The following is a 56,311-nucleotide window of genomic DNA, read 5'->3' on the forward strand; positions in this document are numbered from 1 at the left end:
GTTCGAATTTTTCTTTTAACACTTCAAGTGGTGCATGTGTATTTGTGTAAGCCTGAAAATAAGCGATACATTTTCCGTCTTTCCACTTTGAGCGCATTTTTTCTTTCATTTCATGATATTGCGTTATAACATCATCGCGGCGATCGCCAGCGAAGTCACCAGATCCAGCAGCACTACAAAACGTGCAGCCGCCGTAAGCGACTGTACCGTCACGGTTCGGGCAATCGAAGCCAGCATCTAATGAAACCTTAAAGATTTTTTCACCAAATTCATTTCGTAAGTGGTAATTCCATGTATGATAACGTTTATTGTCATTTGTATATGGAAAAGGGTTTTGAACCTTCATTATTTTCCCTCCTAAGACGAGTCAAAATGAAACAAAATCCATTATAACATACTCATAAGGTTCATATGGAAGGGACACACTAAAGGGGAATTGAAGCAAGGAGGGACAATTATGGCAGAGCGTCAATCACTTGAAGAGTATATTACACAGGCAGAACAAGCGGTGGAATATGCGAAAGAACAATTAGACCAAGGCATGAGACAGGAGCATTACAATACGATGGAGTATTCGGATGCTCAGTTGCAATTAGAACAAGCATATAATGATTTACAAACGATGCAACAACATGCGAATGATGAGCAACGTGAGCAATTAAATAGAGCACGTATGGCAATTCGCCAATTGCAACATCAAATGATTATTACACCGCACTAATAAGGAGTGAATGTAATGGCGAAACGTTCAGATCAAAATAATCCAGAGCAAAAAACGCAAAATGGACATAACGCTGAGTTTTCAAATGAACTTGATCCAGTTGTTCAAGTGAAACAGCGTAATAGTAAAAAGGGACAACCTCAAAAATCAAAGCAATCAGAGTAAACCAGGTCGCAATATGACCTGGTTTTATTTTGCTATATGACAATAATGTAAGATTTCTGTAAGGTTTGTCGATAGTTGTAAGCTTACTTTTCCAGTAGAGTGAGGGAGGATTTAATTTTGGACAAGGAGTTGTATTATGGGGAACAATATTACAAACAAACGAATTGAAGAGTTAGATTACATTCGTGGCTTCGCATTACTGGGGATTATTTTAGTAAATATTCTTGCACTACTGAATATTAAAGTTCCAGATCCTAGTACAGTGGATGCAAGTTATCAAAGGTTTCTATACTTATTTGTAGAAGGTCGTTTCTTCTCAATCTTTTCATTCTTATTTGGAGTAGGATTCTATATCTTCATTACAAGAGCAATTGCGAAAGGGAAGAATGGATATGTTCTATTTCTACGCCGCTTAGTTGCACTATTTATTTTTGGTTTGATTCATCAAATGTTTCAGCCTGGGGAAGCACTAGCGTTATACGCAATTTGTGGATTAGTCACTTTACCATTTTATAAAGTGAAGAAGCAAATAAATTTAGTAATTGGTCTTATTCTTACGATAGTTTTTAGTATTATGGCAGCTAAGGAATTATTACCATTAGGTTTAATTTTATTAGGTCTTGCTGCAGGACAGTACAAAGTATTTGAAAATCTTTCAGCGAAAATAAAGCAAGTCGCTATTTTTACAGGAGTTATGTTTGTTTTAAGTGTGATAGCTTTATGGTATCAATATGGGCACGTTCCTGCTAATCCATTTGTAAATATGATACTTATGACTGAGGATGGAACAATGGATGCTGCAGGTCAGTTTTTAAAAATTGGTGTTACAGTTGGACCAATTATTTCAGCTTTCTATGTCGGAGCATTAGTTTTGCTACTTCAATTAAAACCAGTTCAAACTTTGTTAGCGCCACTGAAATATTATGGTCGTATGGCTTTAACAAATTATATTGGACAAACTGCAATGATTTTAATTGCAGGCAGTGTATTTAATTTTGCAGGAAACTTAACGTACATGCAGACGCTATATGTGTGTATCGTAATTTATGCAATTCAAATTATTTTCAGTGTGATTTGGATGAAAATCTTTAAAATGGGTCCATTAGAATGGATTTGGCGTGTTATTACGTATTGGACGGTAACGCCTTTAAAGAAATAAGAGTAGGAAATAGGCTGTTCCACATGCGAAACAGTCTATTTTTATTGTCATCTTTTGTCGGTAAGTCGATATAGTTGAAAAATCGCTGATAAAATTGCATTTACTAATGAAAAAACTAAGCTTACATGCTCAGTTTTTTTTCTTACAAAAGTGTAAGGTAATTGTAATGTTAATAAATAGCAGTTCACCTCCAAAAGGCGCAAAATAGGTAATGGAAAAACAAGCGTAGGAGGATATATATGACGAAACCAGTTGTAGACGTGAAAAATGTTCAAAAAGTGTACGGTAAAAAAGGTGAGAACCAATCACATGCGTTAAAAGGTGTTTCATTCTCAATTCAAGAGGGTGAATTTGTTGGTATTATGGGACCATCTGGTTCTGGTAAAACGACATTATTAAATGTAATTTCAACGCTTGATAAAGCAACGGGTGGCGTTGTTGAAATTGCGGGTACGGACATTACGAAAATGAAGCAAGGTGAGCTTTCTGATTTCCGTTCGCAAAAGTTAGGATTCATTTTCCAAGACTTCAACTTATTAGAGAACTTATCTATTTATGAGAACATTGCACTTCCACTTTCACTTCAAGGTGTTTCATCACGTAATATTGGACCGAAAGTAGAGAAAGTAGCGAATATGTTAGGGATTACAGAAATTCTTCAAAAGTATCCAACTGAAGTATCCGGTGGACAGAAACAACGTTCAGCAGCAGCACGTGCACTAGTGCATGAGCCGGCAATTATTTTAGGAGACGAGCCAACAGGAGCTCTTGATTCGAAAAATGCAGCAAGTTTACTTGATGCGATGACAAACTTAAATGAAGAACAAGGCGTATCTATTATGATGGTTACGCATGATCCATATAGTGCAAGTTACTGTCAGCGTATTTTATTCATTCAAGATGGTGAGCTATATAAAGAAATTCACCGCGGTGGTACGCGTGAAGAATTTTATAAAGAAATTTTAGATGTGCTTGCGGACTTAGGCACACAAAAAGCGTAAGAAGGGAGGTCTAGGGCATGTTATTTAAACTTTCCATGTCAGGGCTAAAGAGTAAGCTGAAAGATTATATTGTCTTACTTGTTGGTCTTGTCATGTCGATTTCAATTTTTTATATGTTCCAAACGTTAGCGCTGAATAAAGCGTTTATCGAATCCAATTCTGTTATTAAGTCTATTGGTTTCGTATTCCAAGCAGGTTCATTTTTATTAGCAATTATAACGTTCTTCTACATTTTATATGCAAACTCTTTCTTATTATCTCTTCGTCAAAAAGAGTTTGGTATGTACATGATGTTAGGTGCAAAAAAGCATAAAGTTACATTACTTATGTTTATTGAAACGATTGTATTAGGTGCTGCGTCTCTTGCGATTGGACTTACAGTTGGTGTAGGACTTGCAGAAGGTATCGGACAGTTATTAATGAAACAATTAGAATTTGCTGGTGAAGGCTATAAGGCATTTTATCTACCATCTATGACTGTTACTTGTATTTTCTTCTTTGCATTATTTGTATTATCAGCAATTATGAACAGTATTAAGTTATCACGTATTTCAGTACTGCAACTTGTACATGCAGATGCACAAACAGAGCGTGTTGCAGTAAAAGGTAAAATGACAGGTGTCGTTGCAATCCTTGCTGTTATTTTATTAGGAATTGGCTATGCATCAATGATTTACATGGAAAAATTAAGAGAAATGGGAATCCTTATTGCATTAATTACAACAACAACTGGTACTTACATGCTATTTGGATCACTTCTCCCAGTTATCATTAGAAAGTTAAAGAGTAATAAAAAACGTAGTGAAAAAGGACTTAATGCTTTTACATTTGCACAATTAAATTTCCGTATAAATAGCTTAACGAAAGTACTTGCAACGGTAGCGATGTTAGTTGCTCTTGGAGCGGGTGCAATTTCAGGTGGTATGGCGTTTAAAAATAACGTTATAAAAATGGTTGATGGTTTAGTAATATATGATTCAGTTATTCATAACCCAACAGCTGAAGAAAAGAAAATTTTAGATGGTATTACATTTAAAGAGAAAAATGAATATCGTTACAAAGTTGATAATAAATACGTTTATTATGTAAAAGAAGATTTAGAGAAAAACCCTCCTTTCGTACAAGATACAAAACAGATGGAAAGTATGAAGGATTTAGGAAAAATAAAGAAAGTTTCAGAGGAACTACCAGTAGGTGCAGTTTCTAGAGAAATGAATGAAAAAGATGCGAGTGCTAAAGAACTTCCAGAAGAATGGAACGAGGCTTTCAGAACAATTCAGCCATTTTATCTATATGAAGATCATGCAATTAAAATTGTAGATCAGAAAATGTACGATACTGTAAATGGTAAAGAAGGAATCGTAGTTACTGGAAAAACAGACGATTTTGTAGCATACACAAAAGAATGGAAAAAACTTGACGAGTTGCAGCTAGTTAAATATAAAAATGTAAAAGCTGAAAGATTAGATAGTAAATATCAATCTTACAATGGATTCTACGGCATTGCGAGTGGAACAGTATTTATGGGATTCTTCCTTGGAATTGCGTTCTTAGCAATGATGGCAAGTTGTTTAATGTTTAAAATTCTTTCTGGTGCATCAAAAGATATTACGCGTTATCAAATGCTTCGCAAAATCGGTGTGCGTCGTGAGTTATTAACGAAATCAATTTATAAAGAGTTATTCTTAGTATTCTTATTCCCAGCAATTGTGGGGATCGCTCACGTATTAGTTGGTATGAATATTTTCGGATTTATTTTAATGGATCCTTACTTCCGTATTTGGGTACCAATCGTAATTTTCGTAGTTATTTATGCGATTTATTACTTCATTACAGTTCAATTGTATAAAGGAATTGTTCTTCCAAAAGAAGATTAATAGGTAAAAAGCCGAGTGAAAGTGCTCGGCTTTTTATATTTTCAGAAAAAACACTTTAATGTTACTGAAATATATAATATAATGTAAATAAGTAACATAATATGTGAGTATCAGTAACTGGAAAACGAAAGGAGGAATTCGATCTATAGAAAGAAGCTGAACTTGTATCCCCTATTTTTCTACCCACACCGTATTTGTACAATCATAAATTTCCAAATGAAAAATTGTCAGACCTAAGTCGTATATTGTGAAAATAATGGATAATACATGGAAATCTCATAGCATGATAAGGTAAAATGAACAGGATAATGAGAAAATTACCGTTCATAAGATGAGGAGATACATGTATGGAAGTTGTAGAGGCATTAAAAGATATAAGCCAAATTGAGGCTATGAAAAAGTACTTAAAAGAGCACTCGCAGCGAGATTATCTTTTATTTGTTATTGGAATTAACACTGGATTAAAGATCACTGAGCTACTTAGTATGAAATTTGAAGAGGTATTGAATGAAGATGGAACTGTTAAAGAGTTCTATTCTCTTCCTGTGAAAGATGAAAAATTTAAACAAGATATTTATTTAAATACAAAAGTAAAAGAAGCCCTTTTAGATTACGTACAATCTATTGATGCTCAAAGAGAAAACTACGTATTTCAATCTAATAAAACGACAAATTCAATCTCGCGCCAACAAGCGTATCGTGTTATCCATAGCGCAGCTGAAGCGGTTGGGATTGTTGGAAAGATTGGAACGAATTCAATGCGAAAAACATTTGGATTTCATGCGTACAAAAGAGGAATAGCGATTGCGCTATTGCAAAAGCATTTTCATCACGCAACTCCATCAGAGACGCTCAAGTATTTAGGAATCTCAAAAGATGAGAAGTTTAAAACAGAGATTGATGTAGATTTGTAAAACCCGTAACTAAAAACTTTAGGAGGCGGAAAATATGAATATTAGAGAGAGTGAACTACCGGGCATTGGATGTAAATTCGAAGTGATAACAAAAGGTAATGAAAAAATGGTTATCGTTATTCATGATGATGGCCGAAGAGAAATGTATCATTTTGATGCGGATCACGATGAGAGTATTTCAAGCATTTCTCTTCGTGATTCTGAAGCGAGACAAATTGCGGCTATATTAGGCGGAATGGTATATAGGCCGCAAGCGCTAGACACAATTGAGATGGCTTTTGAAGGATTATCAATTGAATGGTTTAAGGTGGAGAATAATGCACCAGTAGTACAACAAACAATTGGTAGCTTACATGTCAGAAAAACGTATAACGTAACGATTATTGCTATTTTGAAAAAGAATATGAAGAAGTTCTTTAATCCAGGCCCAGATTCTATCATTGAAGCTGGCGATATGCTCGTATTATCGGGCGAAAGACATGAAGTGAAAAGAATCATTAAGGAATTACTTTCGGCAGGAGGTGATTCCTAATCGATGGATACTTTAATTTTGGAAGTTGGAACTGCGTTAGTATTAGTAGCTTTTGCAGCTATCCTCGCTGCGAAGTTAAAGTTCTCGATTATTCCGTTTCTCATTATACTCGGTATGTTAGTGGGGCCTCATGCCCCAGATTTAGGACTTATCGATTTAAGGTTTATTGAAAGCGGAGAAGTTATTTCCTTCCTCGGCCGTGTTGGCGTCATATTCCTCTTATTCTATTTAGGTTTAGAATTCTCAATAAAAAAATTAATTAAATCAGGAAAGTCGATTGCTTTTGGGGGTAGTGTTCATATATCGCTTAATTTCATATTAGGTTTACTTTATGGATATATAATGGGCTTCCCCTTACTAGAAACATTAATTATTGCTGGAATTATTACAATCTCATCGAGTGCAATTGTAGCGAAAGTAATCGTTGATTTAAGAAGATCTGGTAATAAAGAGACAGAGCTAATTTTAGGAATCATTATGTTTGATGATATCTTTTTAGCTGTATATTTATCAGTTGTTTCAGGATTAGTACTCGGAGGTGCAACATCATTTGTAGGTGCTCTTACATCGGTGTTAATCGCAGTAGGGTATATGCTCCTATTCTTTGTAATCGCTAGAAAAGCTACGCCGTTCCTAAATAAAGTATTAGATATTTCGTCAAACGAAATTTTTATTATCGTAATATTCGCTATTTTATTCTTTGTAGCAGGATTTTCAGAAACAATTCATGTTGCGGAAGCGATTGGGGCTTTATTGTTAGGACTCGTCTTTTCAGAAACAGAGCATAGTGACCGGATCGAGCATCTCGTCGTCCCGTTTCGTGATTTCTTTGGAGCTATATTTTTCTTCAGCTTCGGTTTAAGTATAGATCCGTTTTCACTTGGAGGAGCAGTATGGTTGGCATTAGGAGCAGTTTTCATTACTCTCATCGGTAATTTTACAGCTGGAATGATTGCAGGGCGTAAAGCCGGGTTATCGCATAAGGCTTCTACGAATATCGGTTTAACACTTATATCACGTGGGGAATTCTCCATTATTGTCGCGAATCTCGGAATAGCGGGTGGCTTAATGGCAACGATTAAACCATTCTCAGCTTTATATGTTTTAATATTGGCGTCGTTAGGACCATTATTAACGAAGGAGTCTGGGAGAATATACTCTCTACTAGACAAAGTATTTAAATGGAGTGCGAAAGAAAGTGCAAAACGTAAAAAGGAAGTTGGATAACCTTTCGCGAGGGAACGATTCCATTATTTATAGATTAATATTTTACAAAGACGATTAGAATACATTCTAATCGTCTTTGTGCTATTATCTGAATTTCATCAACTATTAATCAGTTGCCTTCCTATTTAAAAACGACTACAATTTTACTGTTATATATATGAACGAAAAAAAGAGAATAGGAGGGGAGACTATGCCAAGGAAAGTATGGCTATTAGTAGCTGGGATGATTATTAATGTCACGGGTGCTTCTTTTTTATGGCCTTTTAATACAATTTACTTACATGATAGTTTAGGGAAATCTTTATCAGTAGCCGGAATGGTATTAATGATCAACTCGCTTACTGGTGTAATCGGAAACTTGCTCGGCGGTGTTTTATTTGATAAATGGGGCGGTTATAAATCAATTTTAGTAGGGATTGTCATTACACTTGTATCGATTTTAGGTCTTGTATTTTTCCATGGTTGGCCATTATATGTTGTGTGGCTAGCATTAATCGGATTCGGTTCTGGAATGGTGTTTCCATCGATGTATGCGATGGTCGGTACGGTTTGGCCAGAAGGCGGGAGACGAGCGTTCAATGCAATGTATGTTGGACAAAACGTTGGGATTGCGATTGGAACAGCGTGCGGTGGATTAGTTGCGTCTTATCGTTTTGATTATATTTTCTTAGCGAACTTTATTTTATATTTTATTTTCTTCTTAATTGCGTTTATTGGATTTCGTGGTATGGAAGCAAAAAAAGAGCAAGAGGTACAAAAAGAAGCCGAAACGAAAAAAGGTTGGTCACTTACACCTGGCTTCAAAGCGCTTCTAATCGTATGTGTAGCATATGCTTTATGCTGGGTTACATACGTACAGTGGCAAGGGGCAATTGCGACTCATATGCGAGAATTAGATATTAGCCTCCGCCATTATAGTTTATTATGGACGATAAACGGAGCGATGATTGTTTGTGCGCAGCCACTTGTTAGTATGTTAATTCGCTGGATGAAGCGTTCTTTAAAACAACAAATTATGATTGGAATCGTCATTTTTGCGGCGTCGTTTATTGTTTTAAGCCAAGCGCAGCAATTTACGATGTTTCTTGTTGCGATGGTGACATTAACGATTGGTGAATTATTCGTATGGCCGGCAGTTCCGACTATTGCAAATATACTTGCACCGAAAGATAAACTTGGATTTTATCAAGGGGTTGTAAATAGCGCAGCGACTGTAGGAAAAATGTTCGGACCGGTCGTTGGCGGGGCAATTGTTGATTTATACAATATGGAAGTATTGTTTATAGCGATCATGGTAATGCTTGTAGTAGCGCTTATAGCAACGAGTATTTATGATAGACGAGTAAAAGTAGAAGAAACAGTTGAAGAAAAAATTGCAGTTTAGTTTGACGGAACATGCAACATGTTTTAGAATATATTTAAATAAATAGTAACAAAATAACCTTTGGAACAAGGGAGGTAGCTCGGCTGTCCTAAGACAAATTCGTTAGCTATTAAAAGTAACGATTAACCGAGAAGCCCCCACTTCAAGTAAGCTCGTAAGAGATACTAAGTGGCGGGTAGTTCACTTAACTCATATTTGTAATAACAGTGAGAAGGAATAGTAATAATAGAAGCTGGTTTAGAGAGTTGACGGTCGGTGCAAGTCAATCCACGTTTCGTTATGAACTCGCCTTTGAGTTGCAGTTGTGAAATCATTAGTAGCAATTGCCGTTAATCCACGTTACGGATCTAAGCGAATGTATTTATTACATTAATTTAGGGTGGTACCGCGGGAATCTATAACCTCTCGTCCCTTTCTAGGGATGAGAGGTTTTTTGTATTTTGGGCGGTGAAAATAAATAGAATTTCAAGGAGGGTATCTCATGAGCTTTAATCATCAAGAAATTGAGAAGAAGTGGCAAGGGCATTGGGAAGAGAATAAAACATTCCGTACGCCAGATGAAACAGAAAAACCAAAATTTTATGCACTAGATATGTTCCCATATCCATCAGGTGCAGGCTTACACGTAGGTCATCCAGAAGGTTATACAGCGACAGATATTTTATCTCGTATGAAGCGTATGCAAGGATATAACGTTCTTCATCCAATGGGATGGGATGCATTCGGTCTTCCAGCAGAGCAATATGCACTTGATACTGGGAACAGCCCGGCTGAATTTACAGAGCTTAATATTAATACGTTCCGTAATCAAATTAAAGCATTAGGCTTCTCTTACGATTGGGATCGTGAAGTAAATACAACAGATCCAACCTACTACAAGTGGACACAATGGATCTTCCTAAAACTATTTGAAAAAGGTTTAGCTTACGTTGATGAAGTACCTGTAAACTGGTGCCCAGCACTTGGTACAGTACTTGCAAACGAAGAAATCATTGACGGTAAGAGTGAGCGCGGTGGACATCCAGTTGAGCGTCGTCCGATGAGACAGTGGATGTTAAAAATTACAGCTTACGGAGATCGTCTATTAGCAGATCTAGATGAGCTTGATTGGCCAGAAAGCTTAAAAGATATGCAGCGTAACTGGATTGGTCGTTCTGAAGGTGCAGAAGTACACTTCAACATCGACGGTACAGATGAGAAGTTCACAGTTTTCACAACGCGCCCTGATACACTATTTGGTGCAACATACTGTGTACTTGCTCCGGAACATGCACTTGTTGCTGACATTACAACAGCAGAACAAAAAGAAGCTGTAGAAGCTTACATTAATTCTGTAAAAATGAAGAGTGACCTAGAGCGTACAGAACTTGCGAAAGAGAAAACTGGTGTATTCACTGGTGCTTACGCAGTTAACCCAGTAAATGGTGAGAAGTTACCAATCTGGATCGCTGACTATGTTCTTGCAACTTACGGAACAGGTGCTGTAATGGCGGTTCCAGCTCACGATGAGCGTGACTATGAATTCGCATCAATGTTCAATATTCCAATGAAGGAAGTTGTAAAAGGCGGAGACATTACGAAAGAAGCGTACACAGGTGGTGGTGCACACGTAAACTCAGCATTCCTTGATGGTTTAAATAAAGAAGAAGCAATTGTAAAAATGATTGAATGGCTTGAAGTAACAAGCGCAGGAAATCAAAAAGTAACATACCGTCTACGTGACTGGTTATTTAGCCGTCAACGTTACTGGGGTGAGCCAATTCCAGTAATCCATTGGGAAGATGGCACAATGACAGCTGTGAAAGAAGAAGAATTACCATTAGTTCTTCCGAAAACAGAAAACATTCGTCCTTCAGGTACAGGTGAGTCACCACTTGCAAACATTGAAGAGTGGGTAAATGTTGTTGATCCTGAAACTGGTAAAAAAGGTCGTCGTGAAACAAATACAATGCCACAATGGGCTGGTAGCTGCTGGTACTACCTACGCTACATCGATCCAAACAACAGCGAAGCACTTGTAGATCCTGAAAAAGTAAAACAATGGCTTCCAGTTGATATTTATATCGGCGGAGCAGAGCACGCTGTACTTCACTTACTATATGCTCGTTTCTGGCATAAAGTATTATATGATATCGGTGTAGTTCCAACGAAAGAACCGTTCCAACAATTATTCAACCAAGGTATGATCTTAGGTGAAAATAACGAGAAAATGAGTAAATCAAAAGGTAACGTTGTAAATCCTGATGATATTGTAGCAAGCCACGGTGCAGACACACTTCGTCTATACGAAATGTTCATGGGACCATTAGACGCTTCAATCGCTTGGTCTGAAAATGGTCTTGACGGAGCTCGCCGCTTCCTAGACCGCGTATGGCGCCTATTCATTCAAGATAACGGTGAATTAAGTGAGAAAATCACTGATGCACCAAATAAAGAGCTTGAAAAAGCTTACCACCAAACAGTGAAGAAAGTTACAGAAGACTATGCAGAGCTTCGCTTCAACACAGCGATTTCTCAAATGATGGTATTCATCAACGATGCATACAAAGCTGAAACACTTCCGAAAGAATATGTAGAAGGTTTCGTAAAAATGATTGCACCAGTTGCACCTCACATCGGGGAAGAACTATGGAGCAAACTTGGATACAGTGAAACAATCACATATGCAAGCTGGCCAACATTTGATGAGTCTAAACTTGTAGAAGATGAAGTTGAAATCGTTGTTCAAATTATGGGCAAAGTTCGCACAAAACTAACAATGAGTAAAGACGCATCAAAAGAAGAAATGGAACAACTTGCACTTGAGGCAATCAAAGAACAAATTGAAGGAAAAACAGTTCGTAAAGTAATTGTTGTTCCTGGAAAACTTGTTAACGTTGTTGCAAACTAATTAATTATTAATAAAAGCTCAGAGCGTTTATGCTCTGAGCTTTTTTGCGTGAAAAATAAGCTCAGGATCACCTTCATCTAAGTTTTCGATCATTCCACTACGCATAAATCCATTTGCTTTAAAAACTTTTTGCATATTTGTATTCGATTTGTTCGTTGAAGAAAATATTTTTTGAGTAGGAGAATGTCTTAACATATATGAGATTAATGAGCTTGCATGACCTTGTCTTCTTTTCGTTGGCGAAACAATGATTAATGAGAGGAAAGTATAACCAAAGAAATTTGTATCGTATGTTAGAAAACCAGAAATGGAATTGTCCTCTTTTGCAATGATGCAGGTTCCTTCATCAATAGCGTGTTTAATATAATCTCGTCTACTATCGTCTCCGATTAGATCAACATCTATATGTAAGATTGAATCTAAATCGTCGATGGAAGCTTTTGCTATGTTCTCCAATGGAAATGCCCCCTTTGAAAAAATAATCAGTTAATTTAGTTTATCATGAATGAAGAACGAAGAAAAAGGCGCGGAATTCCCATATAGACAAACACCTATTCTTCTATAGAAAATATGATAAAAAAGGTAGGTTAAATTGAACAGAAGAGGTGAAAGGAATGAAAGGGATGGACAATAATGCACCACATGGCTTCTTCGGAGGTGGATCGGATAGTTATGGACAAATGATGTTCATGGGAGGAGATGGTCAACACGGATATGGCGGAATTCCAAGTTGGATGGGAGGAGCAGCTGGAGGATTTCCGACGTCAGTGGCGGGTGTACAAACAGGATTTCCAACGTCAGTAGCTGGAGCGCAAACAGGATTTCCGGCACTAGTAGGAGGTGCACAAGGAGGAGTTCCTGTAGGTATGCCAACTACATTCCCATCTTTCGTTGGCGGTGTACAAACAGGATTTCCTGTACCTGGCGTTGGTGTTGTAGCAGGTGGGATCGGCGGCTTTCCTCAAGGTGTTCACGGTCATCATGTGCATCATGAGCATCACGGTCATCACGGTCATCATGTACATCATGAGCATCACGGTCATCATCAACAACACGGCCATCATCAGCATCATGGCCATCATCAACAACAAGTACATCATCATGGTCATCATCAAATTCATCCGCAGGCTGTCCTTTATCAAACACATCATCATGGTCACCAAGGCCAGCATCAACACCATGGTCATCATGGTCACCAAGGCCAGCATCAACACCACGGTCATCATGGTCATCATCAACACCACGGCCACCATCAGCAACAAGTACATCACCAAGGTCATCATCAAATTCACCCGCAGGCTGTCCTTTATCAAACTCATCAAGGTCAACATCATCACCAAGGCCAACAGCATCACCAAGGCCAACATCATCACCAAGGTCAACACCATCACCAAGGTCAACACCATCATCAAGGCCAACACCATCACCAAGGCCAACAGCATCATCAAGGTCAACAGCATCATCAAGGTCAACAACAACATCAAGGTCAACAACAATACCAGCAGTATCAGCAGCAACAACAGCCTTGGGCAGGTGGAATTGGAGCAGGGACGGCAGCAGGAGCAGCAGCTGGTACTGCAGGAGCAGCAGGACACGCGGGACACGTGGGTCATTAATAGACCAAAGGAAAAAAGACATAATAAAAAACTGCTAGGAGATCCTAGCAGTTTTTTTCTGCCTCTTGACGTTGGCGTTCGATTTCCGCACGAAGTTGTGGTTCCGGTGCTTGCCATCCTTCTGGTTTCATAATTTTGCCGTCGCCCTCGCGGAATCGAGGCTTTCCATCAGGGAATAGTTTTGCCATGTTAGCATTGTTTACAATTTCGAATCCTTTATCTGGACGTACGCCCATTTCTGCAAACGTTCCGAATGCAAAGTAAATAAGGTCAATAAGTGCATCATATTGATCTTCAACAGTTGTTGCTTCTAGAAATTCTTCTAGCTCTTCTTGCATAAAGCTAGCACGAATTTTTGCACGCTCTTCTGTTAGTTTTGTTGGAGTACTTGTCACAGGATGTCCGAATTCTTCATGCATTTTTGCAACAAGTTCGTATCCTTTATCTAAACCTTTTTCGTTTGTCATGTTGTTTCATCCTTTCTTACGTTATGCCGAATTTTATTGTAACATAAGGTAGTTATTAAATAAAAAGAACATCTTATGAGAAATAAGATGTTCGCTCGTTATTCTTCTTTCTTAATTAAAACGGATAAAATAAGATCGATGCCAAACATTCCGATGAGTAGCATTGGTATAACTACAAGTAAATAACGTGTGAAAGAAACATTTTTTAAGTATGTATGAGCAAATAAAAAGACGCCGAGAAATAAAATACCATTTAAAATAGGCTTTACTAATTTTTTAGACATAAGCTCCCCCGTAAATATCCCTTTTCTCTATTTAAAAATAAAAACTCCCCTCTCCGTTGTACCATGCCAGAGAGGGGAGTTCAATCGTTAACTTATTCAATCACACCAGAATTTGTAATATTTATGGTGTATTTTATGTTAACAGGGACATCTTTGTACATTTTTTTCCACTCTTCTAATTTAAATGGACGATAATGTTGCTTATATTTAGCTCCTAGCCCGAGAGGATCGACGCCTAAAGATTTGAATTGCTTAATTAATTTGTTACCTTCTATATCCAATTGTTTTTGGACGGCCTTCTCAATCTTTTTTGTGTTCTTTGCATTTTCTAAGTTAATTTGTTTCGATACTTCTTGAATACGAGCATCAAGCTTAACATGAATGGAAAAAGAAGGCTTTCCATTTTTTATTTTTATATCGTATGTTGGAACAGAACGAATATTATTAATCATTACGTACCCAGGAGTTGCTTTAAATTCATGTGAATCCAACTTATGTTTCTCTAAAAGTCCTTTGAATATAAACATATCTTTTTCCGCAATTTTACCAACATATTTATCCTTTTTAAAAAGGCCAATTCCAATGACTTTTATTTTATCACCATGCTTTTTTAAAATTGGAATATAGTAGTCTTGTCCTTCTCGATAATAACGGAATGCTCCTAAATGCAGGTTATCTTTTGGTAGAGGACCAGTTTCCATATTATGTTCTAGCATTTTTTTTATATAAATGGCAACGTTGGATGAAGTCGTGTACTTTCCTTTTAAAAGTTCAGTGCCATTACCTTCAAGTAAAGCAACATATAAGGCATTCCCAATGTTTACATCGCGAATTAATGTATCGAAGGAAGCAACCATTCCTTTCTTGGCAATTCTGGTGGTGAATAGAGCAACACGCATTTGTCCGCTAGCGAATGGTTGAGAAGATTCTAAAGATGTATCTGCTTTTACTTGTTTTACAGCATTTGCCGTACCTTCAAAAACTTGAACTTTGTTACCTTTTTGCTGAATAGGACAAACAAATGTCACTTTTACTTTATTATCTTTTGCTACATCAAAGACAGTTCCTTGGATAAGGTGTACGTCATCGATAATATTCTTTTGTAAACACCCAGTTAGACTAAAGAGTGTTATGCAAGAAATGAGTATTAATTTGCTTTTGATTTTTTCCATTTTCTTTTCACCCACACAATAATAAATAGGATTGGGATGTATACATAAATGAGCCAAAAACTAACTTTTGATGCGTTACTAATAAAATTATTAATATCGTGCCTGTTTGTTAAAAGTTGTGAAACAATGAGAGTGATAAAGATGAAAGCGATTAGAACACCTCTTTGTTTTACACGGAATATTTCGTGAGTTGCTCTCGTTGCCGACCATAAAGGAAGGATAAAGCTTGTAATAATAACGAGTGCATAAGCTGAAATTGCAATATATTCTAGCCTTTCTATGAATGGTAATTGAATGACTTGGGTCATAGAAAGTTGGGACCATATTGTTTTTAATAATTGTTTTTCACTAAAAAACGCAAAGGCTAAAAGGGTACTAAATAAATATAGTAGGTTTGAAAATAGTGCCCCATATTGAGCGAATTTATGAGATTGTTTAGGGTTTTTCACAAATGGATAAACCATGAGGTAAACCTCAAAACCGGTCATACTGTAGATTGACAGTTGAGCGGCTTTTAAAATATCTGAAAAAGAATGTGTGAATATAGGGAGTAAATTAGGCCAATGAGAGTATTTCAAAACGAATAGGCTAAGAAATAAATATCCTAATGTACCACCAACTGAGATGACACAAATGCCGGTAATTACACGAAATCCAGAAGAGATAATGTAATAGCTAACTAAGCATAAAAATAGTGTTAACATCCAAGTGGAAGCGGTAGGAAACATCCACACTTGAATAATTTCAACGTATGTTCGAATGACGGAAATACTGACGATTAAAAAATAAGCAGCAAAGATGATATTAATGCCGTTTCCTAGCCACTTTCCAAATGTTTGCCGATGTAAGTCGATTAAATTCCCGTTTGTTTCTTTTAATAAGAAATACATCATCCATATAAGAATATGGATACAGATTCCTGTGATTAGAACACCCATCCAGCCGTCGTATCCAGCGGCTTTTGCAATGATTCGAGCGAATCCGAGAACACCAGCACCAAATTGTGCACCGTGAATTAAAAAGAAAACGAAGACGGGTGATATTTGGTGTTCTGCTTTAATTTTACTCATCGATGCACCTCATTTCTTAATCATCAAAATCTGACGTATGTTTTGTAGAAATTCCATTAGTTGCTTTCTTTACGTGTTGCGGTCTTGCTTGAACATCTCGAGTATCAATCATTGTTAATGGAAAACGAATCCAAGAATCTTTAAAGGATTGTTGTCTCGTTGGATAAAAGAGAGCGTACGGCTTACGTAAAGAAGTAAGTCTAAACAAATGGGTAAATAAAAAGATAAATCCAAGAGATATACCGAAGAGCCCACCTATTTCTGCAAATGCGAGAAATGGGAAACGTAGTAAACGAACGGCGTTACCCATTTTATAAATGGGCGTAATAAAGGAAGCTAACGCTGATAAAGCAACGATAATTAATAAAATATTACTCGTTAAACCAGCTTGTACAGATGCTTGCCCAATTACAATACCGCCTACAATACCTAGTGTTTGTCCAACTTTCATTGGTAATCGCGCGCCAGCTTCTCTTAATAAATCAATGGCTAATTCTAAAAAGAGCGCCTCGATTAAAGGTGGGAAGGGTACTTGTGCCCTTGATAAAATCAATGTTTCAAGCAAATCACTTGGAATGAGCTCGTAATGATAATTTAAAATAGCGACATATAGCGGTGTGGCACAAATTGAGAATAGAACTGCGATAAGGCGTAATATTCTTGAAAATGTCGCGTATAGCCAAGATACGTTATAGTCTTCTGGTGAAATGAAAAAATCGAAATATGATACAGGCGTTAATAGGACACTTGGAGAACCATCAACAAAAATAGCGATTTTTCCATCAATAAGTGCTTTTGTGACTCTATCAGTGCGTTCTGTATTTATATAGAGAGGAAAAATTGACTTTTCACCCATTAATTCCTGTATATAAGCACTATCGTTAATTTGATCATATTCAAGAGCTCGAAGTGATTCTTCTAGAAAGTCTACATTATCTTTTTCGGCAAGGTTGTCTAAATACATCATGACAACCTTTGTTTTTGAAAACTCTCCAATAATCATCTCTTTTGTGTGTAAATCTAAAACAGGAAGGCGTTTTCGTACTAAATTAATATTCGTATCAATATCCTCTACGAAGCCTTCTTGAGGTCCGATAACAGTTGATTCATTTAATGGAGGAGTTGGTGCACGATAATTATCAATTGCAATATTTGCAAGCATACACTTTTGATCTTGCTGATTTAATTGAATAATTGCATGTCCTTTTAAAACCATGTCCTCAATTTTTTGTAAGTCATTCGTAATTGTAATACCACTCATCGGAATATGTTCTTTTAATTCTTCTAATGGAGCGCAAGGACGTTCCATTAGAGTAGGCATTAAATACTTTTGCAATTTCTCACCATCAAGTGAAGGACGATAGTAAGAAATCCAATAAGGCATCGTGTCATCGTCAGATGTATGGTAATTAACAAAGTCACTAGACTGTTTCATCTTCTCTATTAAATCTTGTAGAGAATGAATATGGTCACTTTCTGGTTTGCTAAAGTCATAAATGCTGTTACTTCCTGAGCTTTGCTGTTTGTTTTGAGAAGTATCATCTTGCTTAGAATTTTGCTGCTTGTTTTGAGAAGTATCATCTTGCTTAGAATTTTGCTGTTTGTCTTGAGAAGAATCACCTTGTTTAGAACTTTGCTGTTTGTCTTGAGAAGAATCATCTTGTTTAGAACTTTGCTGTTTGTCTTGAGAAGAGTCCTCTTGTTTAGAACCTTGCTGTTTGTTTTGAGAAGAATCCTCTTGCTTAGAACTTTGTTGTTTGTTTTGAGAATTATCATCTTGTTTAGAGTTTTGCTGTTTGTCTTGAGAAGAATCCTCTTGTTTAGAACTTTGCTGTTTGTCTTGAGAAGAGTCCTCTTGTTTAGAACCTTGCTGTTTGTTTTGAGAATTATCCTCTTGTTTAGAACTTTGTTGCTTGTTTTGAGAAGAATGCTCTTGTTTAGAATTTTGTTGTTTGTCTTGAGAATTATCATCTTGCTTAGAATTTTGCTGCTTACCTTGAGAATTATCCTCTTGTTTAGAACTTTGCTGCTTACCTTGAGAATTATCCTCTTGTTTAGAACTTTGCTGCTTATTTTGAGAATTATCCTCAGTTTGTTCCGTACTTTTTGGCTCGCCATTCTTATCTTTGTTATGTTCCTTTTGATCATCCGGCTGTTGTTTCGAATCATCTGTCTCTTTTGTATTTGAGTTTTTTTTCTTACGTAACCAATTCCAAATCATATGTATGCCCTCTTTGATCTTGTAATATAGTGCTATTTTGTGGCTAATTTTGTATATTATTCATTTATTTATGAAAAGAAGAAGGAGATTGGTTTGTATAGAAAAAATCCTTTAGTAAGCAGTTCATAATATGACGGGAAGAAGGCGAGTCTGTGCAAATTGTAAAAAAGGAGAAGTTTGTTTTAAAAGAATTTGTGTTTGAAAATGGCAGGGGAATTCCTGTTCAAATGGGGTATGAGACGTATGGCACTTTAAATAGAGAAAGATCAAATGCGATTTTGGTTTGTCACTATTTTAGTGCAACAAGTCATGCGGCAGGAAAATATACAGAGCATGATGAGGAAGCTGGTTGGTGGGATGGATTAATTGGGCCTGGAAAAGCAATTGATACAAATAAATATTTCGTTATATGCACTGATAACCTTTGTAATGTACAGGTGAAGAATCCCTACGTAATTACAACGGGACCAAAATCGATAAATCCGATGACTGGTTTTGAGTATGCGATGGATTTTCCAGTTTTCACATTTTTAGATGTAGCACGTATGCAATATGAGTTAATAAAAGATATGGGGATTGCTAGGCTACATGCTGTAATGGGACCGTCGGCAGGTGGGATGATTGCGCAGCAATGGGCTGTTCACTATCCTCATATGGTAGAGCGAGTGATTGGAGTTATTACGAATCCACAAAATCCAATTATAACGTCGGGAAATGTAGCGCAAAATGCGATTGAAGCAATTCAGCTTGATCCAAACTGGAAAGGTGGAAAGTATGGAGAAGAGCAGCCAACGAAGGGTCTTCATTTAGCAAATCGAATGATGTTTATGAATGCGTTTGATGAACATTTTTATGAAATGGCATTCCCACGGAACAGTATAGAAATGGCACCTTATCAGGAATTTTCTGCATTAACATCATTTGAGAAAGAGATTAATAAAGTGACATGCAAAAGTATAGATTTAGTAGATGCAAATTCGTGGATGTACACTGCGAAAGCAGTCTTATTACATGATATTGCGCATGGATTTTCTTCTTTAGAAGAGGCTCTTTCTAATATAGAAGCGAATGTACTCATGATTCCATGCAAACAAGATTTACTTCAGCCACCTCGTTATAATTATAAAATGGTAGACATTTTGCAAAAACAGGGGAAATATGCAGAAGTATATGAGATAGAAAGTATAAATGGGCATATGGCTGGGGCATTAGATGTTCATTTGTTTGAAAAGAAAGTTTACGAGTTTTTAAATCGGAAAGTATCTAGTTTTGTGTAGGAAATAATTAATGTGGAAAGGTGCATGATTTATAGTAGGCACCTTTTTTTACATGATTTGCAGACGGAAAATATATGAAGCGACTGATAAACCGAAGAAAGCTATACTAAGTAATAGAAATAAGAATGACATTTCTTGAGGGGATTTTATCTTTTTATTATTTTTCATACTAAGAGCAATAACTGCAAAAACTAAGAAAATGATGCCCATAATGAAAAGAAAAAGTGTCATTTTAACTGGCTCCTTTCATCAAACAAGTATATTGAGGATACAATGGGCCAGTTATGTTTGTAAAGAATAAGTTTTGCGGGGAAATTGAGAAATAAATGTTCCATTCTTTGCGTTCCTTCCTTCGCATGCTAAAATTGATGAGAAATGATTGTTTAAAGAAGAAACTGAAGGTTTTATTGTATATAAGGAGGAACTACATATGACAGAAGTAAAAACAATTACTACAGAAGAAGTGCAAGAGCGTTTAGAAAATGGAGAAACATTATTTTTAGTAGATGTAAGGGAAGATGAAGAAGTAGCGGCAGGGAAAATTCCGGAAGCTGTACATATTAAAATGGGCGATATTCCAAATAAAGTAGATTTCTTTGAGAAAGAGAATGAATATATCTTTATTTGCCGTTCGGGAATGCGTAGTGAAAATGTATGCCATTATTTAAATGAGCAAGGATTTAAAACAGTGAATATGGTTGGCGGTATGCTTCAATATGAAGGCGAAACTAAATAAGTAGCTGCAAAAACTTGAAACGAGTCTGTTTCAAGTTTTTTTCTTTTGCATACAGTATACAAAAGGGGGAGGGGAAATGGGAATTAACATGCGTAAAGTAAAAATTATTAATAATACAGGAGCTGTTAATGTCGGCGACTGTTATGATATCTCACCTTTAGCTGTGGCAAAAATATATGCTGGTGCTGGAGGATCGAGTGCGGCTGTGTTTTTAAATGGGAAACGACAGCCAGAAGCTGTGATTAGAACATCAGTGTTTCTTCCGCCATTAGCGACGAGTACACGTACATTAGGTGCATAAAGGAAAGGTAGAGTGTAAGTATGCCTGCACGTATTAAAGAATTTATTATCGTTAATAATACTGGGAATATATTTACAGGTGACAATTTGAGTGATACTTCATTTACTGCTACGAAATCGTATAGTGGTTCAACGGGTTGCACTTGGATTGACGTTGTTACAGTAATAGGGACGGAGACGAAGCTTTGTTTACAACCGGGAGATTCGGTGACGACAACCTATACACGAGGTACCCCTGCTGGTACTGTAACGGGAACAAATATGGGGCAAGGTGCAAATGTGTCGAGTATATCGCAAGCTGTCCCTAATACAGATAATATGGATTCATTTGCTGGACTCCCTTAAGGAATTAAGGGAGTTTTTATTATTTAGAATAAAAATAGTCTTTGAGATTGTTTTTGTAAATACATATTAAGAAGAAGAGGTTTGTTTAAAGTAAAAAAGATGGTGTGTAGGTGGTGAAAGTGTGAAAGAGCGCGATAGACAAAATTCATTAAACTCTAATTTCAGAATTTCACCGAATCTTATTGGACCTACTTTTCCTCCCGTTCCAACGGGATTTACTGGCATTGGGATTACTGGTCCAACCGGTCCACAAGGCCCGACTGGCCCACAAGGACCAAGGGGATTTCAAGGTCCGATGGGGGAGATGGGCCCGACAGGACCTCAAGGAGTGCAAGGGATTCAAGGACCAGCTGGACAAATGGGTGCAACAGGACCAGAAGGACAGCAGGGACCACAAGGATTAAGGGGACCACAGGGAGAAACTGGAGCGACAGGACCTCAAGGAGTGCAAGGGTTACAAGGTCCAATTGGTCCGACCGGAGCGACTGGGGCACAAGGTATACAGGGGATACAGGGATTACAGGGGCCGATTGGAGCTACCGGGCCAGAGGGACCTCAAGGAATTCAAGGAGTGCAAGGGGTACCGGGTGCAACAGGTTCACAAGGAATACAAGGAGCTCAAGGGATACAAGGCCCACAAGGACCGAGTGGAAATACGGGAGCAACAGGAGCGACTGGTCAGGGGATTAGTGGTCCGACTGGAATAACAGGTCCAACAGGGATAACTGGCCCATCTGGAGGACCTCCAGGTCCGACTGGAGCAACAGGTGCGACAGGGCCAGGAGGTGGACCGAGTGGAAGTACAGGTGCGACGGGAGCGACTGGAAATACTGGAGTAACTGGAAGTGCGGGAGTGACTGGAAATACAGGTCCGACTGGAAGTACAGGAGAAACAGGAGCACAGGGCCTGCAAGGAATACAAGGGGTTCAAGGGCCAATTGGACCAACGGGTCCAGAAGGTCCGCAAGGTATTCAAGGTATTCCAGGTCCGACAGGAGTAACTGGTGAACAAGGAATCCAAGGGGTTCAGGGAATTCAAGGGATAACGGGGGCAACTGGAGATCAAGGTCCGCAAGGTATACAAGGGGCCATAGGACCTCAAGGTATAACAGGAGCAACAGGAGATCAAGGCCCACAAGGAATACAAGGGGTACCTGGTCCAACCGGGGACACAGGCTCACAAGGAGTCCAAGGAATTCAAGGGCCAATGGGTGATATAGGACCAACAGGCCCAGAAGGCCCAGAAGGACTTCAGGGTCCGCAAGGAATACAAGGAGTGCCAGGGCCAGCTGGAGCAACAGGTCCAGAGGGCCCACAAGGAATCCAAGGAATTCAAGGACCAATAGGAGTAACAGGTCCAGAAGGTCCACAAGGAATTCAGGGAATACAAGGGATTCAAGGTATAACAGGAGCAACCGGAGCACAAGGAGCAACTGGAGTTCAAGGTGTTCAAGGGAATATAGGAGCAACAGGTCCAGAGGGCCCGCAAGGAGTGCAAGGTACTCAAGGGGATATAGGTCCAACAGGTCCAATGGGTCCACAGGGAGTTCAAGGTATCCAAGGAATTCAAGGACCGACGGGTGCGCAAGGAGTGCAAGGCCCACAAGGAATTCAAGGAATCCAAGGTCCGACAGGAGTAACTGGAGATACGGGTACAACAGGGGTGACAGGGGAAGGAACTACAGGAGCAACTGGAGTAACTGGAGTAACAGGTCCAACAGGTGTAACTGGTCCAACAGGTGGACCAGCCGGACCGACTGGCCCAACAGGTCCATCAGGTCCGACGGGAGTGACAGGTCCATCAGGTGGACCACCTGGTCCGACAGGAGCGACAGGTGTAACGGGAGGAGTAGGAGATACGGGAGCAACTGGAGTAACTGGTGCAACCGGAGCAACGGGGCTGCAGGGTCCACAAGGAATACAAGGAGTACAAGGAGTACAAGGAGACATAGGCCCAACCGGTCCGCAAGGTGTTCAAGGTCCACAAGGGATCCAAGGTATAACTGGAGCAACGGGAGATCAAGGGCCGCAAGGAATTCAAGGCCCGCAAGGAATCCAAGGTCCAACTGGTCCTCAAGGAATCCAAGGAGGTCAAGGCCCACAAGGGATACAAGGGGCAACAGGTGCAACCGGAGCACAAGGCCCACAGGGCATTCAAGGGATACAAGGAGTGCAAGGTCCGACTGGTCCACAAGGCCCAACCGGAATACAAGGTGTGCAAGGAGAAATAGGTCCAACTGGTCCGCAAGGTGTGCAAGGTGTGCAAGGTTTACAAGGTCCACAAGGCCCAACCGGGGACACGGGTCCAACAGGAGCGCAAGGCCCACAAGGAATTCAAGGTCCAACGGGAGCAACAGGAGCCACTGGAGCGACCGGGGTGACTGGAGTTAGTACAACTGCAACGTATTCCTTTGCAAATAATACTTCAGGAAGTGCTATTTCCGTGTTGTTAGGGGGTACGAATATACCATTACCGAACAATCAAAATATTGGACCGGGAATAACAGTTAGTGGTGGAAATACTGTGTTTACCGTTACAAATGCAGGTAATTATTATATAGCCTACACAATTAATATAACGGCAGCTTTACTTGTAAGTTCGCGTATAACTGTAAATGGAAGTCCGCTAGCAGGAACAATAAATTCACCGGCAGTGGCTACAGGTTCATTTAATGCGACAATTATTAGTAATTTAGCTGCGGGCTCTGCTATTAGTTTACAGTTATTTGGATTACTTGCAGTGGCTACATTATCTACGACAACGCCAGGAGCTACTCTAACTATTATTAGATTAAGTTAATAAGCAAAAAAACCTTGGAACTTTTATGTTTCAAGGTTTTTTATCCCTCTATTTGTGGGCTAATAATCAGTGGGGATGGACAAAACCCCCACTGATTAAAGTTTCACTTTATTCACTTGAGCAAAAACATCGCGGTTCAAAAATATATTATAATAGAATGAAGAGAGGTATAAATTTGGCAGAAAGGGAGAGTGGCGATGCAGGAGAAGGTTAAAGATTTTTTCGGACGCCCACTTCAAGATTTACGCATCTCTGTCATTGATCGTTGTAATTTACGGTGTACGTATTGTATGCCAGCGGAAGTGTTTGGTCCTGATTATGCTTTTTTGAAAGATGAGTTTTTACTGACATTTGATGAAATAGAGCGATTAGCAAAAGTATTTGTTAGCATCGGTGTACGGAAAATTAGACTTACTGGTGGCGAACCCTTGCTCCGTAAGGACTTAACAAAACTTATCGAACGTCTCGTGAAAATTGACGGTTTAGTAGATATAGGATTAACGACAAATGCGATTCATTTAACGAAGCAAGCGAAGGCGTTAAAAGAAGCTGGGTTACACCGAGTAAATGTTAGTTTGGATGCGATAGATGATAATGTGTTCCGCGCAATTAATGGCCGGAATATGAATACGAAGCCAGTGTTAAAAGGAATTATGGCAGCGAAAGAAGCAGGCCTTGAAGTGAAAGTAAATATGGTTGTGAAAAAAGGAATGAATGATCATCAAGTACTTCCGGTTGCTACGTATTTTAAAGAACAAGGAATCACGCTTAGATTTATTGAGTTTATGGATGTTGGCAGTACGAATGGATGGAATTTTGATCAAGTTATTACGAAACGAGAATTAATTGATATGATTCATGGGGTGTATCCAATTGAGCCAGCTGAAGCTCATTATTTTGGTGAGGTTGCGAAGCGGTATCGATACGTTGGAACGAATGTAGAGGTTGGTTTTATTACCTCCGTTTCTGAGTCATTTTGTTCTTCTTGTACGAGAGCAAGAATTTCGGCAGATGGAAAGTTTTATACTTGCTTGTTTGCAACAGAAGGAATGGATTTAAGGAAACTTCTGAGGGAGAACCTTTCGGATAATGAGTTATTAAAAGCTATACAATATGTATGGGAGAATAGAAAAGATCGATATTCAGATGAACGGACAGAAGAAAGTGCGAAAAATCGTCCGAAAATTGAAATGTCTTATATAGGAGGATAAGAAAGGGGGATGTCGTATGCAAGAGCGATATTCAAGACAAATGTTATTTTCTGGTGTTGGGGAAGAAGGGCAACGGAAAATAAGAGGGAAGCATGTGCTCGTTATCGGTGCTGGTGCACTCGGAGCAGCGAATGCAGAAGCAATTGTTAGAGCAGGTGTTGGAAAAATAACAATTGCGGATCGTGATTATGTAGAATGGAGTAATTTACAAAGGCAACAATTATATACAGAAGAAGATGCAAAGCATTATAAACCGAAAGCAATAGCGGCAGCAGAACATTTAAAGGCAATTAATTCCGAAGTAGAAATTGTACCGGTTGTGACTGATGTAACGGTGCAAGAAATGGAAGAGTTAATTAAAGGTGTAGATTTAATATTAGATGCGACAGATAATTTTGAAACGCGCCTTCTTATTAATGATATATCGCAGATGTATAACGTTCCGTGGATATACGGAGGATGTGTTGGAAGTTACGGAGTAACTTATACAATCTTGCCAGGAAAAACGCCGTGTTTTCGATGTTTAATGGAACATCCGGCGAGCGGAGCGACATGTGATACGGCCGGTATTATACAGCCAGCAGTGCAATTAGTAGTTGCACATCAAATAACGGAAGCCTTGAAAATATTAGTAGAAGATTTTGAGGCACTTCGTGAAACGATGCTATCATTTGATCTTTGGAATAATCAACAGATGGCATTTAAAGTGAATAGGCAGAAAAAGGATACATGTTTATCCTGTGGAAAGTTACGTACATATCCGAGTTTAACATTTGAAGCACAAACGAAAACAGAAGTATTATGTGGGCGAAATACAGTTCAAATCCGTCCAGGTGTGCGTCAGGGTTTTAATTTAGAGGAAATTAAAAAGCGCTTACAAAAAAGTGTGGATGTAAAAGCAACGCCGTACTTATTATCATTTCCAGTGGAAGAATATCGTTTTGTTTTATTTACAGATGGCAGGGCGTTTATTCATGGTACGAATGATATGAATGTTGCGAAACGACTATATGCAAGATATATAGGTTGAACCTAAAGGGGAATCCTTTAGGTTCAAATGGAAAAGGTAGGATTAAGAATTTCTAATATAATCTCCATTTTTTCCGCCCGTTTTTTCAAGTAAGTACGTTTCGCCAATAATCATACCCTTATCAACGGCTTTACACATGTCATATACAGTAAGAGCGGTAGCGGAAGCAGCTGTTAAAGCTTCCATCTCAACGCCGGTACTACCTTCTGTTTTAACTTTTACTTCAATAAGTAGCCGATATTGTTCTTCTGACTGTTTCCAATCGAAAGAGACATCAACACCTTTTAATAATAAAGGATGGCACATTGGGATAATATCAGAAGTACGTTTTGCAGCCATAATACCTGCGATTTGTGCGACGGCTAATACGTCACCTTTACCAATTTCGTTGCGTGAGATTTTATCAAAAATTTCTTTTGTAACGAGAATGCTAGAGCATGCTATTGCTGTTCGAACGGTTATTTTTTTGTCACTTATATCAACCATTTTAGCGCGCCCTTGGTCGTTGAAATGTGTGAATGAAGACATGGAATTCCTCCTTGAAGTAATTGCGATTTAATATATAAAGTGTAATCGAGATTAGATATTTTGCAAATATGAGGTGAGAAACAATGGTAGAAAAACGAATCCCGATTCAAGTTGCTGAGGCTGTAGAGCGGGTTATGAAATATGCTAAGCATGGTGAAGTAGAAGAAGTTTCTATTACAGAAAGTTATGGTAGGATTCTTGGAGAGGATGTTGTCTCAGATCACGACGTTCCTCACTTTGATCGTTCTCCTTACGATGGTTTCGCAATTCGAGCAGAAGACACGAAGGAAGCGAGTCAAGAGCAGCCGATTGAATTTGAAGTAATAGGGGAAATCGGAGCAGGATCTGTTTTTACAGAAGAAGTAGGGGCTTTTCAGGCGGTTCGTATTATGACAGGAGCAGCTATTCCAGAAGATTGCAATGCAGTCGTAATGCTAGAACTGACGGAAGGATTCGAGAGGAACGAAAGTACATATATGAAGTTAAAACGTCCTTTCCAAAACGGTGACAATGTGTCATTTAAAGGAGAAGATATAAAACAAAATCAAGTCCTCGTTAAGAAAGGTGTTGTAATCAATCCAGGTGTTGCCGCATTATTAGCGACGTTTGGATATAGCACTGTGAAAGTTGTAAAACAGCCTGTTGTCGGTATTGTAACGACAGGAAGTGAATTACTAGAAGTGCATGAGGCGTTAGAGCCAGGGAAAATTAGAAATAGTAACTCTTACATGATTGCCGCTCAAATTATGAAAGCTGGCGGGAAAGTGCGTTACTATGGGCAACTTGCCGATGAGTTAGATGCATGTTTTACAGCTGTTAAATCAGCGATGGATGAGGTTGATATTTTAATTACAACGGGCGGTGTTTCAGTAGGGGATTACGACTATTTGCCAGCTATTTATGAAAGGTTACAGGCGAATGTACTCTTTAATAAAATAGCGATGAGACCGGGGAGTGTAACGACAGTAGCTGAAGTTGATGGAAAGCTACTCTTTGGTTTATCAGGTAATCCATCAGCTTGTTATGTAGGTTTCGAATTATTTGTGCATCCAATTATGAAAACGTATTTGCATGTGAAGGAGCCTCACGTATATAGAACTGATGCTATTTTACAAAAAGATTTCCCGAAACCAAATCCGTTTACTCGTTTTGTAAGAGCAAAAGCGAGTATTGTTAATGGGGCACTACAAGCGATGCCAGTCGGTTTAGATAAATCGAGTGCAGTCTCTTCACTTGCGGATGCAAATGCTTTTATCGTGCTGCCTGGAGGGACGAGAGGATTTGAAGTAGGAATGAAAGTATCTGTATTATTGTTAGAATGCTCTGAGGGAAGTGATTGGCCGTGGGCAAAGCCTCTTCAATCTTACAAATAGTAGGGTATCAAAATAGCGGAAAAACAACACTTGTAGAGAAGATGGTACATGCATTAGCTGAAAGAGAAATGAAGGTTGCTACAATTAAACATCATGGTCACGGGGGCTTTCCTGAAGTAGCGCAAAAAGATAGTGAAAGACACCGAAAAGCTGGTGCTGTAGTAAGTAGTGTAGAAGGTGCTGGATTACTATCTTTGTCCTCTTTGCGAGATGAATGGTCCTTGCAAGAAATTATCCGCTTGTACGAATTTTTTGAAGTAGATACGATTTTAATAGAGGGCTATAAAGCTGAGAACTATCCGAAAGTAGTGTTACTTCGTTCTGCGGAAGACGCTGAACTTTTACATAAAGTAGAAAATATAGCGGCAGTTATTACGTGGTATGATGCTTCGTCAAATGTACGAGAAGAATATAAAGTATTTCATATAACAGAAGAAAAATTGTATATAGACTGGTTTTTACAAACAGCTAGGGGTGCAAAATGATAAATACGTATTATGAAGTAATTGATACAGAAATCTCGATTGAAGAGGTGACAAAGAAAGTAGTTCGCCGTGAATGTGGTGCTGTTACAACATTTATCGGGACAGTTAGGGAGTTTACGAAAGGGCGTCGTACACTATACTTAGAGTATGTAGCTTATAAGACGATGGCAGAAAAGATGCTACAGAAAATTGGGTCAGAAGTGAAGGAGAAGTGGCCCGGTACACATGTTGCGATTACGCATCGCATCGGCAAGCTGCAAATTTCTGATATAGCGGTTGTTGTTGCTGTATCAACGCCTCATCGCAAAGAGGCTTATGAAGCGAATGAATATATTATGGAGCGTATTAAGCAAATTGTTCCAATTTGGAAAAAGGAGTTTTGGGAAGATGGTGACTCATGGATTGGTGACCAATTAGAAAAAACACCATATCCAGCAGGAGAGCCTGGGAAGGAGTTATAAATATGATTCGAGTATTGTTATTTGCGAACTTGCAAGAAGAAGCAGGAACGAGTGAATTACAAATAGAGAAAGAAGATATTACTGTTGCAGAGTTAAAAGATATTGTTGCGAAAGAATATAATGTACCAGTTTCAGCGCCAATTATGGTTGCGATTAATGAAGAGTACGCAAATGAAGATGACACGATACACACTGGTGATGTAGTTGCACTAATACCACCAGTGAGTGGTGGTTAATATTGGATTTATGCTATGAAAAACGACTTTCCTAAATAGGGAAAGTCGTTTTTTTATGGCATTTTGGAGAACACTATCTTATAGGAAAAGGAGGAAGTTATGAAAAAGATATGTGTAATGATTGCAATGATATATTCTGTTTTTTTCTTTTCTCCAAGCAATTCTTTGGCAAAAGAATCGACGGAACAGCTTTTAGAAAGTGCGTTACTGAATCGATATTACTCGGTTATAAGGCAAGTGACAGAAGATCAATATGAATGTGACTCAGTTACAAATATAAAGCGTCTAGGCAAGAAAGATGAGTTTGTTCCTAGGTTTGAAGTTACGATACAATTTCTTACATTTCAAGGGGCACATAATCCGCCGAATGATAAAGTTACACTTACTTTGGAAGACAATTTAGATCACATAAAGATAAAGAAAGTGGAGCGAGAAAAGAATGTTTCTGGTGCTATTGTAGAAAAGATTTGTGCACGAAAAAACGAAAAAATAAAAGCTCACTCTAATGATTTAGAGCGATAACCTATGACATTTTGTAGAGAAAGGTAATGAGCGATGGATATACTTTTAGCGATTTTACCAGCTATATTTTGGGGGAGTATTGTGCTATTTAACGTGAAACTGGGTGGGGGACCGTATAGTCAAACGCTCGGTACAACGTTCGGTGCACTTATCTTCTCAATTGTTGTTTATATTTTTATGAAGCCGGTATTAACTCCGACCGTTATTGGAGTTGGAATTGTATCTGGCTTATTTTGGGCACTTGGTCAAGCGAATCAATTAAAAAGTATTGATTTAATGGGTGTTTCTAGGACGATGCCGATTTCAACAGGGCTTCAATTAGTCGCGACAACATTATTTGGGGTTATCGTGTTTCATGAATGGTCAACGACGATATCGGTCGTTCTTGGAGTTTTGGCGCTCGTTTGTATTATTATCGGGGTTATTTTAACATCGCTTCAAAGTAAAGAAGAGAAGAATGCAGAGCAAGCAGGAAATTTTAAAAAAGGAATTATTATTTTATTAATTTCAACAGTCGGTTATTTAGTTTACGTAGTAGTTATCCGGTTATTTAACGTGAACGGTTGGTCGGCTTTATTACCACAAGCGGTCGGTATGGTATTAGGCGGGATTTTACTCACATTTAAACATCATCCATTCAATAAATATGCGATTCGAAATATTCTTCCAGGATTGATTTGGGCAGCTGGAAATATGTTTTTATTCATTTCGCAGCCAAGAGTTGGGGTCGCAACAAGTTTTTCCCTTTCACAAATGGGAATTATTATTTCGACGCTTGGCGGGATTTTTATATTAGGTGAAAGGAAAACGAAGCGTCAATTAATTGGGATTGTTATTGGTATCGTTTTTATCATTGCAGCTGGAATTATGCTGGGGATTGCGAAAAGTTAAGGAGGTATTAAAATGTATAGTGATTTAGAAGGGAAAGTCGTCGTTATTACAGGATCAGCAACTGGTCTTGGAAGAGCCATGGGAGTAAGATTTGCTAAAGAGAAGGCGAAAGTTGTTATTAACTATCGCTCAAGAGAGTCAGAAGCGAACGATGTATTAGAAGAAATAAAAAAGGTAGGCGGGGAAGCAATTGCTGTAAAAGGTGATGTGACGGTCGAGGCAGATGTTGTGAATCTCATTCAATCTGCTGTGAAAGAATTTGGTACGCTCGACGTTATGATTAATAATGCAGGGATAGAAAATGCGGTACCGTCGCATGAAATGCCGTTAGAGGATTGGAATAAAGTAATTCATACAAATTTAACAGGTGCTTTTTTAGGAAGTCGTGAAGCGATTAAATATTTTGTGGAACACGATATTAAAGGTTCGGTTATTAATATGTCTAGTGTTCATGAGAAAATCCCGTGGCCATTATTTGTGCATTATGCGGCTAGTAAGGGGGGGATTAAGCTTATGACAGAAACGTTAGCGTTAGAATATGCACCAAAAGGTATTCGGGTAAATAATATTGGGCCTGGTGCAATTAATACGCCAATTAATGCTGAAAAATTTGCTGACCCGAAAAAACGTGACGACGTAGAAAGTATGATTCCAATGGGGTATATTGGAAAACCTGAAGAAATCGCAGCAGTAGCAACGTGGCTCGCTTCAGCAGAGGCAAGTTACGTAACCGGAATTACGTTATTTGCAGATGGTGGAATGACTTTATACCCATCGTTTCAAGCGGGGCGTGGGTAATATGAAAGGCCAAAGAGATTTAACTCTTTGGCCTTTTTTAAGCAAAAAAAATAGCGGTCGGCTATTTTTAAAATTAATGATTGATTGTATCTTGAAGAAATTCTGTTGCTTGATGTTCTGAAACATTCTGTACAAGTGCAACTTCACTAATAACCATTTTACGCGCATTATCTAGCATTTGTTTTTCGCTCGCATTTAATGCTCTTTCTTTATTGCGACGAAGTAAATCACGAACAACTTCTGCACTAGCTTGAAGTTTGCCGTTTTTCATTTTTTCCATATTCATTGTATATCTTTGTTTCCAAGAGAGTGAGGGGTCTGATTCCCCATGATGAAATTCAAGAAGTATACCATCTAACGTACCTTTATCGACGATGTAACGTATACCGGATTTTTGTAATTGATTCATTGGAAGCATTACTTGCATATCTTTACTAATGATACGTATAACACAATATTGACGCGTAGTGCCTAATATTTCTTTCTCTTCAATTGCTTCGATGATACCTGCACCGTGCATTGGATAAACGATTTTATCACCTATTTGAAACAAATCATCCACCTCCATATGTGGTAACCACTTTTAATGATAACATACTAGGGTAAAAATGTCAAATTTTATATAATATCACATCTGATATACTGTAGTCAATATATAAAAGTCGTTTTTTTGTTTGTTTTTTTGCTCTTATAAGTTGAATAAATAGGGGGAATTTTTTTAGAAAAATAGTACAGGCGCAGAAAGAGGGCATATCCACTTATTTTTAAGCATAAAATATAAAATCGCTAATACAATATACCTAAATCCGTTCTTTGCAAGGGAGGGAGAGAAGGTGGGGCGCACAATTAGAATTGATATTACAAATAAAGTTGTAGCCAAATTTAGGCAAGATTATTTGGAATTATATACGAGTAAGTTTATGATAGGTAAGTTTTATGTCTATACTGAAGATAAACAATATGTGTTAGAAGACGGATATATATATGAAGATGGAAAGTTTTATCGCATCATAGATACGCACCGTGGCAATAAACAAGCGGCGGAGGGCTGCGATCTAGGATGGTGTTAACATGATTCGTGTGAAAGTGTTTGATGAAAGTCATGAAAAAGACTTAGAAGACGCTGTAAATGTATTTTTGAAAAAAATTGATGATGGAAATTTTGTAGATATAAAGTATCAAGTTGGTGTTTCAATTAACGATGATGAAAATCAAATTTATTGTTTTTCAGCAATGATCGTTTATAAAGCATAAAAAAGAGCTGGGTGAGCCAGCTCTTTTTTATGTTTTATGTTGGGACAACATGTGTCGGTAATACGTTCATAATAGATTGAGTTGTGCCTAATTTCTTTGTCGCTAAAAGAGGCGCCCCTGTTTCATGGTTTTGGGCATCTGTACACATACCAAGGTGATAACGATCACCTAAAAATGGATCAATATAAAAACCGTTTTTAAAAACTTTATCATTCGGGTGTTTTTCATGGTGAATTTCAGAACAGTTAATGCAATAGAACATAGCTTTCATCTCCTTTTTATTTTTGTTTAAAAAAGTGGGTCGGTAGTCATTTCGCTCCTAAAGAAATGTTGAGGAGAAGAGAAATAACTACCTACCCAAATGGCGGGCATACTCCTTCTGATTTTTACATATCTCGCGTATTGTCCCCGAGGGAAGGAGGGGAGACGAAGTACAGATGAGATAAGTTAGGCGCTTCTCTCAATAGGAGTGATAGAGTTTCATATTGAGGGAATTTTCTATTTTTCATTGCCTTTGTGAGTATATTATGAAGGAATGGTGAGAGGGTGTTTGTCCTGTTGAAAAAATGTTGAGAATTTCTCAACAGTGAAAAAGAGTCTTTCTTGACATGTAACCAAAAGGTGTTATATTGTTAATGTGAAACTAAAAGGTGTTATATTTTAATGCCGAATAAAGGAGATATAAAATGGAACAACAAAATATATTAAATGATATTAAACAAACAATCGTTTTTAACGCGCCTATTCAAAAAGTATGGAAGGTAGTATCGACTGCAGAAGGAATTGCGTCATGGTTTATGCCAAATGATTTCGAATTGGCGGTAGGACATGAGTTTCATGTGCAATCACCTTTCGGACCATCACCATGTAAAGTGTTAGAGATTGATGAGCCGAATTATTTATCTTTCTCATGGGACACAGATGGCTGGGTTGTTTCATTTAATTTGAAAGACCTAGGAGATAATAAAACAGAATTTACGTTAATTCACGGCGGCTGGAAACATCCTGATGAAATCCTTCCGAAAGCGAATGCGAAGAGCTCTATTATTCGCGATAGAATGAATGGTGGCTGGATAGCGATTGTAAATGAAAAACTGAAAAAGGTTGTCGAAGGTTAAGTGTCCTCGTCAGCAGCGAAATATGATGTATTTCAAGCAATTGCTGATCCAACCCGCCGAGAAGTGTTACGGTTATTAAGTGATAAAGAGTTACCAATTTCAAAAATAACGGATCATTTTCCGATGAGCCGTACTGCAGTTGTAAAGCACCTTCATATTCTTTCAGAAGCGAATTTAGTGAGTGGAAGAAAGAGCGGAAGAGAGAAGATATATCGTTTGCATCCAGAACCATTAGAGGAATTACAGCAGTGGCTCTCGTACTATGAACGATTTTGGGATAATAAATTGTCCGTGCTTAAACATATTGTGGAGAATGAAGAGTAGATTTTATGCAAAAAGGATGACCAAAATGGTCATCCTCTTTTTATTGTTCACTTGTTTGTTTAGCTGGCTTTAATAGGATCCAAGCGATAATTAATGTGAATACCGCTAATACGAAAGTGCTCATATAAATGACGTGTACACTTGATGCTAATGCGGATTGTGACTCGGTTACTACGTTTGCTGTAGCCCCTCCATGTCCGCCAGAAGAAACAAGATCAAGGTTTTTAATGCCACGTGCATGAATCATCGTATTGAAGATCGTTCCGAAGATTGCAGCTCCTAGTGTTTGACTAAATGTATTAATAAATGTATTTAAACCAACTGCCGTTCCGCGCGTATGGGCCGGTACAGCTGCTTGAATTGTTACCATGTAAATTGGTGTAACAAGCCCCATTCCTAAGCCGAATAATCCGACTGCAACATAAATAAGGAATGATGGTGAATCTGTTGATAATGTAAATAATAAGAAAGTAGCAACTGATAAAATGCTAGCTCCAAGTAAAATAATTTGTTTCGTTTGTAACTTGCCAACTAAGTTACCGGAGAACATAGCACCGAATGTCCACATAACAGGAATCGGCATTAAAATGAGTCCAGCCTCTGTCGCATTTTTTCCTAAAACACCTTGGCTCCAAATTGGAAGATACACTGTAATACTAATAATCATTGCGCCAGCAATAAGTGTTAGTATGTTTATTGTAGATAATGTACGGTTAGAGAAAAGTGCTAGCGGAATTAATGGCTCCGGAGACTTTTTCTCGATGTATAAGAAAATAATGAATGAAACAGCGGCAAAGATTAATAGGCCGATAATTGAAATGTCTCCCCAGTTTTGCTTACTGCTACCTGTTAATAATGCGTATAGTAAAGCAATTGTACTTAATGAGAAAACTGTCGCACCAAGATAGTCGATATGTTGCTTAGCGGCGGACTTAACAGATTCCTTATAAGAAGTGGCAAACATTAAGCAAGCGATAATTCCAAAAGGAACGTTTAAGAAGAAAATATAACGCCAAGAAAGAGAATCAACTAAAAATCCACCTACTAACGGCCCAATAACACCAGATACACCCCAAACGGCACTCATCCAGCCTTGTGCTTTCGCGCGGTCTTTAGCTTCGCTATATAGATCTCCAATAATCGTCATTGTGATCGGCATAACAGCACCAGCCCCTATACCTTGAAGAGCACGGAAGAAGATTAATTGTTCCATTGATGTAACGACTCCGCAAAGTGCAGAACCGATTAAGAAGATTGTTGCTCCGATGAGCAGAACTTTTTTACGGCCGAATAAATCAGCTAGCTTTCCGTATATTGGAGTCGAAACAGCTGTTGCAAGCATATAGATTGCATATACCCAACTAACAAGTTCGACACCTGACAAATCACTCGTTATACGAGGGATCGCTGTACTAACAATCGTTCCTTCTACCGCAGAAAGAAACGTCATTAGCATTAAAGACATCATGACTTTTTTTCTCATTTGTTTTCCCCTTACCCTTTTTCGAATATTCAACAATATAAAATATAAAGGTACTAAGGTATATAAAGCAACAAAAAAGCAATGGGAAGTTAGGAGGAAGGGATATTTTTGAAGAAACGGTCGATATATTTAAAGTATCGCCAATATAATTTCGTGTACTGCTTTGCTATTTCAACATACTAAAAAAAGAAACAGGAGTCCCTGTTTCTTTTTTTAGTATTGCATTTTCGCATTTTGTCCTGCTGTTGTTCCGGCAATTCGGCCAGTAACAAGGGCAGATGTAATGTTATAGCCGCCAGTATAACCGTGAATATCAAGAACTTCTCCGCAGAAGTATAAACCATTCGTGAATTTCGAAGCCATTTCTTTCGGGTTAATTTCTTTAACGGATACCCCTCCGCCAGTAACGAATGCTTTTTCAATTGACTGCGTACCATTTACATGGACGGTAAATTCTTTAAAGTCTTTCACAAGTGCGCGAATCTTCTCATGAGAAACTTGTCCAGCTTGTTCGCTACCGTCAATTTCATTTTTTTCTAATAAGAATAGGAAGTAACGTTCAGGAACATAGCCTTTTAAAACGTTTTTAATTCCTTTTTTCGGATCTTCTTTCATTTGTTTCAGCATGCGCTGGAACAGTTGCTCACTATTTTCTTCTGGCAATGCATCGATACTCATGTGCACTGTGTTCGTTTTAAACTTTTTCATCGCTTTCACAACGAATTGGCTACAGCGAAGAGCAGCAGGACCAGATAGGCCGAAGTGAGTGAAAAGCATGTCCATTTTATGAGAAATGATAACTTTTCCTTTCGGGTTTAATACACTTAAGTTTACATCTCGTAAAGCAAGACCTTGTAATGTGCGGTTACGAATAAACGGTTCGTTTGAAAGAATTGGTACTTCTGTTGGGAAAAGTTCTGTAATTGTATGCCCAGCTTTTTCAGCCCAAGCGTATCCGTCTCCAGTAGAACCAGTTTGAGGAACAGATTTTCCGCCAACAGCGATAACGACGTGATTCGTTTCTAACACTTCACCTGTTTGCAGAATAACAGCCTTCGTTTGACCGTTTTCATACTCAATCGTTTCGACAGGCGTATTCGTACGTATTTTCACACCTAAGTCTTTTAATCGTGTTAACAGTGCATCTACAACAGATTGCGCTTTATTTGATACTGGGAACATGCGGCCATGGTCCTCTTCTTTCAGTTGTACACCGAGATTTTCGAAGAATGTAATAATATCTTCATTACTGAAAATAGAAAAAGCACTGTATAAGAAGCGACCATTTCCAGGTATATGTTTAACGATTTCATCAAGTGGTAGACGGTTCGTTACGTTACAACGACCACCACCAGAAATCGCAAGTTTACGTCCTAGTTTATTTCCTTTATCAAGAAGTAAGACGCTTGCGCCTTCTTCAGCAGCACCGATTGCAGCCATTAGCCCTGAAGGACCGCCGCCGATGACAATAACATCATAATGCATAATATATCGACCTCATTTTCTACATTTCCTGCCTAAAAGAATAGCATGTTTTCCCTTAAAAGAAAAATAGAGTGAAGTACTGCTTAAGAGGAGAATTGTGGTACAATACAAAAGTTAGAGTTCAGCATTATCGTGCTATTTATGGGCAATAAGACTACTACCTTAAGATTTTGGAGAAGTAAAGAGGGAGTTAAAAAGGTCCGTAAATGCTCGAATGATTAGTAGGAGGGGAGTCTCCCACTAATTATAGTTTCACTTTATGTAGATGTAGGAGGATTTTCGTATGTCCGATTCAAAATTTCTGCGCGGAACGCTTATTGTGACGTTAGGGACATTTTTAGTAAAGTTCTTAGGCATGATTTACGTTTTTCCGTTTCATGCATTAGTAGGCACAGAAGGCGGAACGCTCTATACATATGGATACATTCCATATACGATATTTTTAAGTATCGCAACGGCAGGAGTGCCGCTTGCTGTTTCTAAGTTTGTTTCCAAATATAATGCACTTGGAGATTATAAAACGAGCCGGAGAATGTTCCGCTCGGGAATGGTTATGATGATAGTAACAGGAGTTCTTTCCTTCTTAGTACTGTACATGACCGCACCATTATTTGCAGAAGCAATGCTTGGTAAACAAAGTTTACAAAATAAGGTAGAAGAAGTTACGACGATTATTCGCCTCGTAAGTTTTGCGCTTATTGTTGTGCCGGCAGCAAGTTTGATTCGTGGTTATTTCCAAGGCCACCAATCGATGGGACCGACTACGGTTTCACAAATTATTGAGCAAATTATTCGTATCGTCTTTTTATTAGCGGGTAGTTTCATCGTTATTAAAGTACTTGGCGGTACAGTAGCAACGGCAGTTGGGGTTGCGACATTCGCTGCGTTCGTTTCAGCAGTTGGAGCACTTGGCGTATTAATTTGGTACTGGTTAAAACGTAAAAAATATTTGGATCAATATTTAATTGAGCAAACTGTACCAGAATCGACGGTAAGTACCGCTCAATTGTTTAAAGAGTTGTTTGCATATGCAATCCCTTACGTTGTAATTGGATTAACAATTCCTTTATATCAACAAATTGATACATTGACATTTAACTCTATTATGCAGGCGATTGGTCAAGGAGATATCGCAGAGCGAGCACTCGGTATTTTCACGATGTGGACGCATAAATTAATTATGATTCCAGTATCACTTGCAACAGCGTTTAGTTTAACGCTCGTGCCAGCGATTACAAAGTCGTTTACTGAAAAGCAATACCGTTATTTGAAATTACAAATTACACAAACATTCCAGGCGAATATGTTTTTAACATTGCCAGCAGTTGTCGGTATTTCTACACTTGCATATCCGATTTACACTGCTTTCTACGATTCAGACCCACTAGGTGGACAAGTATTAATGTGGTATGCGCCAGTTGCATTGTTATTCGCTTTATTCACAGTAACAGCAGCAATTCTGCAAGGGATTAACCAGCAGAAACATGCGGTTATTGCGCTTGTGATGGGTGTTATTTTGAAATTTGCATGTAACGTAATCTTTATTCGTTATTTCGGTACAGTTGGGGCGATTTTGGCTACTGCAGTCGGCTTCTTAGCTTCCGTATGGTATACGAATAGACAAATTAAAAAACACGCACACTATTCATTTGGTGTTGTATATAAGAGAACATTCCAAATTGCAGTCTTAACACTTGTAATGGTTATTGCTGTAAAACTATCACAATGGCTTCTATCCTTCATGATTTCGCCTGATGGCCGTATTGGTGCTCTTATTACAGTTGCGATTTGTGCAGGTATTGGTGGTCTTGTTTACGGATTGTTAGCGATTCGCACAGGAGTACTGGAAAGAGTATTTGGCGGAGAAGCTTTAGAGAAAATCCAGCGTAAACTTGGTAGTAGATTCAAAATAAAGTTGAAATCAAAAGGGGCGTAAATACGTCCCCTTTTCTATGATAAATAAAGAAGGTGAAGAACATGAGATTAGATAAATTATTAGCGAATATGGGACACGGAAGTAGAAAAGAAGTAAAGAAATTACTGAAAGACGGCGTTGTGAAGATTGATGGAACGCCAGTGAAAGATGCGAAGTTTCATGTGAATGTAGAAGAGCAAGAGGTTATGATTCACGGTGAAGTTGTGGAATATAAAGAGTTTGTTTATTTAATGATGCATAAACCACAAGGTGTTATTTCAGCGACAGAAGATGATAACCACGAAACAGTAATAGATTTATTAGAATTAGAAGATGCGATTTTCGATCCATTCCCTGTTGGAAGGCTCGATATTGATACAGAAGGTTTCTTATTAATCACAAATGATGGGAAGTTAACGCATCAACTATTATCTCCGAAAAAGCATGTGCCGAAAAAATATTATGCACACATTTCAGGTGTTGTAACGGAAGAGGATGTAATAGAATTCGCTAAAGGTGTTATTTTAGAAGATGGCTATGAAACGAAGCCAGGCGAACTTACAATTTTAAAAAGTGATGATATTTCTGAGATTGAACTCGTTATTACAGAAGGAAAATTCCATCAAGTGAAGCGTATGTTTGAAGCGGTAGGGAAAAAAGTAGTTTATTTAAAGAGAACAGAGATGGGACCTTTAATGTTAGATGAAGAGTTAGAACTTGGGCAATATCGTGAATTAACAGATGAAGAAGTAGAAATGTTAAAGACGTATCAAGTAGATAACGAAAAGTAACGCCAATTTCAGAGCATAGAAAAGACCCCTTTCTAATGAGTTAGAAAGGGGTATGTATTTATTTACATACAATTATTTTTTATTATGAGGTCATTCTCACTTTCTTTCCTGTCGTTGTCCACTTGCCGCGGCAAGGGCTATACACGAGTTCATTAAACTGCAACACATTTAGATCACGTTGTATTGTTCGCGGTGTGATCCCGAACTCATCTACAAGGTCTTTCGTTGTTACCGTACCGTTTTCATTGATGTACATATAAATCGATTTAATGCGTGTTAGCATACGAGTAGTTGTAGGTTTCAAGAGAAAACCGCTCCTCTACTAGTTTTTTTGACCCCATTCAGGAAAGAAGGTCGTTACTACCATTGTACTCTACATGATAAAATTCATGCTTTAACTTACTTAAATTTTACAAAAGTTTAACAAATATTCATATAGAAAAATATTGGTAGTTGACATTGTATGTCTGGTCAGTCAACTAACTCATAAATTTCTACGTAAAACGCCAAATTCCTGCAAATTTTTTTGAAAAAATAAAAGAAAAACTAATAAGAAATATCTGAAATATTACAATTGTCCGTTATTAGTTTTTCATGTATGGCATAAGAGATTTTCGTTTGCTATGATGAAAGAGACAATATAGTGAAGGATGGATGCGTGATGTCGACGATTAATTGGACAGAAGAAGTTACAAAACGAAAAGATGATTTAATTCGTGATACACAAAAATTTTTACAAATTAAAAGTGTATGGGAAGAAGAATCTGCGAAAGAGGGCGCACCATTTGGTGAAGGTGTAGAAAAAGCCTTATCTTTCATGTTACATAAAGGAGAAGCAGAAGGTTTCTGTTCTAAAAATTTAGAAGGATATGCAGGTCATCTTGAAATGGGACAAGGAGAAGAATTAGTAGGTATTCTTTGTCACGTTGATGTTGTACCAGAAGGAGATGGCTGGACAACTCCTGCGTATAGTGCGGATATTCGCGACGGGAAGATTTTTGCACGCGGTGCAATTGATGATAAAGGGCCGACGATGGCAGCTTATTATGCGATGAAAATCGTTAAAGAATTAGGCTTACCTCTTTCAAAACGTGTTCGTATGATTTTAGGAACAGATGAGGAAAGTAATTGGAAGTGTGTAGATCATTATTTTAAAAATGAAGAAATGCCAACAATCGGTTTTGCGCCGGATGCAGATTTTCCGATTATTAATGCGGAAAAAGGAATTTCTGACATACAAGTTGTGCAAAGTGGTGGCGAAGAGAAAGAAGGCACATTTAAGCTTATTTCATTTGAGTCAGGTCGTCGTTTAAATATGGTTCCTGATTTTGCAGAAGCAGTTATTACAGGAGAAGATGTAAATACACTTACAGTAGCATATGAAGAGTATTTACAAACTGCTAAAAAAATAGGTAAAGCAATTGTAGAAGGAAAGACGGTGACGTTGCAAATCAAAGGGATTTCAGCTCACGGATCTACTCCGGAAAAGGGAGAAAATGCAGGTTTATTATTGGTAAACTTCTTAACGAAAGTTTCTCTTGATGGAAAAGGGGCTTCATTTGCCTCGTTTGTAACAGAAACATTTACAGGTGATATTATGGGAGAAAAAGCTGGTATTTCTTATAAAGACGATATTAGCGGGCCGTTAACAGTGAATGTTGGTCGCCTGTCTTACTCGCAAGAAAACGGTGGTAATTTAGGATTAAATGTACGCTATCCAGTTACAACTAACTTTGAAGAAACGATTGCAAAGTTAAAAGAATATGTTGGTACTCATGGATTTGAAGTAGCGGATTATTCTAACTCTCGCCCGCATCACGTTGACAAAGATCATACGTTAATTCGTACTTTACAACGTGTATATGAAGAACAAACTGGTGAAAAAGCTGAATTGTTAGCAATTGGCGGTGGTACTTATGCTCGTTCATTGAAAGCTGGCGTTGCATTTGGCCCGTTATTCCCAGGAAAAGAAGAACTTGCGCATCAAAAAGATGAGTACATTGAAATTGAAGATTTATTAAAAGCGACAGCGATTTATGCTCAGGCAATTCATGAATTAGCGAAATAAAAGATATTTAAATAATGACCGCTCTCTACTTTAGAGGGCGGATTCTTTTTAGCTGAATGAGATAAGGAAGAAAAGCAACAATAACATAAAGGAGACGATGTAGATGGTGCCGCATTATTTTGTCGCAGTAACTTTACCACGTCATATAAAAGAAATTCTTTCTAATTATAAAGAGGAAATGAAGGGTGAATTACCATTTCGCTCGTGGGTATATGAAGAAGACTATCATATTACCCTTTCATTTTTAGGAAGTGCGACAGAGGAACAGTTAGAAGGAATAAAGAATGGATTACAAACACTTACAGAAAAAACGGAATTATCGTTCACGTTACAAGGACTTTCTACATTCGGACAGGTGGACCAGCCGCGTATATTTTGGGCGGGGATAAGTGATAATCAAGATTTGTTTAGTTTACAAAAGCAAGTGCATACAATTTGTGAAGAAAATGGCTTCTCTCTAGATACACGTCCTTATCATCCACATATTACTGTTGCGCGTAAATGGGTAGGAGAAAAAGTGTTTGATCTGACAAATGTAAAAGAGTTACCTGTAACATTATTTCAAGCAGATACGATTACTTTGTATGAATCTCACGTTAAGGAAACGCCGAAGTATAAATCGATTACTGAAATAAAACTACAAAAATAGAATGTATGAAAACGTTTTTTATACAGGTGAATATACTATAGGGAATAATGTGTTACTGTATAGAGCTTCGCTGATAAGAAAATCCTTATCATTTGCAGCTCGTTTCATTTTAACTTTAAGAATGATGGTGATTTTTTATGTTGAAAGTAAAACGTCCATTTGATGCCTATTTAGATGAAATGAATAAAATTACAATTTTGCTCCCGCATGCGTATGGAACAAGCCGGACATTTCGTTTACAAGAAGGAAGCAATGTGAAAGAGTTACCGATTGTTCATACTATTGCTCTTCCAGATGCAACGAAGTATGAATGCTTTATAGAAGAGCCGATAGATGTGGGGAAGTATTATACAGTACGGGATGAACGGAATGAAGAAACAGATTTACAAATAGGCGCTGTGATTCGAACAGTAGTTTTCGATGAAAAATATTATTACGAAGGTACCGACTTAGGTGCTGTGTATAAAAACGAAGAAACAATATTTAAAGTATGGGCTCCGACTGCAAGGCTTGCGAAAGTACGGATTTATAAAAGTGATAAAGAATATATTGATTATGAAATGTACAGAGAAGAAAACGGAGTGTGGATTCATACATTACAAGGTGATCATGATGGAGCACGATATACATTCCTTGTTTGTATTAATTTAATATGGAACGAAGCGGTTGACCCTTATGCAAAGTCTGCGACGATAAATGGAAAATACGGCGTCGTTATCGATTTGGAAAAAACGAATGTGACAAAACGAGTAGAATTATCACCATTACAGTCAATGACAGATGCCATATTGTATGAACTGCATATTCGTGACGCTACTATTCACCCAAACAGTGGGGTGAATAAGAAAGGAACATATAAAGGGCTAATGGAAGAGGAGACAGTAGGGCGAAATGGGACATTAACAGGATTGTCTTATATAAAAGATTTAGGCGTTACACATGTTGAACTATTACCTTTACATTGTTTTGGTGGTATAGATGAAGTGAATCCTGCTTCCGCATATAATTGGGGCTATAATCCGTTATATTACAATATACCAACAGGGTTTTATGTTACAAATCTTTCTGATCCATATAACAGGATAGTAGAGTGTAAACAACTAATTGAAACATTTCATGATCACGACATTCGAGTGATTATAGATGTTGTATACAATCATGTTTATGAAAGAGAATTATCATCATTTGAGAAGCTTGTCCCGGGATATTATTTTCGTCATGGGGAAGACGGTATGCCTTCTAATGGGACGGGAGTTGGAAATGATATAGCATCTGAACGGAAAATGATGAGGAAATTTATTATAGAATCTGTTTTATATTGGCTTACTGAATACAATGTTGATGGATTCCGATTTGATTTAATGGGAATTTTAGATGTTGAAACGATGAATGAATTAGAAAAAGAAGTACGAAAAATAAAGCAGGATGCGCTGTTATTAGGTGAAGGATGGGATTTGCAAACACCGCTTCCTCTTGAAGAGAAAGCGACGTTAAATAATGCGAATAAAATGCCATGTATCGCACAGTTTAATGATCAATTTCGTGATGGAATAAAAGGAAGTACTTTTAATATAAATAAACGTGGCTTTGCATTTGGTGGGCATGTAGACTGTAATCATTTGCAGTATATAGTAGCTGGTAGCCTTTTAAGTATGAAAGAAACAGGATTGTTCCTAGAGCCAGTACAAAGCATCAACTATGTAGAATGTCATGACAATATGACGATGTGGGATAAACTAGTGCAAAGTAATCCAGAATCAGAAGAAATTTTGAAAAGGCGCCATCGTTTAGCAACTGCAATGGTTATTCTTTCACAAGGGATTCCTTTCTTACATGCGGGGCAAGAGTTTTATCGTACGAAGCAAGGGAATGAAAATAGTTATAATGCAAATGATGAAATTAATCAATTAGATTGGGATCAAAAAGAGAAAGAGATGGAGACCGTTAACTATATAAAAGGGTTAATTGCGATTCGCAAAGGGCACGGGGCATTCCGATTACAAAATGTAGACCTTATAAAAAAGCATATGACTTTTTTGCAAACGTCTACAGAAGTACTGGCATACCACCTAGAGCATGTAGAATTATTTGGACCGTGGAAAGAGATTGTAGTTTTATTTAATAGCGGTTTGGAAGCTAAAACGGTACAGCTTCCAAAAGAAGAAACGTGGCATGTGTTAGTAAACGAAAAGCAAGCGAAAATAGAGCCAATTTCTTCATTTAGAGGAAAGGAACTTCAATTGGCTCCAATTAGCACGTATATATTGACGATAATGTGACAAATCGCTACTTGACGATGAGAATGTAATAAATGTAGAATTGACAAAGGTGACGATTTTCATAATTTGTCATTCTATGATTGATTTTGTAAAATAAACTAGAAGAACAGGTGATTTATCCTGTTTTCGGCTTATGCCAAGTTTTTTCATTCAAATACAGTAAAATATATGAATCCACAACATGTGTAGAAATGTTGCGGTTTTTCTTTTCATAACTATAAAAGATAAGGATTTGTTAACGGGTAATGAATATGGAATGGTTGGAACAATTATTAGGAAAAGAGTGGAGTCTTATACCGGCTGGTGGAGTAACGGGCGATGCATATATTGCGCAAAACGGACAACAAAAGTTATTTTTAAAGCGGAATACATCGCCCTTTTTAGCGGTATTGTCAGCAGAAGGAATTGTTCCAAAATTACTTTGGACAAGAAGGGTAACGAACGGTGATGTAATTTCTGCTCAAAAATGGCTTCCGGGACAGAAGTTAGAGCCAGAGGATATGAAACTAGAACGTGTTGCGAAACTTTTGAAGAAAATACACTCCTCTAAAGCGCTTGTGCAGATGATTCAAAGGCTAGGAAAGCAGCCGCTTCATGCGCAAGAGTTATTACAACAATTACAGCTCGTTTTAAGAGGAGATATAAGAGTTGATGAAACAATTCAGCAAGGTCTGCAATATTTAACGGAGTCATTAAAAGATATTGAGTACAATGAATTCGTTGTATGCCATTGTGATGTAAACCATAACAATTGGATATTGTCGGACGAAGATGAATTGTTTTTAATTGATTGGGATGGGGCTGTTATTGCTGACCCAGCTTTAGATCTTGGTATGTTATTATATTGGTATGTTCCGCGCCATGAATGGAGTGAGTGGCTCGGATATTATGAGATTGAACTAGATGAATCATTGCTTAGGCGTATGAGATGGTATGTGATAGCACAAACGATTTTATCTATGCAATGGCACACAACAAAAAAGCAGCAAGCAGAAGCTAAATATTGGCATCAATATTTACAGCAACTACTTGCTTCAGAATAATACTTAAGAAAAATTGTCCATTCCAGCAATCCACTGAGTAAGTTGTTCTTGATTATTGGAAATATGGTTGTCCAAATTAGAGGAAGATTTACCCGATTGACTATAAGAATATACATCGTTTAGCATTACTTTAGTGTCACTACTTATACTATCGTTTGCGAGTAACGATTGAATGAGTCGCTCTAATTGCTCGCATTCAGAAACTGTCCCGCAGCAATCACTTTGATGGTTGATTAAAATATCTTTTAACACTTCTAATTGATGCTGTTGATTAATTGGCATGAACGGATCATCCTTTCGAGTGTTTTTCTCTCCCTAGAAATGTAAGAGAAAAAGCTGTTTCGTCATGGAATGTTTAATGCTTTATGTAGTTTTTATCAAAATGGTACATCTTATACTTGAAAGAAACGGACCGAGTGCTCGTACGTACTTGGTTTTTTGTTTGATAGATTGATTAAAACAGAAAGAAGGAATTTTTCCTTTAAAATAGTTTTGTAAAGAGAGGGAGACATCTATGCGTTTAAGACATAAGCCTTATGCAATGGATCGAATTAATGAGTATTCACATATCGTAATTGGAAACCCAGAGGAGAGCGCTGGTAACTGGAAAGAAATATTTGGAAATGAACAGCCAATTCATATTGAAGTAGGTACAGGACGTGGCCGCTTCATGTATGATATGGCAAAAGCAAATCCGCATATTAACTATATTGGAATTGAAAAATTCACAAGTGTTGTTGTAGATGCACTTGATAAATTAATTGAAGAAGAAGTACCGAACTTAAAGTTAATTAATAAAGATGCTGAAGATTTAACAGTTTTCTTTGCGAAAGGTGAAATTGACCGCGTTTATTTAAACTTCTCAGATCCATGGCCGAAGAATCGTCATACGAAGCGTCGTTTAACGTATAAAACATTTTTACGCAATTATGAAGAAGTGTTAGTAGATGGCGGAGAAATTCATTTCAAAACTGATAACCAAGGTTTATTTGAATATTCTATTATGAGTATGGCTGAGTATGGTATGTTATTAACTTACCTTAGCCTAGATCTTCATAATAGTGATTATGAAGGAAACATTATGACAGAATACGAAGAGAAATTTTCTAGTAAAGGTCATCGTATTTATCGAGTTGAAGCAAAATATCGTACGGAGCCTATGCAGTAATGCATAGGTTTTTTATATGAAAAATAATCGGAATATTATGTTAAAATTAAATAGAAAAGGGGGATGGGATATGGAACAGTTACAAATTGGAAATATAAAAGTGACGTGGCTAAAAGGTGGGAATACACATTTAGATGGAGGCGCGATGTTTGGAGTTGTGCCAAAAGTACTTTGGTCACGAAAATATAAACATAATGATACAAATCATATTTATTTACGAACAGATCCGTTACTCTTACAAACGAAAGAAGGAAACATGCTTATTGATTCAGGGATAGGGAATGGTAAATTGAATGAGAAAATGAAGCGGAATCAAGGTGTAACAGAAGAATCATCAGTTAAGGAATCTTTAGAAAAATTGGGACTGCATAATGAAGATATTCATTACGTCTTAATGACGCATCTTCATTTTGACCATGCATCTGGTTTAACAAAATGGGAGGGAAATCGCCTTGTTCCGGCGTTTCCGAACGCAACGATTTATGTAAGTGAGACTGAATGGAATGAAATGAAAAATCCGAATGTTAGATCGCGTAATACATATTGGAAGGAAAATTGGGAGCCAATCGTTGATAAGATTGTTACGTTCAGGCAAGAAATAGAAATTACGGATGAAATAAAGATGGTGCATACGGGTGGTCATAGCGATGGACATGCTGTTGTCGTCCTTGAAAGTCAGGGTGAAACGATGCTTCATTTAGCGGACATTTTACCGACGCATGCACATCAAAATGTATTATGGGTAATGGCATACGATGACTATCCAATGACATCGATTGAACATAAACAAAAGTGGATGAAGTATGGTGCTGAAAAAGAGGCGTGGTTTACTTTTTATCATGATGCATATTACCGTGCATTAAAGTGGAATGAGGAAGGGCATATAGTGGAGAAGATAGAGAGAAAAACAAATATAGAAGCTTAATATTAATAAGAGGAAGGTGTCCAAAAATATTTATTGGAACAATCTCCACTTATTATGTATTGCTGTTATTATCAGCTTTTGTTGGTAATTCTAAAAAAAAAGAGGTTCACCTAATGGGAAACCTCTTTTTATGCTGCTATAACCTCTAAAACAGTACCTGTTTTAGCATCAACTAAAAATTCAAATCGTTCTTGTATTTCATCTAACATCGTTGTAAGACCGCCGCGATAAACTTCGTACGCGACATCATATTTTTCAAATGCCTCCGGAACCATATGTACCCAAGAGCCAGTAATTTCACCTTTATGACTTAATGCTTGTTTCACCATTTTCAATGCTTTTTCTGAAGAAATATGGGATTGTTCTTGTACTTTGTTTGCAACGAAATAACCAGCTGCGAACCCAACGCCAAGACCTGTGACTAAACCTTTCCAGCTCATATATTCACCTCAATTCTGTAAAATAAAAATAGTGTACCAATAATAATTATAATGCAAATGCAACTAAAAAAGAAGAAACTAGAAACATTTCGAAAATTTCGTTACAATAAAAGAGGTATTCTACTAAGGTTTGAAAGAAGGGGACTTCGTGAATAAAGAGACATTACAATTATTTCGTACGTTAACAGAATTACAAGGTGCATCAGGTTTTGAACATGATGTGCGCAGTTTTATGAAGCAAGAATTAAGCAAATATGCTGATGAGATTGTGCAAGATGGTTTAGGTAGCGTATTTGGTCTGAAAAAAGGGGACGAAACTGGCCCGCGCGTTCTTGTAGCAGGTCATATGGATGAAGTAGGTTTCATGGTTACGCAAATTACGAAAAATGGGATGCTTCGTTTTCAAACGTTAGGTGGCTGGTGGAGCCAAGTACTATTAGCTCAGCGTGTACAAGTTATGACGAAGAATGGTCCTGTTATTGGGGTTGTTGGTTCCATTCCTCCTCATTTATTAAGTGATGCGCAACGTGCAAAACCGATGGATATAAAAAATATGTTAATTGATATAGGTGCAGATAGTTATGAAGATGCGATTGAAATTGGCATAAAGCCAGGGCAACAAATCGTTCCAATCTGCCCATTCACACCAATGGCAAATGAAAAGAAAATTATGGCGAAAGCTTGGGACAACCGCTATGGATGTGGCCTTGCTATCGAATTGCTAAAGGAATTAAAAGATGAAACATTACCAAACACATTATACTCTGGTGCGACTGTACAAGAAGAAGTAGGTCTTCGCGGAGCACAAACTGCTGCAAATATGATTCAACCAGATATTTTCTATGCGCTTGATGCAAGTCCAGCAAATGATGCATCTGGTGATAAGACGCAGTTCGGTCAATTAGGAAAAGGCGCTCTTCTTCGTATTTATGACCGTACAATGGTAACACATAGAGGAATGCGTGAATTCATTTTAGATACAGCAGAAACACATAACATTCCGTACCAATACTTTATTTCACAAGGTGGTACAGATGCGGGCCGTGTGCATACAAGTAACTCTGGTATCCCATCAGCAGTAATTGGTGTTTGTGCACGCTACATTCATACACATGCTTCTATTTTACATGTTGATGATTATGCGGCAGCGAAGGAATTAATTACGAAGCTTGTGAGAGCGACGGACAAAACGACGTTAGAGACAATTAAGAATAACGCGTAAAGAGGAAGGGTGAAAAACCCTTCTTTTTTTAGGTTGAATAGATGACCCAGCGATGAGTGGGAGCGGTCAGTGCCTAGTTGGTGTTCGAATGATGTATTAAGACCTTGGATAGGAAGAGAGAGGAAGGCTGTTTTTGGAAAACCTTTTCTTTTTTTAGGTGGGAGAGATGACACAGAGATGCGTGTGTGCGGTCAGGCGCACTACGGTATAAATCTCAGTCATGAAGACTGATTTGGTGTTCGAGGCTAGTATTAGGATAGAATGATGAATTTATATAGAGGTGAATGAAATGAAGGTAGTAGTTGGATCGAAGAATAAGACGAAGGTTGGGGCTGTGGAGAAGGTTTGGAAAGATGCTGAAATTACATCTCTTTCTGTTCCATCAGGAGTAGCAAATCAGCCTTTTTCAGATGAAGAGACGATGCAAGGAGCAGTAAATAGAGCGAAGAGAGCATTGCAGGAAGGTGCAGCTCATATCGGCATTGGGCTAGAAGGCGGCGTTATGAAAACGGAGCATGGGTTATTTATGTGTAACTGGGGTGCTTTAGCGACGATTGAAGGTAAAACATTTGTTGCGGGCGGGGCACGTATTAAGTTACCAGACGATTTTTTAGCACCGCTTGAAGAAGGAAAAGAGCTAAGTGAAGTGATGGAAGAGTTTGTAGAGCGAAAAGATATTCGTAGTCACGAAGGTGCTATCGGTATTTTTACAGATGATTATGTCGACCGAACGGAATTATTTGTACACGTTGTTAAGTTACTTGTTGGGCAATATAAGTATGATGAAAAGCAAGCATAAACCTTGCACCATGCGCGATGTATGGTAGTATAAAGAAAAGATTATAGTGTGAAAAAGTGCACTCGTTAGAGGAGGAAATATAGATGAAATCATTAGAAAGCATGGAACAATTCCAAGAATTAAAAAATGAAGAGAATGTAGTCTTCATGTTCTCAGCAGAATGGTGCCCAGATTGCCGTTTCGTTGATCCATTTATGCCAGAAGTAGAAGAGAAGTATAGTGATTTCTCATTTTACTATGTAGATCGTGATGAATTTATTGATTTATGCGTGAAAGTAGACGTATTTGGCATTCCAAGCTTTGTAGCGTACAATAAAGGTGAAGAAACTGGACGCTATGTAAATAAAGATCGTAAAACACAAGAGCAAATCGAAGAGTTTATTGAAGGTTTAAAATAAGACAATTAGCCAATTGAATTGTAAAAACAACCTCTACCTTCGCGGGGGAGGTTATTTTTTTGGAAGGGAGGAAAAAGAGATGAAAATGACAAGTAAAAAGATGAAAGACGAGTTAATGAAGAAATTATCTCGACCAGAATGGGACTGTCATTATGATAGCGAGAAAGAAGTTCTTCGTATTGAACAAACAGACTCGAAAAAAGGTATTAACGTATCACTTCCAGGAGTAGTTGCAAAATGGGAAGTGAACAAAGAAAAAGCAATTGAAGAGGTCGCTTATTACGTACAAGAAGCGCTAATTGCAATGCATAAAGAAGAAAATAGCACGGCGAAAATTTTACCTGTTATTCGCTCTACTTCTTTCCCGAAACAATCAGAAGAAGGAAATCCGTTTATTATGACGGACCATACGGCGGAAACACGTATTTACTATGCGCTAGATTCTAATAAAACGTATCGATTAATTGATGAGCGCTTATTGCAAAAATTAGAGCTTACAGAGGAACAAGTACGTGAAATGGCATTATTTAATGCTCGCTCATTAGGCTATGAATTTAAGCAGGAGACAGTAGCAGGTAATACATTCTACTTTTTAAACACAAATGATGGATACGATGCGAGTCGTATTTTAAACGAATCGTTACTACACTCGATGCGTGAAAAGATCTCTGGTGATATGGTTGTTGCAGTTCCTCACCAAGATGTATTAATTATTGCTGATATCGTCAACGAAATCGGTTATGATATTATTGCACAAATGACAATGAAATTTTTTGCCGAAGGGCATGTTCCGATTACATCACTTTCATTCGTATATGAAGATGGGGACTTCGAACCAATCTTTATTTTAGCGAAGAATCGGAAGAAGACAGATGGAAAAGAGAAAGGATGAACGAAGTGAACGTTTTTTACAACCTTGAAGGAATTGGTGACACTTTAATTGTTACCTTACAAGATATTACTTTAGAAAACCGTACATTTGACCGTAAAGGAGATGTTGCTCGCGTATACGATCGTGAAAGCAACGTAACAGCAGGATTCAACATCTTTAATGCGTCTTCTTATGTAGAAGTAACAGACAACGGAAACGTTACATTAACGAAAGAGTTTGTTGAAAAAATTAACGGAATTTTAGCGAAGAATGGCTTTGAAGAAAAAGTAGAAGCTGATTTCACGCCGAAATTTGTTGTAGGCTATGTAGCTGAAAAAGAGAAGCATCCAAATGCTGATAAATTAAACATTTGTACAGTAGAAATCGGTACAGAAACATTACAAATCGTATGTGGTGCACCAAACGTTGATGCAGGACAAAAAGTTGTTGTTGCAAAAATCGGTGCTGTAATGCCAAGTGGTATGTTAATTAAACCAGCTGAACTTCGCGGTGTTCCTTCTTCTGGAATGATTTGCTCTGCACGTGAGTTAGAGCTTCCAGATGCTCCAGAAGAAAAAGGTATTCTTGTATTAGAAGATAGCTTTGAAGTTGGACAAGAATTTAAATTTTAATTGATGTTAGAAAAAGTAGTCTCGCATATGTGAGGCTATTTTTTTGTGCAAAATTCCTAGCATTGTAACGTTTCCTCTCAAAATCTATATTGTATTTCAAAAATGGATTAGGTAAAATTTAGAAAAAAGAAGGGGGTAGACGTATGAAACAACAACCAAAAATTGCAGAACTTCTGAAACGAATTGAAACTTCAAAACAGCAAGATATCGAACTAGGTTCCTATGAAATATATGTGTTTAGCGAAAATGAATTAGAAAAAGGACAAATCGGTTATCGATATGATAAACATAAAAATTCATTAATAAGTGAAGAAAGTGGAAAATGGAAAGAGGAATGGATTGTTATCGGATATGAAACGGATATGGGGGATCCTGTTTTCGTAAATGTAGCTGATGATGCGTATCTAGTCTATACCGCAGAGCGTGGTACAGAAACGTGGCAACCCGTTCATATTGGAAATATGGATGAAATTATAAAACAATTATAAGAAAAACTTTGAGACCGGTGCAAAGTGATAGGAGAGAAAAATGAAGTATATAAAAATAATGAGCGCTATTGCAGTCATTGGAATATATATGGGAGGTTGTTCGCAAGAAGAGCCGAAAAAAGAAACAACATCTTCTATACAAGAAAAAAACAAAGATAATAAGGAAGACGCACCGGTAGAAAAGCAGCAAGAAGAACAAGAAAAGAAAGAACAGCCGCAAGCAATTCAAACGAATGAGCAAGTGGAACATAAGCAGGAGGAAGTGCCGGCCGAGGAAAAGAAAGAGGAAACTACGCCGCTGCAGCCAACTGAGCAACCGCTGCAAAATAATGAACAAAAAGTAGAGAGTAATGAAAAACAAGAAAAGTTTCTCGTCGTTATTGATCCAGGGCATCAACAAAAAGCGAATTTAAATTTAGAGGCAATTGGTCCAGGAGCAACTACGCAAAAATATAAAGTAACAGACGGAACAGCGGGAGTTGTAACGAAAAAGAGGGAATCAGTTCTTGTATTAGAGATGGCTTTTATATTGAAAGAAAAACTGGAAGCAAAAGGTATACAAGTATTGATGACGAGAACGTCACATGAGGTTGATATAAGTAATAAGGAACGAGCAACATTCGCGAATGATCATAAAGCGAATTTATTTTTGCGCCTTCACGCAGATGGTTCTGAAAATCCAAATCAAAGTGGATTTGCTGTATTGACACCGGCAGAAGGAAGTCCGTATACGAAAGAGATTTATGCTGAAAGTCTTCAAATCTCTCAAACGATAGTAAATAAAATGAGAGAGAATCATCAAGTGAAAGTAAATGGAATTAAATTTCGGGATGATCTTTCTGGATTTAATTGGTCAAAAGTTCCAGGAGTACTATTAGAACTTGGATTTATGTCAAACCCTGAAGAAGACAAAAAATTATCTGACCCACAGTATGTAAATTCTTTATTGCAAATTGTAACGGATAGTGTGGATGAATATCGGAAGGGTAAAGATTAAACGAGGTCTTACATGTAAGACCTCGTTTTTCTATATGAAAAACAATCGTGAATTAGAATATTATGGATAAAACTAATATGCTTAATTTTACCTGCACTTTTTGCCGAATGCTGATACAATAAAGGATGTTACTATTTAGTAGAAAGAGTGGTAAACATGTTAGATTGGATGAAAAAGCTGTTTAACAAAGAGGAAGAAAAAACAGTGATGAATAAAGAAGTACCGGCACAAATTGAAAGTCAGCCGAAAATTCCTCGTGTAAACCACTACACTGAAGCAAGAGAAGCACAAATGGCAAGTCGGAATGCAGGGAAATGTCGTTTTCCATTAATACCAGATAATGGCTTCGATGAGGAGGATGTAAGAGAACTGCCTAACTTTGAAGAACAACCTATTCAAAGAGGAGCATATGAAGAACAGCCTACTCAAAGAGGAATAAAAGTGGAAAGAAGCAGACGACCGTATGTGGAAACAGAAGCACCTACATATGAGGAACCGGAATTGCAATATGAACCGGAACCAAAGCCTGTCGTAAAAAAAGCATTCGTACCGTCGCAAGAAAGTAACCGTAGACCATTTCGTCCAACAGAAATGATTTCTCCGATTTATGGATATAACCGTCCTTCAGTAGAAACGAAGGTTGTGCAGGAGGAAGAAAAGGTAAGAGAAGATCTTGAAATATCTGTTGAAGGAAAAGCTGTTGTTGACGCATGGTTAGAGAAAAAGGGATATACATTATCTGACTTTTCGGGAGTTCTACAAGGAAGTTCATCTGTTAAGAACGGAGTGAACGAACGAAGTAATAAAGTAGAAGAAAAATCGGTTGTGGATACATGGTTAGAGAAAAACGGTTACGAAGTTGAACGTCAAGCCCCTTCATTAGAAGAAAGCCTAAGTGATGATTTGCTTCATAAAACAGTAGGACAGCATGTGGAAGAAGAGGCTACAATTGTACAAGCCTTGAAGCAGGAGCAAGATGTAGTAGCGTTATCATCTACAGAAGATAACGAAGAAATTTTACAAGAAGAGTCAATAGATTCTAAAGTAGAGCATGTGTATTCGATATTAACAGAAGAAAATGAATGTAATACAGAAATAGAAGAAACTGTTGCTGAAGTTGCAGCAAATCAAGTCGAAGAAGAAACATTAGAAGATGTAGTGATTGTAAAAGCAGATGAAAAGCTTGAAGAAACAATTACTATAGAAATACCAGATGCTTTTGAAGAAGCTAAGGAAGCAGAAGAAGTTGTGGAATTAGAGAAACCTGAGGAAGCGACAGAAGAAGTTGTGGAATTAGAGAAATCTGAGGAAGCGACAGAAGAAGTTGTGGAATTAGAGAAACCTGAGGAAGCGACAGAAGAAGTTGTGGAATTAGAAGAAACTGAGGAAGCAATAGAAGAAGTTGCAAAATTAGAGAAATCTGAGGAAGCGACAGAAGAAGTTGTGGAATTAGAAGAAACTAAGGAAGCGGCAGAAGAAGTTGTGGAATTAGAGAAATCTGAGGAAGCAGCAGAAGAAGTTGTAGAATTAGAGAAATCTGAGGAAGCGACAGAAGAAGTTGTGGAATTAGAAGAAACTGAGGAAGCAATAGAAGAAGTTGCAGAATTAGAGGAAGCTGAGGAAGCGACAGAAGAAGTTGTGGAATTAGAGAAATCTGAGGAAGCAGCAGAAGAAGTTGTAGAATTAGAGAAATCTGAGGAAGTGACAGAAGAAGTTGTGGAATTAGAAGAAACTAAGGAAGCGACAGAAGAAGTTGTGGAATTAGAGGAATCTAAAGAAGCAGAAGAAGTTGTGGAATTAGAGGAAGCTGAGGAAGCGACAGAAGAAGTTGCGGAGTTAGAGGGTACTAAGGAAGAAGAACCAACTTCTCAAGAAACAGTAATTGAAGAAACGATGAATACAGATTTAGTGGAAAATACACCAGTTGCAGAGCAACCAGTGATTTCTCAACAAGAAACAATTACGTTCAAGGAAGAAAGTGAAGTATTCGTACCAGTTTCAGAAACGGATGAGCAAACAAAGAAAGATGTTCAAAACTTTGCGAACGTTTTAGTTGAAGAAGCGGAAGAAAAGAAGCAAGTTGCTGAAGAACAGCCTGCTTTACAAATAGAAGAACCGAAACGTGAGAAAAAACGTCATGTCCCATTTAATGTTGTCATGTTAAAGCAGGATAGAAAGAAATTAATGGAAAGACATGCGGCAAGAACGAACGTAATGCAATCAACTGTCAGTGAACGAGTGGAAGAAAAGCCAATGCAGCAAGTGGTAG

At 37.9% G+C, this 56,311-nt stretch carries 60 protein-coding genes, 1 pseudogene and 1 other annotated feature (1 of these 62 cut by a window edge); of the genes and pseudogenes, 45 read left to right on the plus strand and 16 right to left on the minus strand.

Annotation, left to right across the window (positions count from 1 at the left end; translation table 11 throughout):
• On the minus strand, positions 1-346 hold the 5' portion of the coding sequence (gene mnmL / locus AC0IXC_RS08050; protein ID WP_002034421.1) for a tRNA modification radical SAM protein MnmL/YtqA. It extends 614 nt beyond the left edge of the window; 346 of the gene's 960 nt are visible here — the first part of the coding sequence; its start codon is at positions 344-346; its stop codon lies off the left edge, out of view.
• A gap of 111 nt (positions 347-457) precedes the next feature.
• On the opposite strand from mnmL, the gene AC0IXC_RS08055 reads away from it, so the two are divergent.
• From AC0IXC_RS08055 to leuS, 10 genes are all read left to right on the plus strand, one after another.
• A complete protein-coding gene (locus AC0IXC_RS08055; protein ID WP_002089099.1) occupies positions 458-721 on the plus strand; it encodes a YtzC family protein in 264 nt (87 codons plus the stop codon).
• A 15-nt stretch (positions 722-736) separates the two neighbouring features.
• A complete protein-coding gene (locus tag AC0IXC_RS08060; RefSeq protein WP_001129344.1) occupies positions 737-886 on the plus strand; it encodes a hypothetical protein in 150 nt (49 codons plus the stop codon).
• A gap of 136 nt (positions 887-1,022) precedes the next feature.
• Complete coding sequence (locus tag AC0IXC_RS08065; RefSeq protein WP_471652809.1) at positions 1,023-2,045, plus strand: DUF418 domain-containing protein; 1,023 nt, start codon at positions 1,023-1,025, stop codon at positions 2,043-2,045.
• A gap of 239 nt (positions 2,046-2,284) precedes the next feature.
• The gene (locus tag AC0IXC_RS08070; RefSeq protein ID WP_002015692.1) at positions 2,285-3,046 is read left to right on the plus strand and encodes an ABC transporter ATP-binding protein; all 762 of its coding nucleotides are present in this window, start codon (positions 2,285-2,287) and stop codon (positions 3,044-3,046) included.
• A 17-nt stretch (positions 3,047-3,063) separates the two neighbouring features.
• Positions 3,064-4,923 (plus strand): FtsX-like permease family protein, encoded by a 1,860-nt coding sequence (locus tag AC0IXC_RS08075; protein WP_471652810.1) that lies wholly within the window; start codon positions 3,064-3,066, stop codon positions 4,921-4,923.
• Between the two features lie 347 nt (positions 4,924-5,270).
• On the plus strand, positions 5,271-5,837 hold the full coding sequence (locus AC0IXC_RS08080; RefSeq protein WP_060750063.1) for a tyrosine-type recombinase/integrase: 567 nt from the start codon (positions 5,271-5,273) through the stop codon (positions 5,835-5,837).
• Positions 5,838-5,871: 34 nt separating this feature from the next.
• Positions 5,872-6,369 (plus strand): cation:proton antiporter regulatory subunit, encoded by a 498-nt coding sequence (locus AC0IXC_RS08085; RefSeq protein ID WP_060750062.1) that lies wholly within the window; start codon positions 5,872-5,874, stop codon positions 6,367-6,369.
• A gap of 3 nt (positions 6,370-6,372) precedes the next feature.
• On the plus strand, positions 6,373-7,596 hold the full coding sequence (locus AC0IXC_RS08090; protein ID WP_471652812.1) for a cation:proton antiporter: 1,224 nt from the start codon (positions 6,373-6,375) through the stop codon (positions 7,594-7,596).
• 190 nt (positions 7,597-7,786) lie between these two features.
• Positions 7,787-8,980: an MDR family MFS transporter gene (locus AC0IXC_RS08095; RefSeq protein ID WP_002089089.1), complete on the plus strand. Its 1,194-nt coding sequence runs from the start codon at positions 7,787-7,789 to the stop codon at positions 8,978-8,980.
• A 197-nt stretch (positions 8,981-9,177) separates the two neighbouring features.
• Positions 9,178-9,396 (plus strand) — a binding site (T-box leader).
• Positions 9,397-9,461: 65 nt separating this feature from the next.
• On the plus strand, positions 9,462-11,870 hold the full coding sequence (gene leuS / locus AC0IXC_RS08100; protein ID WP_113770940.1) for a leucine--tRNA ligase: 2,409 nt from the start codon (positions 9,462-9,464) through the stop codon (positions 11,868-11,870).
• Positions 11,871-11,897: 27 nt separating this feature from the next.
• Here leuS and AC0IXC_RS08105 read toward each other — a convergent pair whose 3' ends face one another.
• A complete protein-coding gene (locus AC0IXC_RS08105) occupies positions 11,898-12,326 on the minus strand; it encodes a GNAT family N-acetyltransferase (protein WP_098636411.1) in 429 nt (142 codons plus the stop codon).
• A 158-nt stretch (positions 12,327-12,484) separates the two neighbouring features.
• Between AC0IXC_RS08105 and AC0IXC_RS08110 the strand changes: the two genes are divergently transcribed.
• Positions 12,485-13,486, plus strand: a complete 1,002-nt coding sequence (locus AC0IXC_RS08110) for a VrrB protein (RefSeq protein WP_471652813.1) — start codon at positions 12,485-12,487, stop codon at positions 13,484-13,486.
• A gap of 44 nt (positions 13,487-13,530) precedes the next feature.
• Here AC0IXC_RS08110 and AC0IXC_RS08115 read toward each other — a convergent pair whose 3' ends face one another.
• The 5 genes from AC0IXC_RS08115 to AC0IXC_RS08135 form a co-directional block, all read right to left on the minus strand.
• Positions 13,531-13,953: a pyrophosphohydrolase domain-containing protein gene (locus AC0IXC_RS08115; RefSeq protein WP_002034433.1), complete on the minus strand. Its 423-nt coding sequence runs from the start codon at positions 13,951-13,953 to the stop codon at positions 13,531-13,533.
• Between the two features lie 98 nt (positions 13,954-14,051).
• Complete coding sequence (locus AC0IXC_RS08120) at positions 14,052-14,237, minus strand: hypothetical protein (protein ID WP_002129504.1); 186 nt, start codon at positions 14,235-14,237, stop codon at positions 14,052-14,054.
• A 92-nt stretch (positions 14,238-14,329) separates the two neighbouring features.
• Positions 14,330-15,409, minus strand: coding sequence for a Ger(x)C family spore germination protein (locus AC0IXC_RS08125; protein WP_326997190.1), 1,080 nt, complete (start codon positions 15,407-15,409; stop codon positions 14,330-14,332).
• Positions 15,385-16,479, minus strand: a complete 1,095-nt coding sequence (locus AC0IXC_RS08130; protein ID WP_326997189.1) for a spore germination protein — start codon at positions 16,477-16,479, stop codon at positions 15,385-15,387. The genes AC0IXC_RS08125 and AC0IXC_RS08130 overlap by 25 nt, the downstream gene beginning before the upstream one ends.
• Before the next feature lie 16 nt (positions 16,480-16,495).
• A complete protein-coding gene (locus tag AC0IXC_RS08135; protein ID WP_341087233.1) occupies positions 16,496-18,700 on the minus strand; it encodes a spore germination protein in 2,205 nt (734 codons plus the stop codon).
• Positions 18,701-18,852: 152 nt separating this feature from the next.
• Here AC0IXC_RS08135 and AC0IXC_RS08140 point away from each other — a divergent pair, with 152 nt between their 5' ends.
• Positions 18,853-19,977, plus strand: a complete 1,125-nt coding sequence (locus AC0IXC_RS08140) for a homoserine O-acetyltransferase family protein (protein ID WP_061689112.1) — start codon at positions 18,853-18,855, stop codon at positions 19,975-19,977.
• Positions 19,978-20,025: 48 nt separating this feature from the next.
• Here the strand turns inward: AC0IXC_RS08140 and AC0IXC_RS08145 are convergent, their stop codons facing one another.
• Positions 20,026-20,208 carry a hypothetical protein gene (locus AC0IXC_RS08145; RefSeq protein ID WP_002015640.1) on the minus strand — a complete coding sequence of 61 codons (183 nt, stop codon included), beginning with the start codon at positions 20,206-20,208 and terminating at the stop codon, positions 20,026-20,028.
• Positions 20,209-20,407: 199 nt separating this feature from the next.
• Here AC0IXC_RS08145 and AC0IXC_RS08150 point away from each other — a divergent pair, with 199 nt between their 5' ends.
• The 6 genes from AC0IXC_RS08150 to AC0IXC_RS08175 all read left to right on the plus strand — a co-directional run bounded on the left by AC0IXC_RS08150 (position 20,408) and on the right by AC0IXC_RS08175 (position 26,399).
• Positions 20,408-20,713 (plus strand): rhodanese-like domain-containing protein, encoded by a 306-nt coding sequence (locus AC0IXC_RS08150; protein WP_000141214.1) that lies wholly within the window; start codon positions 20,408-20,410, stop codon positions 20,711-20,713.
• Positions 20,714-20,789: 76 nt separating this feature from the next.
• Positions 20,790-21,014, plus strand: a complete 225-nt coding sequence (locus tag AC0IXC_RS08155; protein ID WP_000512595.1) for a spore germination protein — start codon at positions 20,790-20,792, stop codon at positions 21,012-21,014.
• A gap of 20 nt (positions 21,015-21,034) precedes the next feature.
• Positions 21,035-21,358: a hypothetical protein gene (locus AC0IXC_RS08160; RefSeq protein ID WP_471652814.1), complete on the plus strand. Its 324-nt coding sequence runs from the start codon at positions 21,035-21,037 to the stop codon at positions 21,356-21,358.
• A 121-nt stretch (positions 21,359-21,479) separates the two neighbouring features.
• On the plus strand, positions 21,480-24,158 hold the full coding sequence (locus tag AC0IXC_RS08165; protein ID WP_471652815.1) for a BclA-related collagen-like exosporium protein: 2,679 nt from the start codon (positions 21,480-21,482) through the stop codon (positions 24,156-24,158).
• A gap of 197 nt (positions 24,159-24,355) precedes the next feature.
• Positions 24,356-25,369 (plus strand): GTP 3',8-cyclase MoaA, encoded by a 1,014-nt coding sequence (gene moaA / locus AC0IXC_RS08170; protein ID WP_002138702.1) that lies wholly within the window; start codon positions 24,356-24,358, stop codon positions 25,367-25,369.
• 16 nt (positions 25,370-25,385) lie between these two features.
• Positions 25,386-26,399 (plus strand): molybdopterin-synthase adenylyltransferase MoeB, encoded by a 1,014-nt coding sequence (locus AC0IXC_RS08175; RefSeq protein ID WP_002067678.1) that lies wholly within the window; start codon positions 25,386-25,388, stop codon positions 26,397-26,399.
• A 42-nt stretch (positions 26,400-26,441) separates the two neighbouring features.
• Here the strand turns inward: AC0IXC_RS08175 and moaC are convergent, their stop codons facing one another.
• Positions 26,442-26,927 (minus strand): cyclic pyranopterin monophosphate synthase MoaC, encoded by a 486-nt coding sequence (gene moaC, locus AC0IXC_RS08180; protein ID WP_002129484.1) that lies wholly within the window; start codon positions 26,925-26,927, stop codon positions 26,442-26,444.
• Between the two features lie 83 nt (positions 26,928-27,010).
• Here moaC and AC0IXC_RS08185 point away from each other — a divergent pair, with 83 nt between their 5' ends.
• From AC0IXC_RS08185 to AC0IXC_RS08215, 7 genes are all read left to right on the plus strand, one after another.
• A complete protein-coding gene (locus AC0IXC_RS08185) occupies positions 27,011-28,300 on the plus strand; it encodes a molybdopterin molybdotransferase MoeA (protein ID WP_060750862.1) in 1,290 nt (429 codons plus the stop codon).
• On the plus strand, positions 28,264-28,785 hold the full coding sequence (gene mobB, locus AC0IXC_RS08190; protein WP_002143449.1) for a molybdopterin-guanine dinucleotide biosynthesis protein B: 522 nt from the start codon (positions 28,264-28,266) through the stop codon (positions 28,783-28,785). Before AC0IXC_RS08185 ends, mobB begins: the two co-directional genes overlap by 37 nt.
• The gene (moaE, locus tag AC0IXC_RS08195) at positions 28,782-29,246 is read left to right on the plus strand and encodes a molybdopterin synthase catalytic subunit MoaE (RefSeq protein WP_471652816.1); all 465 of its coding nucleotides are present in this window, start codon (positions 28,782-28,784) and stop codon (positions 29,244-29,246) included. The genes mobB and moaE overlap by 4 nt, the downstream gene beginning before the upstream one ends.
• A gap of 2 nt (positions 29,247-29,248) precedes the next feature.
• Positions 29,249-29,482, plus strand: coding sequence for a molybdopterin converting factor subunit 1 (moaD, locus tag AC0IXC_RS08200; protein ID WP_002015653.1), 234 nt, complete (start codon positions 29,249-29,251; stop codon positions 29,480-29,482).
• A gap of 99 nt (positions 29,483-29,581) precedes the next feature.
• Positions 29,582-30,004 (plus strand): DUF3888 domain-containing protein, encoded by a 423-nt coding sequence (locus AC0IXC_RS08205; protein ID WP_471652818.1) that lies wholly within the window; start codon positions 29,582-29,584, stop codon positions 30,002-30,004.
• Positions 30,005-30,037: 33 nt separating this feature from the next.
• The gene (gene glcU / locus AC0IXC_RS08210) at positions 30,038-30,895 is read left to right on the plus strand and encodes a glucose uptake protein GlcU (RefSeq protein WP_002015656.1); all 858 of its coding nucleotides are present in this window, start codon (positions 30,038-30,040) and stop codon (positions 30,893-30,895) included.
• 12 nt (positions 30,896-30,907) lie between these two features.
• On the plus strand, positions 30,908-31,693 hold the full coding sequence (locus AC0IXC_RS08215; RefSeq protein ID WP_002015659.1) for a glucose 1-dehydrogenase: 786 nt from the start codon (positions 30,908-30,910) through the stop codon (positions 31,691-31,693).
• A 73-nt stretch (positions 31,694-31,766) separates the two neighbouring features.
• Here AC0IXC_RS08215 and AC0IXC_RS08220 read toward each other — a convergent pair whose 3' ends face one another.
• Positions 31,767-32,261 (minus strand): CarD family transcriptional regulator, encoded by a 495-nt coding sequence (locus AC0IXC_RS08220; RefSeq protein WP_088032244.1) that lies wholly within the window; start codon positions 32,259-32,261, stop codon positions 31,767-31,769.
• Positions 32,262-32,526: 265 nt separating this feature from the next.
• On the opposite strand from AC0IXC_RS08220, the gene AC0IXC_RS08225 reads away from it, so the two are divergent.
• Together AC0IXC_RS08225 and AC0IXC_RS08230 are read left to right on the plus strand one after the other, a co-directional pair.
• The gene (locus tag AC0IXC_RS08225; RefSeq protein WP_002089059.1) at positions 32,527-32,763 is read left to right on the plus strand and encodes a DUF2553 family protein; all 237 of its coding nucleotides are present in this window, start codon (positions 32,527-32,529) and stop codon (positions 32,761-32,763) included.
• A gap of 1 nt (position 32,764) precedes the next feature.
• Positions 32,765-32,947 carry a sporulation protein Cse60 gene (locus tag AC0IXC_RS08230; RefSeq protein WP_000621746.1) on the plus strand — a complete coding sequence of 61 codons (183 nt, stop codon included), beginning with the start codon at positions 32,765-32,767 and terminating at the stop codon, positions 32,945-32,947.
• Between the two features lie 34 nt (positions 32,948-32,981).
• Here AC0IXC_RS08230 and AC0IXC_RS08235 read toward each other — a convergent pair whose 3' ends face one another.
• The gene (locus AC0IXC_RS08235; protein ID WP_002129470.1) at positions 32,982-33,209 is read right to left on the minus strand and encodes a DUF3973 domain-containing protein; all 228 of its coding nucleotides are present in this window, start codon (positions 33,207-33,209) and stop codon (positions 32,982-32,984) included.
• Positions 33,210-33,633: 424 nt separating this feature from the next.
• On the opposite strand from AC0IXC_RS08235, the gene AC0IXC_RS08240 reads away from it, so the two are divergent.
• Both AC0IXC_RS08240 and AC0IXC_RS08245 read left to right on the plus strand, forming a co-directional pair.
• Positions 33,634-34,065: an SRPBCC family protein gene (locus AC0IXC_RS08240; protein ID WP_353825534.1), complete on the plus strand. Its 432-nt coding sequence runs from the start codon at positions 33,634-33,636 to the stop codon at positions 34,063-34,065.
• On the plus strand, positions 34,066-34,389 hold the full coding sequence (locus tag AC0IXC_RS08245; protein WP_002015665.1) for an ArsR/SmtB family transcription factor: 324 nt from the start codon (positions 34,066-34,068) through the stop codon (positions 34,387-34,389). It abuts the gene before it with no gap.
• 40 nt (positions 34,390-34,429) lie between these two features.
• Here AC0IXC_RS08245 and AC0IXC_RS08250 read toward each other — a convergent pair whose 3' ends face one another.
• On the minus strand, positions 34,430-35,872 hold the full coding sequence (locus AC0IXC_RS08250) for an MDR family MFS transporter (protein ID WP_078173965.1): 1,443 nt from the start codon (positions 35,870-35,872) through the stop codon (positions 34,430-34,432).
• Between the two features lie 213 nt (positions 35,873-36,085).
• A complete protein-coding gene (locus AC0IXC_RS08255; RefSeq protein ID WP_471652819.1) occupies positions 36,086-37,357 on the minus strand; it encodes a BaiN/RdsA family NAD(P)/FAD-dependent oxidoreductase in 1,272 nt (423 codons plus the stop codon).
• 283 nt (positions 37,358-37,640) lie between these two features.
• Here AC0IXC_RS08255 and AC0IXC_RS08260 point away from each other — a divergent pair, with 283 nt between their 5' ends.
• A complete protein-coding gene (locus tag AC0IXC_RS08260) occupies positions 37,641-39,293 on the plus strand; it encodes a putative polysaccharide biosynthesis protein (protein ID WP_429684990.1) in 1,653 nt (550 codons plus the stop codon).
• Positions 39,294-39,334: 41 nt separating this feature from the next.
• Complete coding sequence (locus tag AC0IXC_RS08265) at positions 39,335-40,063, plus strand: pseudouridine synthase (RefSeq protein ID WP_002034388.1); 729 nt, start codon at positions 39,335-39,337, stop codon at positions 40,061-40,063.
• Between the two features lie 82 nt (positions 40,064-40,145).
• Here the strand turns inward: AC0IXC_RS08265 and AC0IXC_RS08270 are convergent, their stop codons facing one another.
• Positions 40,146-40,367 (minus strand): DeoR family transcriptional regulator, encoded by a 222-nt coding sequence (locus AC0IXC_RS08270; protein ID WP_000805512.1) that lies wholly within the window; start codon positions 40,365-40,367, stop codon positions 40,146-40,148.
• A gap of 357 nt (positions 40,368-40,724) precedes the next feature.
• Here AC0IXC_RS08270 and pepV point away from each other — a divergent pair, with 357 nt between their 5' ends.
• The 4 genes from pepV (at position 40,725) to AC0IXC_RS08290 (ending at position 46,102) form a co-directional block, all read left to right on the plus strand.
• A complete protein-coding gene (gene pepV / locus AC0IXC_RS08275) occupies positions 40,725-42,131 on the plus strand; it encodes a dipeptidase PepV (RefSeq protein WP_002034386.1) in 1,407 nt (468 codons plus the stop codon).
• A gap of 103 nt (positions 42,132-42,234) precedes the next feature.
• Positions 42,235-42,780, plus strand: a complete 546-nt coding sequence (gene thpR, locus AC0IXC_RS08280) for an RNA 2',3'-cyclic phosphodiesterase (protein WP_471652820.1) — start codon at positions 42,235-42,237, stop codon at positions 42,778-42,780.
• A gap of 137 nt (positions 42,781-42,917) precedes the next feature.
• Positions 42,918-45,059 (plus strand): type I pullulanase, encoded by a 2,142-nt coding sequence (pulA, locus tag AC0IXC_RS08285; protein WP_471652821.1) that lies wholly within the window; start codon positions 42,918-42,920, stop codon positions 45,057-45,059.
• Between the two features lie 245 nt (positions 45,060-45,304).
• On the plus strand, positions 45,305-46,102 hold the full coding sequence (locus tag AC0IXC_RS08290) for a phosphotransferase family protein (RefSeq protein WP_002034382.1): 798 nt from the start codon (positions 45,305-45,307) through the stop codon (positions 46,100-46,102).
• 3 nt (positions 46,103-46,105) lie between these two features.
• On the opposite strand, the gene AC0IXC_RS08295 is transcribed toward AC0IXC_RS08290, so the two are convergent.
• Positions 46,106-46,384: a YtzH-like family protein gene (locus AC0IXC_RS08295; RefSeq protein ID WP_002015625.1), complete on the minus strand. Its 279-nt coding sequence runs from the start codon at positions 46,382-46,384 to the stop codon at positions 46,106-46,108.
• A gap of 232 nt (positions 46,385-46,616) precedes the next feature.
• Here AC0IXC_RS08295 and trmB point away from each other — a divergent pair, with 232 nt between their 5' ends.
• Positions 46,617-47,270 (plus strand): tRNA (guanosine(46)-N7)-methyltransferase TrmB, encoded by a 654-nt coding sequence (trmB, locus tag AC0IXC_RS08300; protein WP_002015624.1) that lies wholly within the window; start codon positions 46,617-46,619, stop codon positions 47,268-47,270.
• Between the two features lie 70 nt (positions 47,271-47,340).
• Complete coding sequence (locus tag AC0IXC_RS08305; protein ID WP_471652822.1) at positions 47,341-48,195, plus strand: YtnP family quorum-quenching lactonase; 855 nt, start codon at positions 47,341-47,343, stop codon at positions 48,193-48,195.
• A gap of 128 nt (positions 48,196-48,323) precedes the next feature.
• Here AC0IXC_RS08305 and AC0IXC_RS08310 read toward each other — a convergent pair whose 3' ends face one another.
• The gene (locus tag AC0IXC_RS08310; protein ID WP_002015622.1) at positions 48,324-48,635 is read right to left on the minus strand and encodes a PepSY domain-containing protein; all 312 of its coding nucleotides are present in this window, start codon (positions 48,633-48,635) and stop codon (positions 48,324-48,326) included.
• A 148-nt stretch (positions 48,636-48,783) separates the two neighbouring features.
• On the opposite strand from AC0IXC_RS08310, the gene AC0IXC_RS08315 reads away from it, so the two are divergent.
• From AC0IXC_RS08315 to AC0IXC_RS08350, 8 genes and pseudogenes are all read left to right on the plus strand, one after another.
• Entirely contained in the window at positions 48,784-49,857 is a 1,074-nt protein-coding gene (locus AC0IXC_RS08315; protein WP_002089046.1) for a M42 family metallopeptidase, read from the plus strand.
• A gap of 289 nt (positions 49,858-50,146) precedes the next feature.
• Complete coding sequence (locus AC0IXC_RS08320; protein ID WP_471652823.1) at positions 50,147-50,656, plus strand: DUF84 family protein; 510 nt, start codon at positions 50,147-50,149, stop codon at positions 50,654-50,656.
• An 83-nt stretch (positions 50,657-50,739) separates the two neighbouring features.
• Positions 50,740-51,054, plus strand: coding sequence for a thioredoxin family protein (locus AC0IXC_RS08325; RefSeq protein ID WP_002015619.1), 315 nt, complete (start codon positions 50,740-50,742; stop codon positions 51,052-51,054).
• 79 nt (positions 51,055-51,133) lie between these two features.
• The gene (locus AC0IXC_RS08330; protein ID WP_002089043.1) at positions 51,134-51,946 is read left to right on the plus strand and encodes a DUF1444 domain-containing protein; all 813 of its coding nucleotides are present in this window, start codon (positions 51,134-51,136) and stop codon (positions 51,944-51,946) included.
• Positions 51,943-52,557, plus strand: coding sequence for a YtpR family tRNA-binding protein (gene ytpR, locus AC0IXC_RS08335; protein WP_002089041.1), 615 nt, complete (start codon positions 51,943-51,945; stop codon positions 52,555-52,557). Before AC0IXC_RS08330 ends, ytpR begins: the two co-directional genes overlap by 4 nt.
• Positions 52,558-52,700: 143 nt before the next feature.
• A complete protein-coding gene (locus AC0IXC_RS08340) occupies positions 52,701-53,045 on the plus strand; it encodes a hypothetical protein (protein ID WP_002015616.1) in 345 nt (114 codons plus the stop codon).
• 40 nt (positions 53,046-53,085) lie between these two features.
• Positions 53,086-54,042, plus strand: coding sequence for an N-acetylmuramoyl-L-alanine amidase (locus AC0IXC_RS08345; protein WP_471652824.1), 957 nt, complete (start codon positions 53,086-53,088; stop codon positions 54,040-54,042).
• A 156-nt stretch (positions 54,043-54,198) separates the two neighbouring features.
• Positions 54,199-56,311, plus strand: a pseudogene (locus AC0IXC_RS08350) (DNA translocase FtsK); the annotation flags it as partial.

This window comes from Bacillus sp. AC266 (assembly GCF_979253805.1).

What these genes read in the sequence shown, in the direction of transcription:
- thpR (WP_471652820.1), top strand. Translation starts at nt 42,235, where the DNA reads ATGGTGCCGCATTATTTTGTCGCAGTAACTTTACCACGTCATATAAAA.
- AC0IXC_RS08230 (WP_000621746.1), top strand. Translation starts at nt 32,765, where the DNA reads ATGATTCGTGTGAAAGTGTTTGATGAAAGTCATGAAAAAGACTTAGAA.
- AC0IXC_RS08255 (WP_471652819.1), bottom strand. Translation starts at nt 37,357, where the DNA reads ATGCATTATGATGTTATTGTCATCGGCGGCGGTCCTTCAGGGCTAATG.
- ytpR (WP_002089041.1), top strand. Translation starts at nt 51,943, where the DNA reads ATGAACGAAGTGAACGTTTTTTACAACCTTGAAGGAATTGGTGACACT.
- AC0IXC_RS08310 (WP_002015622.1), bottom strand. Translation starts at nt 48,635, where the DNA reads ATGAGCTGGAAAGGTTTAGTCACAGGTCTTGGCGTTGGGTTCGCAGCT.
- AC0IXC_RS08080 (WP_060750063.1), top strand. Translation starts at nt 5,271, where the DNA reads ATGGAAGTTGTAGAGGCATTAAAAGATATAAGCCAAATTGAGGCTATG.
- moaE (WP_471652816.1), top strand. Translation starts at nt 28,782, where the DNA reads ATGATAAATACGTATTATGAAGTAATTGATACAGAAATCTCGATTGAA.
- AC0IXC_RS08110 (WP_471652813.1), top strand. Translation starts at nt 12,485, where the DNA reads ATGAAAGGGATGGACAATAATGCACCACATGGCTTCTTCGGAGGTGGA.
- AC0IXC_RS08150 (WP_000141214.1), top strand. Translation starts at nt 20,408, where the DNA reads ATGACAGAAGTAAAAACAATTACTACAGAAGAAGTGCAAGAGCGTTTA.
- AC0IXC_RS08120 (WP_002129504.1), bottom strand. Translation starts at nt 14,237, where the DNA reads ATGTCTAAAAAATTAGTAAAGCCTATTTTAAATGGTATTTTATTTCTC.
- AC0IXC_RS08320 (WP_471652823.1), top strand. Translation starts at nt 50,147, where the DNA reads ATGAAGGTAGTAGTTGGATCGAAGAATAAGACGAAGGTTGGGGCTGTG.
- AC0IXC_RS08295 (WP_002015625.1), bottom strand. Translation starts at nt 46,384, where the DNA reads ATGCCAATTAATCAACAGCATCAATTAGAAGTGTTAAAAGATATTTTA.
- AC0IXC_RS08130 (WP_326997189.1), bottom strand. Translation starts at nt 16,479, where the DNA reads ATGAGTAAAATTAAAGCAGAACACCAAATATCACCCGTCTTCGTTTTC.
- AC0IXC_RS08135 (WP_341087233.1), bottom strand. Translation starts at nt 18,700, where the DNA reads ATGATTTGGAATTGGTTACGTAAGAAAAAAAACTCAAATACAAAAGAG.
- AC0IXC_RS08090 (WP_471652812.1), top strand. Translation starts at nt 6,373, where the DNA reads ATGGATACTTTAATTTTGGAAGTTGGAACTGCGTTAGTATTAGTAGCT.
- AC0IXC_RS08340 (WP_002015616.1), top strand. Translation starts at nt 52,701, where the DNA reads ATGAAACAACAACCAAAAATTGCAGAACTTCTGAAACGAATTGAAACT.
- moaC (WP_002129484.1), bottom strand. Translation starts at nt 26,927, where the DNA reads ATGTCTTCATTCACACATTTCAACGACCAAGGGCGCGCTAAAATGGTT.
- AC0IXC_RS08115 (WP_002034433.1), bottom strand. Translation starts at nt 13,953, where the DNA reads ATGACAAACGAAAAAGGTTTAGATAAAGGATACGAACTTGTTGCAAAA.
- AC0IXC_RS08235 (WP_002129470.1), bottom strand. Translation starts at nt 33,209, where the DNA reads ATGTTCTATTGCATTAACTGTTCTGAAATTCACCATGAAAAACACCCG.
- AC0IXC_RS08265 (WP_002034388.1), top strand. Translation starts at nt 39,335, where the DNA reads ATGAGATTAGATAAATTATTAGCGAATATGGGACACGGAAGTAGAAAA.
- moaA (WP_002138702.1), top strand. Translation starts at nt 24,356, where the DNA reads ATGCAGGAGAAGGTTAAAGATTTTTTCGGACGCCCACTTCAAGATTTA.
- pepV (WP_002034386.1), top strand. Translation starts at nt 40,725, where the DNA reads ATGTCGACGATTAATTGGACAGAAGAAGTTACAAAACGAAAAGATGAT.
- AC0IXC_RS08075 (WP_471652810.1), top strand. Translation starts at nt 3,064, where the DNA reads ATGTTATTTAAACTTTCCATGTCAGGGCTAAAGAGTAAGCTGAAAGAT.
- AC0IXC_RS08145 (WP_002015640.1), bottom strand. Translation starts at nt 20,208, where the DNA reads ATGACACTTTTTCTTTTCATTATGGGCATCATTTTCTTAGTTTTTGCA.
- AC0IXC_RS08240 (WP_353825534.1), top strand. Translation starts at nt 33,634, where the DNA reads ATGGAACAACAAAATATATTAAATGATATTAAACAAACAATCGTTTTT.
- pulA (WP_471652821.1), top strand. Translation starts at nt 42,918, where the DNA reads ATGTTGAAAGTAAAACGTCCATTTGATGCCTATTTAGATGAAATGAAT.
- AC0IXC_RS08305 (WP_471652822.1), top strand. Translation starts at nt 47,341, where the DNA reads ATGGAACAGTTACAAATTGGAAATATAAAAGTGACGTGGCTAAAAGGT.
- AC0IXC_RS08250 (WP_078173965.1), bottom strand. Translation starts at nt 35,872, where the DNA reads ATGAGAAAAAAAGTCATGATGTCTTTAATGCTAATGACGTTTCTTTCT.
- AC0IXC_RS08155 (WP_000512595.1), top strand. Translation starts at nt 20,790, where the DNA reads ATGGGAATTAACATGCGTAAAGTAAAAATTATTAATAATACAGGAGCT.
- AC0IXC_RS08095 (WP_002089089.1), top strand. Translation starts at nt 7,787, where the DNA reads ATGCCAAGGAAAGTATGGCTATTAGTAGCTGGGATGATTATTAATGTC.
- AC0IXC_RS08175 (WP_002067678.1), top strand. Translation starts at nt 25,386, where the DNA reads ATGCAAGAGCGATATTCAAGACAAATGTTATTTTCTGGTGTTGGGGAA.
- AC0IXC_RS08125 (WP_326997190.1), bottom strand. Translation starts at nt 15,409, where the DNA reads ATGGAAAAAATCAAAAGCAAATTAATACTCATTTCTTGCATAACACTC.
- moaD (WP_002015653.1), top strand. Translation starts at nt 29,249, where the DNA reads ATGATTCGAGTATTGTTATTTGCGAACTTGCAAGAAGAAGCAGGAACG.
- leuS (WP_113770940.1), top strand. Translation starts at nt 9,462, where the DNA reads ATGAGCTTTAATCATCAAGAAATTGAGAAGAAGTGGCAAGGGCATTGG.
- AC0IXC_RS08055 (WP_002089099.1), top strand. Translation starts at nt 458, where the DNA reads ATGGCAGAGCGTCAATCACTTGAAGAGTATATTACACAGGCAGAACAA.
- AC0IXC_RS08065 (WP_471652809.1), top strand. Translation starts at nt 1,023, where the DNA reads ATGGGGAACAATATTACAAACAAACGAATTGAAGAGTTAGATTACATT.
- AC0IXC_RS08060 (WP_001129344.1), top strand. Translation starts at nt 737, where the DNA reads ATGGCGAAACGTTCAGATCAAAATAATCCAGAGCAAAAAACGCAAAAT.
- AC0IXC_RS08260 (WP_429684990.1), top strand. Translation starts at nt 37,641, where the DNA reads ATGTCCGATTCAAAATTTCTGCGCGGAACGCTTATTGTGACGTTAGGG.
- AC0IXC_RS08205 (WP_471652818.1), top strand. Translation starts at nt 29,582, where the DNA reads ATGAAAAAGATATGTGTAATGATTGCAATGATATATTCTGTTTTTTTC.
- AC0IXC_RS08330 (WP_002089043.1), top strand. Translation starts at nt 51,134, where the DNA reads ATGAAAATGACAAGTAAAAAGATGAAAGACGAGTTAATGAAGAAATTA.
- AC0IXC_RS08070 (WP_002015692.1), top strand. Translation starts at nt 2,285, where the DNA reads ATGACGAAACCAGTTGTAGACGTGAAAAATGTTCAAAAAGTGTACGGT.
- AC0IXC_RS08345 (WP_471652824.1), top strand. Translation starts at nt 53,086, where the DNA reads ATGAAGTATATAAAAATAATGAGCGCTATTGCAGTCATTGGAATATAT.
- AC0IXC_RS08290 (WP_002034382.1), top strand. Translation starts at nt 45,305, where the DNA reads ATGAATATGGAATGGTTGGAACAATTATTAGGAAAAGAGTGGAGTCTT.
- AC0IXC_RS08185 (WP_060750862.1), top strand. Translation starts at nt 27,011, where the DNA reads ATGGTAGAAAAACGAATCCCGATTCAAGTTGCTGAGGCTGTAGAGCGG.
- AC0IXC_RS08325 (WP_002015619.1), top strand. Translation starts at nt 50,740, where the DNA reads ATGAAATCATTAGAAAGCATGGAACAATTCCAAGAATTAAAAAATGAA.
- AC0IXC_RS08160 (WP_471652814.1), top strand. Translation starts at nt 21,035, where the DNA reads ATGCCTGCACGTATTAAAGAATTTATTATCGTTAATAATACTGGGAAT.
- trmB (WP_002015624.1), top strand. Translation starts at nt 46,617, where the DNA reads ATGCGTTTAAGACATAAGCCTTATGCAATGGATCGAATTAATGAGTAT.
- AC0IXC_RS08085 (WP_060750062.1), top strand. Translation starts at nt 5,872, where the DNA reads ATGAATATTAGAGAGAGTGAACTACCGGGCATTGGATGTAAATTCGAA.
- glcU (WP_002015656.1), top strand. Translation starts at nt 30,038, where the DNA reads ATGGATATACTTTTAGCGATTTTACCAGCTATATTTTGGGGGAGTATT.
- AC0IXC_RS08220 (WP_088032244.1), bottom strand. Translation starts at nt 32,261, where the DNA reads ATGGAGGTGGATGATTTGTTTCAAATAGGTGATAAAATCGTTTATCCA.
- AC0IXC_RS08215 (WP_002015659.1), top strand. Translation starts at nt 30,908, where the DNA reads ATGTATAGTGATTTAGAAGGGAAAGTCGTCGTTATTACAGGATCAGCA.